We start from the raw sequence: 57,671 nt of genomic DNA, 5'->3' as shown, positions 1-57,671 counted from the left end.
GTCGAGGACGAGCAGCGTGGCCGCGATCGCGAACACCCCGTCGGTGAAGGCCTCCAGCCGCGTGGTGCGCTGCGTCGCGGCGGCGTGCACGCGCTGTCTGATCATGCCGACAGGCTAGCGACTGCGGCGGCCGGCGGACGGATGCCTCGAAGAGGCGTCACCTCTTGTAGTTGGGCGCTTCCACGACGATCTGGACGTCGTGGGGGTGGGACTCCTTGAGGCCCGCGGCCGTGATGCGCACGAACTTCCCCTTGGCCTTGAGCTCCTCGACGGTGCGGGCGCCGACGTAGAACATCGACTGACGCAGGCCGCCGACCAGCTGGTAGGCGACCGCCGAGACCGGGCCGCGGTACGCGACCTGACCCTCGATGCCCTCGGGGATCAGCTTGTCGTCGCTCGGGACGTCGGCCTGGAAGTAGCGGTCCTTCGAATAGGACGTCTTCTTGCCGCGCGTCTGGAGGGCGCCGAGGGATCCCATGCCGCGGTACTGCTTGAACTGCTTGCCGCCCTGGAACACGATCTCGCCCGGCGACTCGTCGGTGCCGGCCAGGAGGGAGCCGAGCATGACGGTGTCGGCACCGGCGACGAGCGCCTTGGCGATGTCGCCGGAGTACTGCAGGCCGCCGTCGGCGATGACCGGGACGCCCGCCTCGCGCGCGGCGAGGGCTGCCTCGTAGATCGCGGTCACCTGGGGCACGCCGACGCCGGCGACCACGCGGGTGGTGCAGATGGAGCCCGGGCCCACGCCGACCTTGACGGCGTCCACGCCGGCGTCGACGAGCGCCTGCGCGCCCTCGCGCGTGGCGACGTTGCCGCCGATCACGTCGATGTGGGCGAACGACTGGTCACCCTTCAGGCGGCGCACCATGTCGATGACGCCGGCCGACTGGCCGTTCGCGGTGTCGACCACGATGACGTCCACGCCCGCGTCGCGCAGCGCCTCTGCGCGCTGCCACGCGTCACCGAAGAACCCGATCGCCGCGCCGACCCGGAGGCGGCCCTGCTCGTCCTTGGTGGCGAGCGGGTACTTCTCGCTCTTGTCGAAGTCCTTGATGGTGATGAGGCCCGCGAGCGTGCCGTCGTCGTCGATGAGCGGCAGCTTCTCGACGCGGTGCCGCGCGAAGAGGGCGATGACCTCGCCGGCGCTGATGCCGACGCGGCCGGTGACGAGGTTCTCGCTCGTCATGACGTCGCGCACCTTGGTGGTCTGGCGCTCGAAGCCCGACACGAACCGCATGTCGCGGTTGGTGACGATGCCGACGAGGCGGCCGCCGTCGTCGACCACCGGGAGACCCGAGATGCGGTAGGTCGCGCAGAGCGTGTTGACCTCTTCGATCGTCGCGTCCGGCGTCGTCGTGATCGGGTCGGTGATCATGCCCGACTCGCTGCGCTTGACGCGGTCGACCATCGACGCCTGCTCCTCGATGGAGAGGTTGCGGTGGATGATGCCGAGCCCGCCCTCGCGGGCGATGGCGATGGCCAGACGCGCCTCGGTGACCGTGTCCATCGCCGCCGAGAGCAGCGGCGTGGCGACCGTGATGCGACGCGTCACGCGGGACGACGTATCGGCCTCGCTCGGGATCACGTCGGTGTGGCCGGGCAGCAGCAGCACATCGTCGTAGGTCAGTCCGACGAAGCCGAAGGGGTCGTTGTGCTCCATGGGGTCTCCTGCGCGCTCGGCGCGTTCTCTCGGGTGTGGACGACGACGGCCGGTGCGCTCGTGACGCTCCGCCTTCGATTCTAAGCGTCCCGCGGGACCGATTCATTCCCCGCAAGAACGGCACGCGCGCCCCGCGCGCGCGAGCGCACGCGCGTCCCGCGGGCCTCGGTTCCGATCGGGTCACGTATCCACAGGTGACCGTAGGCGAAACAGCGCCGACACATTACAGTCGTAGCGTCGTTCATCACGGCCGATGCGACCCGAGCTTCGGTGTCCGCGTGGTGCCGAACTGGAGGTTTTGTGGGTCCTTCGACTGCGATCACGATCAGCAGCCGCCGCTGGATCGTTCTGCTCTTCGGACTGCTGATGGCGGCGGGCATGGTCTTCCTGTCCACCCCCACCGGCGCGCACGCGGACGCCCCCGACACCCCGGGCGCCGACCAGGAGCAGACCGACTACTACTTCGGCGGCGTCGTCACCTTCGAGGGCGAGCCCGTCGAGGGCGTGACGATGTCCATCGAGGGGGGCGGTTTCGACGCCGAGACCGTCACCAACGCCGAGGGCCGCTGGCGCCTGTACGTCCCCGAGAAGGACGACTACGTCCTCACCATCGAGGAGGACACCCTCCCCGAGGGCGTCATCGTCGACCCGGAGCAGCTGCCCGAAGGCACGCAGCCCATCGAGGGCACGAGCGGATCGTTCGAGGTGACGTTCGGCCTGACCAACAGCAAGATCCTCAACCTCTTCCTCGGCGAGGGCGAGCGCGTCGTCGCGACGCAGTTCGACCGGGTCGTCGCACTCGTGATCAACGGCCTGAACTTCGGCCTCCTCCTCGCGCTCGCATCGATCGGCGTCTCACTGATCTTCGGCACGACGGGCCTGACGAACTTCGCCCACGCCGAGATGGTCACCTTCGGTGCCATCGTGGCGCTCGTCTTCGGCACGTTCCTGACGTGGCCGATGTGGATCGTCATCCCGCTGGTGCTCGTGTTCGGCGCGGCCTTCGGGTGGGGCTTGGACGCGGGACTGTGGCGCCCGCTGCGACGCCGCGGCCTGGGCCTGGTGCAGCTGATGATCGTCAGCATCGGCCTGTCGCTCGCGCTGCGCTACACCTTCCAGTTCTTCATCGGCGGCACGAGCTATCAGCTTCCGGGCGCCGGCGCGGCGAAGATCCGCATCATCGGCCCGGTCTCGCTCTCGGTGATCGACATGGCCTCGATGGGCATCAGCATCGTGGTGATCGTCGCCGTCGCGTTCTGGCTCGTGCGCACGCGCGTCGGCAAGGCGACGCGGGCCATCTCGGACAACCCCGGACTCGCCGCGGCCTCCGGCATCGACGTCGACGGGGTCATCCGCATCGTGTGGATGATGTCGGCGGCGCTGGCCGCCCTCGCCGGCGTGCTGTGGGCCTACTTCCGCCCGGGCGTCCGGTGGGACATGGGCGTGCAGATCCTGCTGCTGATCTTCGCCGCGGTCACCCTCGGCGGTCTCGGCACGGCGTTCGGCGCCCTGATCGGCTCGATCATCGTGGGTCTGCTCGTGGAGATCTCCACGCTGTGGCTGCCTCCCGACCTGAAGTACGTGGGCGCGCTGGCCGTGCTCATCCTCGTGCTGCTGGTCAGACCACAGGGAATCCTGGGTCGCAAGGAACGAGTGGGTTAGGGGCCGCGAGATGGATTGGGGACAGATCTTCAACAACACCGCGAGCTGGTTCTTTCAGCCGACGACCATCGCGTACGCGCTGGCTGCCACCGGCCTCGCCGTCCACTTCGGCTACGCTGGCCTGCTCAACTTCGGCATGGCGGGGTTCATGGCGATCGGGGCGTACTCGTACGCGATCTCGATCCTGAGCTTCGGCCTGCCGTGGTGGGTGGGAATCCTGATCGGGATGCTGGGCGCCGTCGTGTTCGCCTTCATCCTCGGTATCCCGACGCTGCGACTGCGCGCGGACTACCTGGCCATCGTGACGATCGCGGCCGCCGAGATCGTGCGTCTGCTGTTCACCACCACGGTGTTCGACGAGTACACGAACTCGGCGGACGGCCTGGGCGGATACCACGCCGGCTTCCGGGCCGCGAACCCGTTCCCCGAGGGCACCTACGGCTTCGGCCCGTGGACGTGGACGGCCGACCAGCTGTGGGTGCGCGTGTTCGGCGCCCTCCTGCTCGCGATCGCGATCTACTTGGTGTGGGCGCTCATGCGCAGCCCGTGGGGGCGCGTGCTGAAGGGCATCCGCGAGGACGAGGACGCGGTGCGGTCACTCGGCAAGAACGTCTTCGCCTACAAGATGCAGGCGCTCATCATCGGCGGCATCTTCGGTGCGCTGGGCGGTGTGGTCTTCGCACTCCCCTCGGCCGTGATCCCCGCCACCTATACGACGTCGCTGACGTTCTTCCTGTGGACGATCCTGCTCCTCGGCGGCGCGGCGACGGTCTTCGGCCCGGCGGTCGGCTCGGTCATCTTCTGGGTCATCATGGCGTTCCTCGACAACGTCCTGCCGGCACTGGCCAGCGAGGGCATCCTGCCGATGACGCCGATCCAGGCCGGCATCCTGCGGTTCATCCTCGTGGGTGTCGCGCTGATGCTGATCGTGATCTTCCGCCCGCAGGGCATCTTCGGAAACAAGAGGGAGCTGACCTTTGTCAAGTAACCCGCCCACCACGCCCGAGCCGGCGCCGCAGGGTCCGGGCGCCGTCCCGCCGGTCCCCCCGGCCGGCACCGGCGCGGTCCCGACCGCTACCGGTTCCATCCGGCGCCCGAAGACCGGCGGACTCGCCAAGGGCGACCCCGTCCCGGGTGTCGCCAAGAGCGACCCGATCCTCATCGTCGACGGGGTGACGCGCCGGTTCGGCGGCCTCACCGCTGTCGACGTCGACCACCTCGAGATCCCCCGCAACGCCATCACGGCGCTCATCGGCCCCAATGGCGCCGGCAAGACGACGCTGTTCAACCTGCTGTGCGGCTTCGACAAGCCGAACTCGGGCGCATGGTCGTTCGACGGCAAGCAGCTGGCCGGCATCCCCTCGTTCAAGGTGGCCCGCATGGGCCAGGTGCGCACGTTCCAGCTGACCAAGTCGCTGTCGCTGCTCACCGTGCTCGAGAACATGAAGCTCGGCGCCACGGCCCAGAAGGGAGAGAACATCTGGGCCAGCATCATCCCGGCGCTCTGGCGCAAGCAGGACGACGGCATCGAAGAGAAGGCGCGTGAGCTGCTGGCGCGCTTCAAGCTCGACGCGAAGGCCGACGACTACGCCGCGTCGCTCTCCGGCGGTCAGCGCAAGCTGCTCGAGATGGCGCGCGCTCTCATGAGCGACCCGACGCTGGTGATGCTGGACGAGCCGATGGCCGGCGTGAACCCCGCGCTGACGGAGTCGCTGCTCGACCACATCCTCGACCTGAAGGACCTCGGCATGACGGTGCTCTTCGTCGAGCACGACATGCACATGGTGCGCCACATCGCCGACTGGGTCGTCGTGATGGCCGAGGGCAAGGTCGTCGCCGAGGGACCGCCCGACACGGTGATGGAGGACCAGGCGGTGATCGACGCGTACCTCGGCAGCCACCAGGACGTCGATCTGGGCGTGGTCACCGGCCGCGTCGCCGGCGAGCTCGACACCTCCGCCGTCCAGCTGCTCGAAGAGATCCGCGAGGCCGAGGAGGCCTCGATCCACGAGGCCGAGGAGGAGTCCAAGTGAGCGCATCGACGGGCGCAGGGTCGCCGACCGCCGCGGGCGCCACCGCGGAGGCGGCCAAGACCGACCGCATCGTGGTGGAGGTCAAGGACCTCACGGCCGGGTACCTGCCCGGCATCAACATCATCAACGGCGCCAACCTGGTCGCCCGCAAGGGTGAGCTGATCGGCATCATCGGCCCGAACGGCGCCGGCAAGTCGACGCTGCTGAAAGCCATCTTCGGCATGGTGAAGGTGCGCGACGGAGACATCACCGTCGACGGCGAGAGCGTGGTCGGGCTGAAGTCCGACAAGCTCGTGCAGCGCGGCGTCGGCTTCGTGCCGCAGACCAACAACGTCTTCCCCTCGCTCAGCATCGAGGAGAACCTGCAGATGGGCCTGTACCAGCGCCCGAAGGTGTACGCCGAGCGCCTCGAGTTCGTCACCGGCATCTTCGCCGAACTGGGCAAGCGCCTCAAGCAGCGGGCCGGCTCACTCTCCGGCGGTGAGCGGCAGATGGTCGCGATGTCGCGCGCGCTCATGATGGACCCGTCGGTGCTGCTGCTGGACGAGCCCTCGGCCGGTCTGTCGCCCGTGCGCCAGGACGACGCGTTCATCCGCGTCTCCGACATCAACAAGGCGGGGGTGACGACCATCATGGTCGAGCAGAACGCCCGTCGCTGCCTGCAGATCTGCGACCGCGGCTACGTCCTCGACCAGGGCCGCGACGCGTACCACGGCACCGGCCGCGAGCTGCTGAACGATCCGAAGGTCGTCGGCCTCTACCTCGGCACACTGGGCACCGAGGGGCACTGACCCCACGCCTGCACCAAGAGCGGAGCGGATGCCTCGGAGAGAGGCATCCGCTCCGCCTCTTCGTGTGCGCGCGCGGCATCCCCGGCCAACCGGGGCGACAACGGCAGAGGGCCCCGGATCGCTCCGGGGCCCTCTGGTGTCGACTGACCCGAATCAGTTGATGCGGGTGTGCGTGTTGTCGGCGCCGTACTCGAAGATGCCGATCGACGCCTCGGTCGGATCGCCGTTCTCGTCGAACGTGACGTTGCCCGAGTAGCCGTCGTAGTCGGCGGTGCCGCCGTCGAGGATGATGTCGGCGCACTCCTCGAACGAGGTGCACTTCTCACCCTCGCCGCTGCCGCCCGAGACCTCCTGCAGCTTGCCGGCGATGTCGGCCGGGTCGTTGGAGTTGGCTGCGAGTGCGGCCAGCGCCAGGAGCACGACGGCGTCGTACGACTCAGCGGCGTAGTTGAGGTCGGCGAGCTCTTCGTTGCCCTCGCCGGTCCACCACTCGTTGAGGCGCTCGATGAAGTCGTCCTCGAGAGCGGGTCCGGGCTGCGTGCCCTTCGAGCCCTCGATGCTCACCGGCATCTCGTCGCCCCACTGGCTGGTGTTGCCGTCGACGAAGTAGAAGTTGCCTCCGTCGAAGCCCTCCGCCACGATGGCCGGCACGATCGTCGAGGTCTCGACGAAGCCGATCACGGCGATCGCGTCGGGGCTCTCGGCGAGCACCGCGCTGACCTGCGCGTCGAACGTGGTGTCGGTCGCGTTGTACGCCTGGCTGGCGACGACCTCTCCACCGGCGGCCTCGAAGTTCTCGGTCAGCGCCGCCTCGAGACCCGTGCCGTACGCGTCGTTGAGGTAGATGATGCCGAGGCTCTGGTGGCCGTCCTCGGCGATCAGGTTGCCGAGCACCTCACCCTGGAGCAGGTCGCTGGGAGCGGTGCGCCAGTAGAGGTTGTCGTCGTCCCACGTGGTGAAGTCCGGCGAGGTGTTGGCCGGGGAGAACGTGATGACGCCCGCGGCGACCGCCTGGTCGAGGAACAGCTTGGTCACACCGGACGAGGCGGCGCCGATGAGCGCCTGAACGTCGTTGCCCAGCAGGCGCGGGACGGTGGTCTCGTAGGCCTTGTTGTCGGGGTCGCCCGAGTCGCCGAACTCCACGTCGACCGTGATGCTCTTGGCGGCCTCGTTGATGTCGGCCGCGGCGAGGCCGACACCGGCCTCCTCGGGCGGGCCGAGGAACGCCAGGGCTCCGGTCTGCGGAAGGACCGTGCCGATGTTCAGCGAGAGTTCCTCGCGGTCCTCGCTGGGGGCACTGGTCTCGCCTCCGCCGGTGTCACCGCCGCCGGTGCAACCGGCGAGGACGAGGGCGCTGGCGCCGGCGAGCGCGATGCCACCGAGGACGGTGGCCTTGCGCGAGCGGGTGAAGACGCTCATGTTGCTCCTTGCTGTATGTATGTGGGCGCGGCTCGGGCGCCCGACCCAATGCGATAAACCTAACCGCGCCGGAGGGCGCGCAGTGTTGCCATTCGTTAACGATGTGTAACGCGTGTGACCGGGGCATTCCGTTCCGATAACGGCCCGCGGCGCCACCATACCCCCCAGCGGTATAGACTGGCCATCGAGGTACCCCACAGGGGTATCACCCACCGGTTCCAAGAGAGGGAAGACATGACTGAGGCCGAGTACAAGGTGACGGGCATGAGCTGCGGGCACTGCGAGGCATCCGTGCGCGGCGAGGTGTCCAAGCTCGCCGGCGTCGAGGACGTCCACGTCAGCGCCGCCGCCGGCACCCTGAAGATCGTGTCCTCCGCCGAGCTCGCCGACGAGGCGGTCATCGCCGCGGTCGACGAGGCCGGCTACACCGCGGTCCGCGCCTGATGGCCCCCGCCTCGGCCCCGGCCGCCCGGATCGAGCTCGAGATCGGCGGCATGACGTGCGCGTCCTGCGCCTCGCGGATCGAGAAGCGGCTCAACCGGCTCGACGGGGTCGAGGCATCCGTCAACTACGCCACCGAGAAGGCGGTCGTGCGGGGCCCCTCGGGCCTCGACGCGCAGACGCTCATCGACGAGGTCGTCAAGACCGGCTACACCGCGGCGGTGCCCGCTCCCCCCGTGGAGGACGCGACCGCGTCCGAGGAGGCGGATCCCGAGCTGCGCGCGCTGCGGCAGCGGCTGATCGGATCGATCGTGCTGTCGGTGCCGGTGATCCTCATGGCGATGATCCCGCCGCTGCAGTTCACGTACTGGCAGTGGGCGTCGCTCGCCCTGGCCGCCCCGGTCGTGGTGTGGGGCGCGTGGCCCTTCCACCGCGCGGCGTGGGTCAACCTCCGCCACGGCGCAGCGACCATGGACACGCTCATCTCGCTCGGCGTGTCGGCGGCCTTCCTGTGGTCGGTGTACGCGCTGTTCCTGGGGCACGCCGGCATGCCCGGGATGACGCACACGTTCGAGTGGTCCGTCACCCCGAGCGACGGTGCGGGCGACATCTATCTCGAGGTCGCCGCGGGCGTCACCACCTTCGTGCTGGCGGGCCGGTACTTCGAGCAGCGCTCGAAGCGGCGCGCGGGTGCGGCGCTGCGGGCCCTCCTCGAGATCGGCGCGAAGGACGTCGCCGTGCTGCGGCCGACCGCCGCGGGCGCGACGGAGGTGCGCGTGCCTATCGCCGAGCTGCGCGTCGGCGACGAGTTCGTGGTGCGGCCCGGCGAGAAGATCGCCACCGACGGCGTCGTGGCATCGGGGACGTCGGCCGTCGACGCCTCGATGGTCACCGGCGAGTCCGTGCCCGTCGAGGTCGTGCCCGGCGACGCGGTCGTCGGCGCCACCGTCAACGCCGGCGGGCGGCTCGTGGTGCGCGCGACCCGCGTGGGCGACGACACGCAGCTCGCCCAGATGGCGCGCCTGGTCGAGGAGGCCCAGTCCGGCAAGGCGCAGGTGCAGCGCCTGGCCGACCGGATCTCCGGGGTCTTCGTGCCTGTCGTGCTGCTGCTCGCGCTCGGCACGCTCGTGGCATGGCTGCTCACCGGCGCCCCGGCATCCATGGCCTTCACCGCCGCCGTCGCGGTGCTGATCATCGCGTGCCCCTGCGCGCTCGGTCTCGCCACCCCCACCGCGCTCCTCGTGGGCACCGGCCGCGGCGCGCAGCTCGGCATCCTCATCAAGGGGCCCGAGGTCCTGGAGTCCACGCGCACCGTCGACACCGTCGTGCTCGACAAGACCGGCACGGTCACGACCGGCCGGATGGCTCTCGTCGACGTGGTGGTCGCGTCGCAGACGGGGCAGACGGATGCCGCGCCATCCGGTCGCTCTCAGCTCCTCCGTCTCGCGGGTGCGCTCGAGCACGCGTCCGAGCACCCGATCGCGCAGGCGATCGCCCGCGCGGCCGCCGATGAGACCGGACCGCTCGCCGACGTCGAGGCGTTCCAGAACGTGCCGGGGAAGGGCGTCTCGGGCGTCGTGGACGGCCACGCCGTGCTCGTCGGACGCGAAGCGCTCCTCACCGACTGGTCGCTCGCGCTGCCCGCCGATGTCGCCGCGGCCAAGGCATCCGCCGAGGCGCTCGGGCGCACCGCCGTGCTGGTCGCCGCGGACGGCGCCGTGCGAGGACTCCTCGTGGTGGCCGACCAGGTGAAGCCGACGAGCGCCGAGGCCGTCGCGCAGCTGCGCGCGCTCGGGCTCACGCCGGTGCTGCTCACCGGAGACAACGCCGCCGCGGCGCGCGCGATCGCCGACGAGGTCGGCATCGAGCGCGTCACCGCCGAGGTGCTCCCGCACGACAAGGTCGCCGTCATCGAGGCGCTGCAGGCGGAGGGCCGCGTGGTCGCGATGGTCGGCGACGGCGTCAACGACGCCGCCGCCCTCGCTCAGGCAGACCTGGGACTCGCGATGGGGACGGGGACGGATGCCGCGATCGAGGCATCCGACATCACGCTCGTCCGCGGCGATCTGCGCAGCGCCGCCGACGCGATCCGGCTCTCGCGGGCCACGCTCGGCACCATCAAGGTGAACCTGTTCTGGGCGTTCGCGTACAACGTCGCCGCGATCCCCCTCGCGGCCCTCGGGCTGCTGAACCCTATGATCGCCGGAGCGGCGATGGCCTTCTCGAGCGTCTTCGTCGTGGGCAACAGCCTGCGGCTGCGCCGGTTCCAGAGCCTCTCCACCCGTCACCGCTGAAGGAGTCCGACATGACCGACACCACCCTCGCGCCTTCGCCCGCCGGAGAGCACTCCCACCACGGCTACATCACCGACAAGGACAAGTACCTCAACCGCCTGAAGCGCATCGAGGGTCAGGCCCGCGGCATCCACAAGATGGTGGAGGACGAGAAGTACTGCATCGACATCCTCACGCAGATCAGCGCCCTGACCTCGGCGCTCGAGGCCGTCGCGGTCGGGCTCCTCGACGACCACCTGCGCCACTGCGTCGTGGACGCGGCTCGCCTGGGCGGCCCCGAGGCCGACGCGAAGATCACCGAGGCCTCGCAGGCCATCGCACGCCTCGTGCGCTGAGCTGAGCGACGAGGCCTCACGCGGCGGCGCGCATGCGCCGGGCGTGGAGGATCGAGTCGACCGTCAGCACCGAGAGGGCGAGCCACACCAGCCCGAAGCCGATCCACCGCTCCAGCGGCATCGGCTCCCCGAGCACCAGCCACCCCACGAGGAACTGCAGGATGGGCGCCACGAACTGCAGCAGCCCGATCGTCGTGAGCGAGACCCGGCGGGCGCCCGCGGCGAACAGCAGCAGGGGGATCGCGGTGACGATGCCCGCCAGGCTCAGCAGCACGGCGTGCGGCCAGCCGGCGGCGCCCATCGTGAGCCCCTCCGTCACGCCGACGATCACGAGGACCGCCACCGCGATCGGGGTCAGCCACAGCGTCTCGAGGGTGAGGCCGCTGACGGCATCCACCGACGGCCCGACCTTCTTCTTGACCAGGCCGTACACGCCGAACGACACCGCGAGGGTGAGGGCGATCCACGGGAAGGCGCCGTAGCCGACGACGATCACGGTGACCGCCGCCGCGGCGATACCGATGGCGACCCACTGCGTCGGCCGCAGGCGCTCCCGCAGCACGAGCACCGCGAGCAGCACGGTGGCGATCGGGTTGATGAAGTAGCCGAGGCTCGTCTCGATGACGTGCCCGGTCAGCGCGCCGTAGATGAAGACCTGCCAGTTGACGTAGATGACCAGGCCCGCGATCACGGTCAGCCCGAGGACCCGCGGCTGCCGGAAGATGGCGACGAGCCGGGGCCACGTGCGCGTCACCGTGAGCAGCAGCGCGCAGAACGCGAGCGACAGCAGGATGCGCCACGCCACGATCTCCCACGGCCCGGTGGGAGCCAGCAGCAGGAAGTACAGCGGCAGGAAGCCCCACAGCAGGTACGCCGAGAACGTGTAGATCCCGCCCACCGAGCGCTCCCGCGCCTCGGCGACGCGGACGGCGCCGGTGCTGGTGGTGACCCCGAGGTCCAGCGCCGTGGAGTCGTCGAGCCCGTCCGCCTCGGCGCGTGCGGGGAGGCGGGACTGCTCGTGACTCACCGGGTCAGCCTACGCCCGCCCGACGCGGGCGGCGCGGGGATGAGCCCGGCACACGGCGAGAGGGCCGGATGCCGAAGCATCCGACCCTCTCGGTTCGCGCAGCGCGCGGGACTCAGCGGACGACGACCGCCAGGACGTCGCGGGCCGACAGGACGAGGAACTCGTCGCCGCCGAACTTGACCTCGGTCCCGCCGTACTTGCTGTAGATCACGCGGTCGCCGACGGCGACGTCGAGCGGGATGCGGTTGCCGTTGTCGTCGATACGACCCGGGCCCACCGCCACGACCTCGCCCTCCTGGGGCTTCTCCTTGGCGGTGTCGGGGATGACCAGACCGCTGGACGTGGTCTGCTCGGCCTCGACCTGCTTGATGACGATGCGGTCCTCGAGCGGCTTGATGGAAACCGACACGGTCTACCTCTTCCTTCTTGAGACTAAGACTCGTTAGCACTCTGCCCTTGAGAGTGCTGATGTCAGTCTAGGCAACCGGCTGGCACTCACGCAACGTGAGTGCCAACGGAGGACGTCGTGTGACGGCGGAAGTAGGCTCGGCGGGTGGAGATGTCCGAACTGGAGGCGCTGCTGACGCCCGAGGGCCTGCGGCTGCTCGACGCGATGGCGCCGGTGGAGTCCTCCGACGACGTCGCCCGCGCGGTCACGCGCCTGCGCCGCGAGGGGCACTCCCCCGACCTGGTGTCGGCGGTCGTCGGCCAGGCGCGCCTGCGCACCCGGGCGACCGCGAAGTTCGGCGATCTCGCCGCCCGGATGCTCTTCACGCGCGCAGGCCTCGAGCAGGCCACGCGCCTGCCGATCGCGGTCCGCCACGCGGCCCGCTTCCGCGAGGCGGGCTTCGCGCACGTCGCCGACCTCGGGTGCGGCATCGGCGGCGACGCGCTCGGGCTCGCGGGGCTCGGCCTGAGGGTCACGGCCGTCGAAGCCGACGAGGTGACTGCCGGCATCGCCGCCTACAACCTCGCTCCGTTCGGCGCGGACGCCGAGGTGCGCCACGGCACCGCCGAGACGGCCGACCTCGCCGGCGTCGACGCGGTGTGGCTCGACCCGGCGCGTCGCACCGCCGGGCATACCGAGACGGCGCGCACGCGCCCCGAGGACTGGTCACCGCCGCTCGACTGGGTGTTCGACCTCGCGCACCGCATGCCGGCCGGCGTGAAGCTCGGCCCCGGGCTGGACCGCGAGTCCATCCCCGACGACGTCGAAGCCCAGTGGGTGAGCGCGGACGGCTCCACGGTCGAGCTCGTGCTGTGGTCGGGCGCCCTGGCGCGTGCGGGCGTGCGACGCGCGGCGCTGGTCATGCGCGGCGAGTCCGTCCACGAGCTGACCAGCGGGGCGGATGCCTCGGACGAGCCGGTCCGCGAGCTCGGGGCGTACCTGCACGAGCCCGACGGCGCGGTGATCCGCGCGCGGCTCATCGGCGACGTCGCGCGCTCGCTGGGGGCGGGGATGCTCGACGAGCACATCGCCTACCTGACGTCGGACGCCGCGCTGACGTCGCCGTTCGTGTCGACCTTCCGCGTGCGCGAGACGCTCCCGGCCGATGAGAAAGCCCTCGCGAAGGCGCTGCGGGAGCGGGGTATCGGGCGCCTCGAGATCAAGAAGCGGGGCGTCGACGTCGACCCGGCGACGTTGCGGACACGGCTGAAGCTGCGCGGCAGCGAGGCGGCGACGCTGATCCTGACGCGGATCGGCACCCGCCGGACCGCGATCCTCGCCGACCGCGTCTGACCCAGCCAGGCCGCCCGGTCGGGGCCTGGCCTCGTCAGCGTCCGATTCCGTCGGACCCTGCCGCGTCAGCCGAAGAGGTTGGCCCGCATCGCGGCGAAGAGCAGCCACCCCCCGCTGTAGAGGATCGAGACCGTGCCGAGCGCGATCGCCCACACCGCGACGGCCCGGCTCTCGAGCGGGCGGCGCAGCGCGATGATCGCCGAGACGACGGCGACCAGGCCGATGGGGAAACCCCAGCCGACGAACAGCGACACGATCAGCCCGATGATGCCGAAGGCGAGCGCCCAACCGGCGAGCCCGCGGCTGAACGCGTCGTCGTCGGGAGCCACCCAGTCGCCGGCGTCGGCCGAGAATTCGCCGCCCGGCTCGGCGGGCGCCGTCTCGACGGTCACCGGGACGGGCGCCGTCGGAAGGCGCGAGAACCCGCCGCGATGCTCACCGGGAAGCGGCGACGCCTCCTGCGCGAGCTCGACGTCCGGCGACGGCGCCTCCACCGTCGCCCCGCCGGTCCCGGCCGGCGCCTCAGTCGTCATCCCGCCGGCCGCGGCCGCCGCCTCGGCACCGCCACCGACGACCCGGCCGTCGGCGGGACGCGCCGGGGATTCCGGCGCGGCGGGAGGCGGCATCCGCTCGTCGCCTGTCATGCCCGCTCCGCGACCTGGATGTCGGTGACCGGCAGGGTGGAGTCGGCGCCGAACTCGAGGGTCGACGGCGGGCGGCCCGCCATGATGAGCTCCGACGTCAGCGCCGCGATCATGGCGCCGTTGTCGGTGCACAGCGACAGCGGCGGGATCCGCACCGTCACGCCCTCGGCGGCCGCCCGCTCGAGGGCGACGTCACGCAGGCGGCGGTTGGCGATCACGCCGCCGCCGAGCAGCAGGCGGGGCACGCCGTGGTCGCGGCACGCCGCCAGCGCCTTCGTGACGAGCACGTCGACGACGGCCTCGCGGAAGCTCGCCGCGACGTCGGCGACCGGCACCTCCTCGCCCGCGGCACGGCGCTGCTCCACCCACCGGGCGACCGCGGTCTTCAGCCCCGAGAACGAGAAGTCGTAGCGGTGGTTCGCCATGTCGGACGCCCGCGACAGCCCGCGGGGGAACGTGATCGCGTGCGGGTCGCCGGATGCCGCGGCGCGGTCGATCTCGGGACCTCCCGGGTAGGGCAGCCCGAGCAGCCGCGCGACCTTGTCGAACGCCTCGCCGGCAGCGTCGTCCATCGTCTCGCCGAGCAGTTCGACGTCGCTCGTGAGGTCGCGGACGAGGAGGAGCGAGGTGTGGCCTCCGCTCACGAGCAGCGCGACGGTGGGGTACTCGAGCGGCGGCGCCTCGGAATCCAGGATGTCGGCGGCGATGTGGCCGACGAGGTGGTTGACGGCGTAGAGCGGCTTGTCCAACGACACCGCGAGCGCCTTGGCCGCACCGACGCCGACCATGAGGGCGCCGGCAAGTCCCGGTCCGCTCGTCACCGCGACGGCGTCCAGGTCGGCCAGGGCCACGCCGGACTCGGCGAGCGCCGCCTCGATCGCCGGCTGCAGCGCCTCCAGGTGCGCGCGCGCCGCGACCTCGGGAACGACGCCGCCGTAGCGGGAGTGCTCGTCCATGGAGCTGGCGATCGTGTTCGACAGCAGCGTGCGCCCGCGGACGATCCCGATGCCCGTCTCGTCGCAGCTCGTCTCGATTCCGAGCACGAGCGGCTCGGCCGGGAACGTCGATGCGCTCACGTGCACACTCCCCCCTCCCAGGCCCCGCCGCTCCGGAATTCGGAGGTCCCGCCGTTTTCCGGATCCTGGGGGCGATCCGCTCCGGAAAGCGTGCGATCGTCCGAAGTCCGGATCGCGGACTCAGCCGGAGCGGACGGATGCCGCGCCGCGGCCCAGCCGCGCAGGTCGAGCTTCATCACCACGGCGTCGACGTCGTCGGGCTGGTAGTAGCGGGGCTTGCGTCCGATCTCGAGGAAGCCCTCCGAGGCGTACAGCGCCTGGGCGACCGGGTTGTCGGCGCGGACCTCGAGGAACACCTCGACCACGCCGCGTCGGCGGGCCTCGTCGAGGAGGGCCCGAAGAAGGGCCCGGCCGCGACCACGGCCCCGCGACGCCTCGGCGATCGCGATGGTCTGGACGTCGGCATCCTTCGCGCTCTTCACCGCCCGCAGGCCGGCGTAGCCGAGCAGCCGGCCGGCCTCCTCGTCCACGACGTACCAGCCGTGCGGCGACGCGAGCTCCTCGCGCATCATCGCCTCCGACCACGCGTCGGTGGGGAACGAGGCGCGCTCGAGCGCCATGATGGCGGCGAGGTCGTCGCCCGTGGCGGCGCGGAGGGTCACGCGATCACCCGCTTGGGCGCGAGCGAGGGCGTCACGTCGGGCGAGCGCAGGTACAGCGCGTCGGCGGACGCGAGGCTGCGCCCGGCGGCGAGGGCGCGGGCCGCCGCGAGCGCGAGCATGGCGGCGGGGATGCGATCGGCGTCGCGCCGCGCGGCGCCCAGGCCGGCGAGCACGCCGTCGAGATCGTCGCGCGGGGCGAGTGCGGGCTCGGCGGTGCGGATCGGCAGGCCGTCGTCGTCGATGCCGCGGTACACGGTGTAGGCGAACTCGCGCCGGCGGGCGTCGGTCACCACCGCGAAGGTGCCGGCGTCGGCGTCCTCGGCGCCGGTGGCGTATCCCCAGTCCGTGGTCAGCGCGGTGTGCAGCAGGAGCTCGAGCGCGACGGCGTCGTGGCTGGGCACGGGCACGACCGGCACGCCGCGGCCGAGCGCGAACGTGCGCGCGGCGGCGATGCCCACGCGAAGGCCGGTGAACGGCCCCGGCCCCATGCCCGCGGCGACGTGCGTGATCCGGGAGGGATCGACGGATGCCTCCGAGAGCGCCCGCTCGATGAGCGTGCCGATGACCTCGGCATGACCGCGCGGGTCGGGGCTCTGCACCTCCGAGCGGATGACGCCGTCGAGCTCGACCACCGCCACTGCGGAGCCGAGCGAGGTGTCGATGCCCAGGATCACCCTTCCAGGGTAGTCGGCCGTCCTCGGGCGTCGGCTACGGGCGCCGGGCGATCGACACCCGCCGGGGGCTGTCGGCGTCGAGCTCGGCATCGTGGGCGGTCGTGCCGCACGCGGTGTCGACGCCGCGGCCGTGCCACTCGCGCTCGATCTCGACGTCCCACCAGTGATCCCTGATGCCGTCGACGAGCCCCCTTCCCCACTCGACGATCACGACCGAGCCGTCGAAGTCGATGTCGAGGTCGTCGAGCTCCGCGGCGGAGCCGAGCCGGTAGGCGTCCACGTGCACCAGCGGCGCGCCGCCGGAGAGCGAGGGATGCGTGCGCGCGAGGACGAACGTCGGGCTCTGGACGGGTCCGCGCACGTCGAGGCCGCGGCCGATGCCGCGCGTGAGCGTCGTCTTGCCCGCCCCGAGGAGGCCGGTGAGCACCACCATGTCGCCCGGGCGCAGCATCCGTCCCATCTCCTCGCCGAGCGCCTCCATCGCCTCGGGCGAGGTGATCTCGCGGGTGCCCGCCAATGCGTCGATTCCCTGGGTCGCCTTCACGCCGGGTGCAACACCCGGTGCGCCGTCGTCGTTCCCGGTCATGGCGTCGTCGCCGGTCATTCCGACACCTGCCGCCGCGCCACGCGGGGTCCGACCCGCGTCACGATCTCGTAGTTGATCGTGCCGGCGGCATCCGCCCATTCCGTCGCCGACGGCGCCCCCAGGGTCGGGTCGCCGAAGAGCACCGCCTCGTCGCCGACCGAGACCGGGTGGTCGCCGACGTCCACGACGAACTGGTCCATCGCGATCCGCCCGGCCACCGTGAACCGGCGCCCGCCGATCAGCACGGGGCCTGCGCCGGACGCCTGGCGGGGGACGCCATCGGCGTAGCCGAGCGGGACCAGCGCGAGCGTCGTCTCGCGGTCGGTGCGGTAGTCGTAGCCGTACGACACGCCCTTGCCGGCGGGCACGCGGCGCACCGCCGCCACCGCGCCGCGCAGGGTCATCGCGGGGCGCAGGCCGAGGTCGGCCGACGTGCGGTCGTCGAACGGCGAGAGCCCGTACAGCCCGATGCCGATGCGCACGCACCCGAGCCGCGACTCGGGCAGGTCGATCGCGGCGTGCGTCGCCGCGATGTGCCGCAGCGGCGGGGCGAGCCCCAGCGAGGCGGCCACCCCCACGCCCTCCTCGAACGCCGTCAGCGCCGCACGGTCGTCGGCGGCCGAGGCGTTGGAGAGATGGCTGAAGAGCGCGATCACGCGGATGCGGCCGATGCGCTCCAGGCGCGCCGCCTCGGCGAAGACGACGCGGTAGTCGTCGGGCGCGATGCCGTTGCGCGAGAGGCCGGTCTCGAGCTTCAGGTGGACGCCGACGGGACGGTCGCCGGATGCCGCGGCCGCAGCCTTCTGCAGCTGGCCGAGGTTCGAGATGCCGAGCTCGATGCCGAGGGCGGCCGCCGCGGCGAAGTCGGCGTCCGGCGCGTGCAGCCACGCGACGATCGGGGCATCGATGCCGGCACGGCGCAGCGCCAGCGCCTCGGTGATGTCGGAGACCCCCAGGCGCGCGGCGCCGCCGGCCAGCGCGGCGTTGGCGGATCGCACGGCGCCGTGCCCGTAGCCGTCGGCCTTGACCACCGCGATGATCTCCGAGCCGGTGAGCCGGCGGAGATGCCGCACGTTGTCCTCGATCGCGCCGACGTCGACCGTCGCCTCGCGCAGGGCGCCGGCGGGCAGGCGGCTCATGCGCGGTCCCCTGTGGTGTCGGGGGCGTCGCCGATGCCGGTGTCGTCTGACGCGACGCCGGGGGCGGACTCCGCGATGACATAGGCGGTCGCGAGGCCCGCGTCGTGCGAGAGCGACAGGTGCAGGGCGGTGATCCCCCGCTCGGCGATGACGGCGGCCGTCGAGCCGCAGAGTGAGAAGACGGGGCGACCGGATGCCTCGGACGCGATCTCGATCTCGGTCCAGTGCACGCCGTCCGAGCCGCCGAGCGCCTTGATGAGCGCTTCCTTGGCGGCGTAGCGGGCCGCGAGCGAGTGCGGCTTGAGCACGCGCTCCGCGTCCGAGAAGAGGCGCTCGACGAGCCGGGGGGTGCGCTCGATGGTCCGCTCGAACCGCGGGATGTCGACCAGGTCGACGCCGATCCCGACGATCATGTGGTCCTCCTGCCGCCGCGGACGCGGCATCCGCCAGACTATCGCGCCGCGACGGCCGCACCTCCCCCGCCGACCCTTGCCCGCCGACCTTTGCCCGCCGACCTTTGCCCGCCGACATCGCGGTTACTCGGCGAACGACCACGACATCGGCGCCGATAGCGTGCGATCTCGCCGAGTACGCGGTTACTCGACGGTGTGTGAGGTCGGGAGGGCGCGACGGGACGCGACGACGCCGGGACCGGAGCGCGAGGGCCGGATGCCGCTACTCGACCGTGACGGACTTCGCGAGGTTGCGGGGCTGGTCGACGTCGAGGCCCTTCGCCGTGGCGAGGCCCATCGCGAAGATGTGCAGCGGCACGACCGCGAGGAGCGGCTCGAAGAAGGGTCCGGCGAGCGGGATGCGCAGCACCTCGTCGGCCTTGGGCAGCACGGCGGCATCGCCCTCCTCCGCGATCGCGATGACCCGGGCGCCGCGCGCCCGGATCTCCTCGATCGAGGAGATGACCTTCTTGTGCATCTCCGCCGACTGGCGCGGCGACGGCACGATGACGAACACCGGCTGGCCGGGCTCGATGAGTGCGATGGGTCCGTGCTTGAGCTCGCCGGCGGCGAAGCCCTCGGCGTGGATGTAGGCGAGCTCCTTGAGCTTGAGCGCGCCCTCGAGCGCGATCGGGTAGCCCACGTGGCGTCCGAGGAAGAGCACCGAGCGGGTGTCGGCCATCCAGTGCGCGAACTGCTCGATGCGCGGCTGCTCGCGCTCGAGGATCTGCGAGATCTTTCCCGGGATCGCCTCGAGCTCGCGCACGTGGTCGCGCGCGTCGGCGGCGCTGACCGCCCCGCGGATGCGCCCGATGTGCAGACCCATGAGGTACAGCGCGGTGATCTGGGCGACGAACGCCTTCGTCGAGGCGACCGCGACCTCAGGACCCGCGTGCGTGTACACGATCGCGTCGGACTCGCGCGGGATCGTCGCGCCCTGGGTGTTGCAGATCGACAGCGTCTTGGCGCCGCGCTCGCGCGCGTACTTGACGGCCATCAGCGTGTCCATCGTCTCGCCCGACTGCGAGATCGAGACCACCAGGGTGTCGGCGCCGATCACCGGGTCGCGGTAGCGGAACTCGTGGGCGAGCTCGACGTCCACGGGGATCCGCGTCCACTGCTCGATCGCGTACTTGCCGACCTGGCCGGCGTACGCCGCGGTGCCGCAGGCGATCACGATGATGCGCGAGATGCCGTGGAAGAGCTCGTCGAGGCCGTCGAGCTCGGGGATGACGACCTCGCCGTCGCGCACGCGGCCGCGCAGCGTGTTGGCCACGGCCTCCGGCTCCTCCGAGACCTCCTTGGCCATGAACGACGACCAGCCGCCCTTCTCGGCGGCGGCGGCATCCCAGGTGACCTCGAACGGCTCGACCTCGACGGGGTTGCCCGAGAAGTCGGTGACCTCGACGCCGCCGGGCGTGATCGCGACGATCTGGTCCTGGCCGATCGCCAGGGCGTTGCGGGTGTGCTCGACGAAGGCGGCGACATCGGAGCCGAGGAAGTTCTCGCCCTCGCCGAGGCCGATCACCAGCGGCGAGTTGCGGCGGGCGCCGACGACGAGACCGGGCTGGTCCTCGTGCATGGCGAGGAGCGTGAAGGCGCCCTCCAGGCGCGAGACCACGGCGCGGAAGGCGGTGACGAGGTCGCGCGTGCGGCGGTACTCGCGGCCCAGCAGCACCGCGGCGACCTCGGTGTCGGTCTCGCTGCGGAACGTGAAGCCGTCGGAGAGCAGCTCGTCCTTCAGCTCGGCGAAGTTCTCGATGATGCCGTTGTGGATGACGGCGAGCTTGTCGTCGTCGGCGAGGTGCGGGTGGGCGTTGCCGTCGGTGGGGCCGCCGTGCGTCGCCCAGCGGGTGTGCCCGATGCCGGTGGTCCCGTCGGCGAGCGGGTGCGCGGCGAGGTCGTCGCGGAGCACCTTCAGCTTGCCGGCGCGCTTGCGCATGCCCAGGCCCCCGTCGCCGTCGATGACGGCGATGCCCGCGGAGTCGTAGCCGCGGTACTCGAGCCGCGAGAGCCCGGAGATCAGAACGGCCTGGCTCTGGCGAGGGCCCACGTATCCGACGATTCCACACATGCCGACAATGGTAAGCGCGGCGGTTTGCGAGGAGACTGAACGAATAGCGGATGCCGCGGCGCGCGGCATCCGTCACCGTCCGCGTCGCGGGGCTCGTCGTCAGCCGGTGGGGCGTCGCGTGCGGTCGAAGCGCAGTCCGCTCTCGCCCTCGCCGGCGGCGGGGCGCACCGAGCGGGCGGTCCACTGCACCCACGAGCCGTCGGCGCGGCGTGCCAGTCGCGGGGTCCGCTGCACCCGCACCCCCTGCCGCGGGACTTCGCCGGCGAAGATGATCCGCTGCTGCTCCTCCGACAGCAGCACGCCCGCCGGCTGCACCGTCTGGTCGCCGCGGTCGAGGTCGGCGCGCTGCAGGAAGACGCCGCGCTCGCCCACGCGCGAGACGTACGGGAACCAGTTCGCGGGCACGAACGTGACCAGCTCGTACCCGAGCACCTGGTCGAGGGGCTCGTCGCCGGGGTCGATGGGCGGGAGCGCCGGCGCGGGCGGCGGCACGACGGGCGCGGGATCGCCCGACGGCGCGGGCACGGTCTGCTCGATCGCCCACACCAGGTTCGCGGTCTCGTCGCGCACGAACCGCACGTCCTCGACGGGCGCGCCGCCGAGCGTGCTGGCCGGCGCGGGGGGCACCAGGATCCCGGCGACCTCGGCGCGGCCGCCCGGCCCTCCGCGGCGAGCCTCGGTGACGGCGTACATGCGCCACGGCGCGGCGAACCCGCCGGGCGGCACGGGGGACGGCTGCTCGTCGGCGAACCACAGCGAGCCGAAGGTGTCGCGCCACGTCACGCGCTGCACCCGCAGCACCCCTCCCGGCGGGCAGTCCACCGGCAGGACGAGCCAGTCGTCGCCGGTGACGAGCGCGGCCTCGACGACGAGCACGCGAGCCAGTTCGTGCGGGTCGGCCCATACCTGGCCGAGGTCGAGGTCGGCGTCCTCGAACTCCCAGAAGCGCGAGGTCGGCATGCCCGGGAACGTCAGCTGCGATGCCAGCAGGTGGCGGGTGAGCGGGACGGTCTCCGCGTCCCCGGCGTCGGGCGGATCCCGGTCGGGCTCGAGATCGAACGCCGCCCAGCCGATCTCGCCCCCGCCGTGCGCGGGCGCGTGCAGCACGGCGCCGGTGGTCGCGACGGCGAACTCGTACTCGAGCCGGCCGGGGATCCAGCTCGACGGCGTCGCCGCCGGCTCGACCTCGGCGGCGTACCACGCGAGCCATTCCACCACGGCGGCCATGGCGACGCGCCGGCGGGCAGCCCCCGGGCGCAGCGCCGCCGTGAACCACCCGGGCGTGCTGCCGGAGAACGCGTCCGCGACCCGCGCGGCGTCCAGCGCCGCGCCGGCGAGCACGCCGTTCACGCCCGCCCAGTCCCCCGCCGGCTCGCCCTCGGCCGGGCTGACGTCCTTCTTGACCCCGCAGCGCCGGACGAGCGCCGCGACGGCGGCCGTCTCCCCCAGCTCGGCGAGCGCGTCCTGCAGCGCCCAGGCGACCGCGGCCGCCGCCCGAGGCGGAAGCGGGTGCGCGGACTCGTCCTCGACCAGCGGCTCGAGCAGTTCACCGGGATCCAGCGCCCGCCATCCGGACTCCGCGCCGTCGAACGGGCCGGGATGCCACGCCACGAGCGGATCGAACTGCGCGTCGACCGTCACCGCGAGCGGCGTGCCGGTGTCCTCGCCGGTGAGCTCGCCGAGCTGCCACTGGCGGCCGAGCAGCCACAGCGGGTCCCAGACCTGGGCCATGAGCCCCGTCGCCGGGTCTCCGCTCACCGGGTTGGGCTCGATCCTCGTCGTGAACGGACGGATGCCGCCGCGTCCGGGGAACGGCACCGCGCGGAACATGCCTGCCACCGTCAGCCTCCCTTCGTGAACGTCGAGACGATGTTCTGCGGCGACAGGAACAGCCGCGGGTCCACGACGTGCTCGTCGAACACCGACCAGTGGGGCACCCCGATCGCCGGCAGCAGCTCACCCAGCTCCGGGACGTCGGCCGGTGTCGCGAGCCGCATGCGCACGAGCTCGCGCACCTCGTCGAGGAGCGTGATCACGCGCTCCTCGGTCCAGCCGCCGCCGTCGGGCGAGACGGCCAGCAGCAGCGCCTGCGGGGCGCGGGCGCCGGGAGCGTTCGCGTGCACCGCGAGACCGGTCGAGACCAGGTCCTCGCGCGTCGGGTCGGCCCCCTCGCTCATCGTGCGACGCGCGGGCCGGTGCTCGGCCCACTGGTCGACCACGAAGCCCGCCATCGTCCCGGTCGGCGCGAACCGCGCCGTGGGCTCGAAGACGAGGGTGGTGACGGATGCCGCGGGCGGGTCGGCGTCGCCGACCCACCGGTCCGCCCCGAACACGGCCGCCCGCAGTGCTCCGGCGCGCTCGGTCGCGGAACGCAGCGCCGACAGCGTCGCGTACGCCGCGACGCCGGGGCGCACGGTGCTCAAGCGTGCCATCCACCGCCGCACCGGCAGCCCCGCGCCGGGAAGCAGCGCCCCGGCGAGCTCGGGCGGGCCGGTCGGGTCGAGCTGCGGCACGACGGGCACGCCGCCCAGCAGCTCGGCGAGCGCCTCGCCGGGCGGCGCGGTCGCGGCGGCGGCGAGCCGCCCGGCGAGGAGCTGATCGAGGCCCGACACGTACGCCTCCAGGACCACCCGCCCCTCCTCGGCGGTTCCGGTGAGCGCCGCCGGGTCGGTGCCGTCGCCGATCCCGACGAGTGCGAGCTCGTCGGCACGGCGCAGCAGCGCGGCCCGGGTGGTCGGGACGGAACCCACCAGTGCCGCGAGGTCGTCGCGCGCACGCTGGGCGCGAGCCGTCAGCTCGGCCTCGTCGACGGCGAAGTCCGGTGCGGCCTCGCCGCCGGCGGCGACGAGATCCCGCGGCTCGAGGGGTCGCGCGGTGGTCAGCACGGCGCGCGCGGCCGTCGCGAGCTCCCACGCGTCGCCGAGGCTGATGCGTCCTGGGCGCAGCGCGGCGTTCCCGGTCGGGGGCTCGGCGGGAAGCGACGGCCGGGCGCGCCGGCAGCGCGCCCAGAACCGGGCGAGGCCGTCGGCGCTGCCGTCCGCCGCGAGCACCAGATCGAGCGCTCCGAGGCGCAGCGCCGAGAGGAAGACGGAGTTGTTGCCGCGGAGGTGGATCGCGATGCGGTCGGCGGGGCCGAGCACGTCGCGGCACCACGCCTCGAGCACGGGATGAGCACGGGAGCGGATGCCGGGAACCCACCCTCCCGCGGCCTCGAGGCCTCCCGCGCCCGTGCCGCCGATCACCGCGACGCGCGCGGTGACGCCGTGCCGTTCGAGCGGCGACCGCGGCACCTCGGGCTCCTCCGGCAGCGTGTCACCCGACATCGCGTTCATCGCCGCCGTCGCGCGCGCGGCGTCGCCGCCCGCGAGCTGATGCACGCCCTCGGCGAGGAGCAGGTCGGCCACGGCATCCGCCACCTCGTCGAGCCGCGCGATGAGCGCGTGGACGTCGGCCACCTCGCCGGGCGCGGCGGGCGTGACGCCCGGTCCGGGGCTCGCGAGCTTGGCCTCGACCGCCGACGCCGGCGTGTCGCGCAGCGCGACGCCGTCGACCACCGCGCCGGTGTACGCCAGCGCGTCGTCGTCGCCGGCCGTCGCCGGCGTCTCGCGGCCCACCACGAGCGGGGCGAGGGCGCGCAGCGCCGGTACGAAGCGGTTGAGCGACAGGTCGGTCTCGTGCAGCCAGCGCTCGAAGCGGTAGCCGAGCAGCGCGCCGAGCTGCTGCCCCTGCCGCATGCCGCGCACGACGTCGATCGCCTCCCTCGCCCGGGTGCTGCTGAGGTCGATCTCGAGGGCGGCTCCCGCGCCGTCGCCCGGCGCGTGCGTCAGGCGTGCGCTGCGCAGCACCGCGGCCGTCGCGGCGTGCTGGGGCGACGGCGCCTGCAGCCACCCCACGCCCGGTGAGCGCACGGCCTCGTCCGGGTCCGCCGGGCGCGGCGTGAGTGCGATGTCCTCCAGCCACGCGTACGACGCGACGGCGAGCCCGCGCGGCCGGTCCGTGCGCAGGCGGTCGAGTCTGCAGGTCGCGAGGGACGTCGCCCACGCGTCCAGCCGGTGGGATGCGGCATCCAGCGCTCCGGCGAACACCCGCTCGCGCTGGGTCAGCTCCTGCCCGCGCAGCCGCGCCAGCCCGAGTCGCACGCGCGAGGCGGTGTCGGCGGCGAAGAGGTAGTCGAGGATCATGGCGGCCAGCTCCCGCACGCGGTGCGCGTCGCTGAACGCGAACAGGAGCCGGTCCGACAGCGGCGAGCGCCGGAGCGCCTCGATGATCTCCTGCTCGCGCTCGCGGAGCAGTCCGAGCTCGTGCCGCGGGCGGTCGGTCGAGGTCATGCCCTCGAGGTCGAAGAGGTCGGGCACGGTGATCTCCGCCATGATCGCGTCCAGCCGCAGCTCCTCCTCCGAAGCGTCGGGCCCCGGCTGCATGCTCCCTCTCAGCCGCTCCGCCAGCTGCTCGCGGATCTGGGTGCCGACCCCGCTCTGCGGCTCGCGCAGGACGATCCCGATCTCCTCCTCGCCGAAGTCCATGGGGCGCATGATCGCGGCGAGCGCCGCGCGCGCGGCGGCGAGCGAGGTCGAGCGAGCCACCGTGATGAGCACCTGGAGCACGCTGTCCTCGAAGGTGAGGTCGTCGTGGTCGACGAGCGCTTCCAGCGCGTCCTCGTCGCTCTCGGAGACGAGCGGCAGGCCGAGCATGCGGGGCCGGCCGAGATGCGGCATCCGGCGCAGCGATCCCAGTCCGATCCGCAGTCGCTCCTCGAGCACGCGGGTCATGTCGGCGCGCTCCTCCTCGAGGCCCGGAGAAGAGCGCTTCAGCGAGGCGCCGAGCGCGTTGTCGGTGCGCAGCACCCGCCGCACGCGCACGTTGCGGCTCGCCGGGGCGAGTCCGAGGATGCGCGGAAGCGCCGCGGCGAGGTCGCCGTCCATCACGGTGGGCGGGGGTGCCGCCATGGTCCACCATCCGCGGGCGGCCCGCACCGCGAACGCGACGAGCGCATCCGGGCGGCCCGGCCGCCGCGGGGCGACCGGCTCATACCGGGAGGTGAGCGTGACAGGAAGCAGTCCGTACGGCTGGCGGCCGGCACGCACCGCCGGAAGCGGACCGGACGGACGCACCCAGTCGGCGAGATGCTCGCGCACGTCCCACCGGTCGAAGGGCGACAGGGCACGGGCGGGCAGCGCATCGCGCAGCCACGCCTCCCACGAGACCGGCCACAGCACCTCTGCCATCGCCCTGGCCGGCTCGCCGTCGTCGGCGCCGGCGGGCCAGTCGTCGAACGCGGCCGGGTCGTCGATGCCGAGCGCACGGGCGACGGCGGCGCCCGTGCCCGGGCTCGGCGCCGGCGGGGTCGCCCCCGCGCTCCAGCCCGACCGCGCCGACTCGGTGTTGTTCGTGGGCGTCCCCGGGCCGACGAGCGCCCGATCGCCGTGGGCGCGCAGCGCGGCGAGCACGACGCCGGGCTCGGCATCCGGGTCCCCCTGGCGCACGCCCCACACGTACAGCCGATCGACGGTCGCGTCCCCCCGCTCGAGCGTCACGGTCACCGCGAGCCCGCGCTGCACCGCGACGTCGTAGTCGCGCATCCAGTCGGCGGGACCGGATGCCTCCTCGGCGAGCGCCTGCAGCGCCAGCGCGCGCTCGCGGAACTCGGCCTCCGCCTGCAGGCGATCCTCGCCGGGCGCGCCGAGGTGGCCGAGCCGGACGCCGACGTCGTCGAGGTCGACCGGCTCGCCGTCCGCCGCGGACGGCACGCCGTCCTGCCACGCGACCACGCGGAAGGCGTCTGGGAGCAGCGCCGCGCGACCGGTCGCGTCGTCGACGGCGATGTCGTCGGGGTAGATGCGCACCCGCAACTCGGTGACCGTCTCGCCGTCGCGGGTGGCGTGCCGGGACTGCGTCTCGACGCGCACCGGCACCAGCAGCACGGGCACCGACGGATCCACCTCGGCCCACACGTCACCCATGGTCGTCCTCGCGCTCGGTGGAGATGTCGTCGATCAGCGTCCGCACCCGGAACCCCACGCGCGCCGGCTTCTGGAACAGCGCCCAGGCGACCTTCGCCGCGGTCTCGGCGACCGCCGGCGCGTCCGTCGTCGCGGGCACCGTGGCCGGCAGGTGCCGCGCGCCCGCGGGCAGCCAGTGCCCCCAGGTCAGACCGTCGCGCGGGGGCGTCACGCCCGCCGGCGGGTCGATCTCGTCGAGGCCGAACCGCGGCGCACCGACGTGCTCGGCGAGCGTGAACCAGAACGCTCCGGCGTTCGGGGCCTCCCCGCCGGTGTCGGCGGCGGCCGCGGCGACGGCGGTGAGGTCGACCGCGACGAGCAGGAGGTTCGGCGTCAGCGCGAGCCGGAAGAGGCTCGCCACCGGGCGCGACGCGTACTCGACCGGGTAGTCGACGTTCGTGGACGCCGCGACGTTCGCGAGCACGTTCGGGAACCGCCGCACCAGCTCGCCGCGCACCACGAACACGAGTTTCCCGGCACGCGCCGGGTCGAGGTGGGAGCCGAGCTCGCCGGTGCGCATCGTATGCACCCCGCCGAGGAGGTCGGGCTCCGGCGTCCAGAATCGTCGCAGGCTCGTGGCCCGGCCGTCGGTGGGGTACTCCCGCCACACCAGCTCGCGGGCGAACTCGTGGTTCGCGCCGACCAGGAAGGCCTCCACGAAGGCGGCGTTGGTCTGCAGGGCGGTCACCATGTCGGGCTCGGGGATGGCTGCGACGCCGGGCATCAGCCATTCCCGGTCGTACCGGCTGAGGGCTTCGTAGAGCGGATGCCGGAACTCCGGCGCCGCGAGCACCCGCTCCAGGTCGTCGGGGTCGCGGCCGAACAGTCCGGCGAGACCGGGAAGGCGCGTGCGCGCCCGCCGCGGCACCGTGAACAGCGGCCGAAGCAGGCCGACCAGGTCGAGCGCGGGGATGTCCAGGCGCTCGCGCGGCGGCTCGACCGGCTCGGGCGCGGCGCCCGTCGCGGCCTCGCCGAAGGTGGCGATCAGGTCCTCTCCGGGACGCTCGATGATCGGGATGAGGTGGTCGGGCGTGGGGGTGGTCTCGAACGGGTGGTTTCCGTCGTACCCGCGTTCGTCGAGCGCGGCGAACAGCGGCTCGAACACGCCCTCCTCGAGCAGCCGCGTCTCGAACGGCCCGAGATCTGCGGGGTCGGCGCCCGTCTTCGGGAAGCGGGCGACGCCGGGGCCGGGCAGCTCCCACTCGTCACGCGTGCGGGACAGCTGCCACGCCGTGCCGAGGAGGGTGCCGAGGTGTCGCAGGTGCACGCGCAGCCCCGGGGTGTCCTCGAGCGCCCGCACCTCGTCGGGGGTCGGCAGGGCGTCGAGGAGCTCGGACAGCAGCGCGGTCGTCTCGTCGTCGTCGGAGACACCGCTCAGCAGCGAGACGTCCTCCTCTTCGAGGTGCGCCATCAGCTCGCTCGTCGCGCCTGTCGCCGGCCCGGCGACGGGCAGCACCCAGTCGGCGCCGGCGTCGCCGTCGGCGATGAGGCGCTCGCTCTGCGCCACGCGCTCGTCCGCTGCCGTGAACCGCGCCGTGCGCCCGAGCGGGCGGGCCATCCGGCGCAGCGCGCCGCCGAGCGCCGCCGGCGGAAGGGCGCTGGCCGCGACCGTCGCCCGCACGGTGATCCCGCCGAGGTCGACCTGGGCGTGCGCGCGCGCCGTGGCGGCCAGGAGCGGAGCGGACGGCATCCGCTCGATCGTCCGCCGGTGCAGCGCCGTCGACACGACGCGGGCGAACTGCGCGGCGCGCAGCACCTCGTTGGCCTCCCGCACGTTCTGCAGCTGCGACCAGGCCGCGGCCATCAGCGGCTCCTGGTCCATCTGCACCACGGCGGTGCCGAGGGCCGCCGCGACGCGGTGGGCGGGATCCAGGTTGAGCTCGGCGAGCCAGCGCGGCTCGCCGGCATCGGCCGGGAGCACGTCCGTCAGCACGTGGGCGCCGCCGAACAGGGGCGGCCCCACCTCGGGGTCCGCCGCGGGGTCGGTGCTCGCATCGACGAGCGCTCGCAGCCGCGCCGTGGCCGCGGCATCCCACCGTCCCTGATCCGACGGTTCGGGCTCGCCCGACGCGGTGGGCGCGATGAGCGCGCCGTGCACCGCGCGCGGGCCGTCGGCGGCGGCCACGGTGACGCCGCTTCCGGGCTGCGACGTGTCGACCCAGCGCCGGCCCAGCCCGTCGGCCGCCGGCACCGGCACGATGCTGTGCGCGAGCTCCTCGAAGCCGCCCTCGTCGCCGGTCGCGAACTCCCACCGGTCGTACACCGGCAGCACGACGGTGTCGGCGCCGCCCTGCCCCCACGCCCACGCGAGCGAGTCGATCGTTCCGCCGCGGATGCCGGCGCGCCGTCCGGCCTCGAACGTCGGCACGACGAGCGCGGTCCAGCGCTCGTGCGGACGCAGCCGGGTCGGGCTCACCAGGCGCGACAGGTTGAGCTGCGGCGACCCCAGGTGGCGCGTCAGCGCCTGGTCGTCGTGACCCTTGCCCGACACCTGCGCGTGCGCCCACGCCCACGCGTCCTCGGGCGGCGGCAGCTCGGCGACCGGCACCTCGACCGCCGGCGGCAGGTCGGGGCCCGCGGGCGCCACCTGTCGCACGATCGACGCGGAGGGCACGACGACCAGCCGCAGCCACGGCGGCAGCCGACCGGACGCGGGCGCCGCCGGCGTGAACATCCACGGCAGGTCGGGCGCATCGAACTCCACGTGGACGAGGTCGCCGGTGGGAGCATTGCCCGTGCCGGGGGCCGGGTGGCGCCGGATGATCTGCGCCGCATCGATCCCCAGCACGTCTCCCGGGCCCCGCAGCGTGATCGGCTGCGAGACCGTCTCGCTGCCCGAGCCGTCGGTGAGCGCGAACGACACGTCGACGGTGGTGCGGGCGCGGGCGCCCTCGGTGAAGACGGGTTGCCGGATCCCGGCGGCCGCGCCGGTGCGGAAGTACGGCAGGAAGGTGAAGCTCGCCGCGCCCGCGTCCTCCGGGGCGATCGCTGGGATCCGGGCGGTGACGTCGAAGACCTTCATGACGCCGCCGCCCTCATGTCGCTGCCATCTTGGTCATGGCGGCCAGGCCGCCGAGCGCTCCGCTTGCGGTGTGGACGGCGTCGGTCCACGGCGCGAACTCGGCGATGACGGCACCGGTGCGCACGTCGGTGACCCGCGTCTCGCTCACCGGCCGCACCGCGATGCGCCGCTCCAGGTCATCGGCGCGGTAGCGGTCGCCGATGCGCAGCCCGGTCGCGCCGGCCGGCCCCGCCTCCAGCACGAGGCGCGCCCACCCCGACAGGTCGAAGAAGCCGACGCCGGCACGCTTCTTCTCGGGCGCCCCCGGCCACGAGTCGTCGTAGGTCATCGTCGCGTCGGTGGCGAAGCCGCGCAGCACGCCGGCCTGCGTCGTTGCGTCCGCCGGGTCGATCGCGAAGCCGCCGGTGCGCTCCTCGAACTCGGGGGCGGCGAGCTGCGCGTCCTTCGTGAGCGTCATGAACTGGCCCACCCCGAACGTCTCGGCGACGGCCGAGTGATCGGCATCCGTGCGCCCCGGTCCGTCCGGACCGATCTTCACGGCGCCCGAGAGCGCCAGACGGCACCCCGCGGGCTGGACGGATGCCGCGCCCCAGCGGTCGAGCGTCATGTCCAGCGGCGCGAGCCGCTGACTGGCGCGCACGAGGCCCCACGGCTCGATCACCAGGGCGCCGTCGGGCAGTGCGGCCAGGCGCACCGGTGACCGCACGCCCTGCCGGTCGATGCGCTGCCACGCCCGCGGATCGCGCAGCGCCTCCGCCACGAGCGCCAGCGGACGCACGGTGGGCGGCGGGAGGGGGGCGGACGCGTCCCCGAACTGCACGGGACCGAACGAGATGCTCGGGTCGGGCAGCGGCCACGGCAGCGACACCTTGCCCGTGCCGCGGACGCGCCAGGGGCTCGGGCCCGACAGGTGCAGCGAGAGCGAGACGCCGAACAGCGAGCATCCGAGCGCCTCGACGTGCGCCCGGGCGGTGGCGTCGACCTCGAAGCCGAAGGGGTCGAACTGGATGAGCGCGTCGAGCGTGAGCCCGCCGCGGACCGCCGCGACCCCGACCGAGTAGGCGAGCTCGATCGAGCCGCCGAACTGCACGGTGTTCGGCGTGAGGGCGACGTAGCCCTGCACGCGGAACTGCAGCCCGATCGGCGGCGACATCTCGGCGCCGATCCTGCCGAGGTCGGCGAGCTCGGGCGGCTTGCGCGTGTACGTCGGGTGGAATCCGCCGGCGCTCAGCACCACGGTGCGGTCGTCGCCGAAGCGCACCAGCATGCCGATGCCGCCGTAGACGGAGAAGAACCCGATCCGCGAGGAGTACAGCTCGGCGCGCAGCAGGATGATGCCCCGGCCGACCTGAGCCATGACGGCGGCGCGCAGGTCGATGATCGCCGCGCTCTCGCTCGGGATCACGCAGCGCGCGCGCCCGAGCACGATCATCACGGGATCGGGGGCGGCGAGGAGGACGGCGACATCGAGGGTCATCAGCGTGACGGGACGGCCCCAGCCCAGGCGCAGCATCGGTCCGATGACGAAGCCGCCGGCCCGAGGCGGGAACACGCGTCCGAGGGTCTGCAGGATCGTGGGGGCGGCCTTGCGGACGTCCTCGGGGAACAGCAGCCTGTCCAGCACGCCGTCCTTGAGCCCCGACGAGATCGCGGCCGGATCGACCGTCACCCCGAGCCCCACGATCCCCCCGACCGCGTTGAGGGTGAACAGCAGCCCGAGCTCGATGGGCACGGCGAAGCTGACCGACATCACCGCGACGAACGACATCCCGTCGGCGCCGCGCGAGCGAAGCAGGCCGAACGCCGTCACGGTGACCGGCCCCAGGACGAGATCGAGCACGCCCCCGTAGCCGTCGGGGAGCACGAGGAGGTAGCCCGAGCCCTTCACCGGGCCCGCGCTGAGCGACAGGCCGATGCCCCGCGGCAGCACCGGCACGATGGCACCGGCCCCCTCGCCGAAGGGCGGCGCGCCGCTGAGGATGCGCCCGGGGTCGAGCACCAGCCGCACGCCGGAGCCGTCCACCCGGGCGCCGATCACCCCCGCGACGTCGACGGCGAGCCGGCTGCGCACGGTCAGCGCCACGGTGGCGCCCGAGGGCTCGAGCGCCAGTTCCATCCCTTCGAGGTCGACCACCTGCGCCTCCAGGCGCGCGGGCAGCTCGATCGGCCCGAGGCTGCCGCCGGCGGTGAGCCCGCGGTGGTCCACGGTGAGCTCCAGGTCGGCCGCGGCGCTTCCCGCGGCGCCGACGAGGATCTTCAGCACGCCGTCGGTGCGCTCCCCGAGGTCGATGCGCACCTCGCCGCCGCGCACCGACATGCGCAGACCGGTGTCGGACAGCCCGACGGCGAGGCGGATGGTGCCGGCGCGGAACAGCGCGACGCGCACGTCACGCCGCGCCCACGCCAGCTCGACCTTGTCGGGGGCGGCCGTGGCGGTGGGCTGCTCCAGGCCGAGGCGGGTCACGAGCGCACCCGGCGGCCGGGCGTCGACGGCCTTCTTCGCGGCGGCGGTCGCGTCCACGCCGAGCAGAGCGGCTGCGGCGAAGAACTCCTTGACCGCGGCCCACGCCGCGGCCGCGGCGCCGGCGATGTCGCCGGCCGTCGCCTTGGCCTCCGCGAGGTCGGCCTGGGCGAGACCTGCCGCGAGGCGCGCGGCGACGGGAGCGGTGTCGGGCGGCAGCGCGCCGCCGACGAGCTCCTGCAGCTTCGCCGGCGTCGGGGTCGCGCGCAGGCGCCCGACGATGTACTGGAGCGCGGCCCGGAGCAGCCGGGCGGGCAACTCGTCCATCCCACCCCCTGGGACGACGGATGGAGCGTGGTGTGACAGCACGTGCAACCGCACGGACCGTCGCGCCGCATGCGGCACGGCGGTGCGAAGAGCGCCAGACTCGAACGCCGCCCACCCCATCGGGCGGTGTCATCTACGAACTTGGCCCTGCCCGGGTCGGATGTCAACCACCCTCCGGGCGCGGGCGCACCTCCCTTGGAGGCATCCGCTCGATCGACCGCCCGTCAGAGCTTGCGCAGCAGCACCGTCTCGACCGTGTGGTCGGCCGCCTTCTGCAGCACCAGGTTCGCGCGGTGCCGCGTGGGCAGCACGTTCTCCTCGAGGTTGGGCAGGTTGATGGAGTTCCAGAACCCGAGGGCGCGCTCGACGGCCTCCTCGTCGGACAGCTGCGCGAACACGTTGAAGAACGAGTTCGGGTTGCTGAACGCGGCGCGACGCAGCGCGAGGAAGCGCTCGACGTACCACTGGGCGATGTGCTCGGCATCCGCATCGACGTAGATGGAGAAGTCGAACAGGTCGCTCACCGCGACGTCGTTGGGCGTGGGCGGCGGCTGCAGCACGTTGAGCCCCTCGACGATCACGATGTCGGGGCGGCGCACGGTGATGACCGCATCGGGCACGATGTCGTACCGCATGTGCGAGTAGAAGGGGGCGCGCACCTCGGGGGCGCCGCTCTTCACCTCGGTGAGGAACGACACGAGCGCTCGGCGGTCGTACGACTCGGGGAAGCCCTTGCGCTCCATGAGCCCCCGCCGCTCGAGCTCGGCGTTGGGGTACAGGAAGCCGTCGGTCGTGATGAGCTCGACGCGCGGCGTGCCCGGCCAGCGGCTGGTGAGCTCGCGCAGGAGGCGGGCGATCGTGGACTTGCCGACGGCGACCGAGCCGGCGACGCCGACGATGAAGGGCGTCGTGGAGTCCGTCTCGCCGAGGAACGCCGACTCCTCGGCGCCCAGGCGCTTGGTGGACTCGGCGTACAGCGACAGCAGCCGCGACAGCGGCAGGTAGACCTGCGCGACCTCGGCGATGTCCAGGCGATCGCCGAGCCCGCGGATCTGGACGATCTCGGTCTCGCTGAGCGGCTGCGTCACCCCGGCGGCCAGTCGCGCCCAGTCGGCGCGCTCGATCTCGCGGTAGAGGGACAGAGCGGGGGCGACCACGCCCGTCTCGTGCAGGGTCGCTTCATCGGCGGACATCGCGCCCATCGTATCCGGTGGTGCACGCGTCACGGATGCCGCGCCCTCGCTCCGCCCCGCGCCCCGCCGCCCCGGCGCCCCGGCGCCCGGGTTCCCCCTGCGAAACACCACATCCCGGACGAGACACCACGCCGCTCCGCGGTGCCTCGTCGCCGATGCGGTGTATGCCCTGAACGACCTTGCGAAACACCACATCCCGCACGAGACACCACGCCGCCCCGCGGTGCCTCGTCGCCGATGCGGTGTATGCCCTGAAGGGTCGAGGGCGGGAACGGCGCGGGGGGCCGCGCCGCTAGGGTGAACGGGTGCGCCTCGGAGTCCTCGACATCGGCTCGAACACCGTCCATCTGCTCGTGGCCGACGCCCGTCCGGGAGGCAGGCCTCTCGCGACCACGAGCCAGCGCACCGTGCTGCGGCTCATGCGCTACCTCGCGCCCGACGGCTCGATCACCGACGAGGGCGTGACGGCGCTCGTCGACGCCGTCACGCAGGCCCGGAAGGTCGCGGCCTCGGAGAACGTCGACGAGCTCCTGGCCACCGCGACCTCCGCCGTCCGCGAGGCGAAGAACGGCCCCGAGGTCATCCGGCTCATCGAGGAGGCGCTCGGCCAGCCGCTCCAGGTGCTCGGCGGCGAGACAGAGGCGCGCTACACCTTCCTCGCCGTCCGCCGCTGGTTCGGCTGGGCGGCCGGCCAGATCCTCCTCTTCGACATCGGCGGCGGCTCGCTCGAGATCGCGGCCGGAGCGGACGAGCTGCCCGAGTCGGCGGCATCCGTCCCACTCGGCGCGGGCCGCATGACCGTGCGCTTCCTGCCCGACGACCCGCCCGGCGAAGCCGCCGTCGAGAAGCTCCGCGACCACGCGCGCGCGACCCTCGCGCCCGTCGCGAAGTCGTTCGGCGCGCTTCCCCGGCCCGATCACGTCGTCGGCTCGTCCAAGGCGATCCGGTCGCTGGCGAAGCTGGTCGGCTATCCGGTGCCCGGATGGTCGGGGATCGAGCGGATGCTGCTCCCGCGCGACGCCCTCGGCTCGTGGATTCCGCGGCTCGCGCGCATTCCCGCGTCCGCCCGCCAGGAGCTGCCCGGCATCACGGCGGACCGCACCTTCCAGATCGTCGCGGGCGCGGTCGTGCTCCACGAGGCGATGCGCGCGCTGGATGTCGATGAGCTCGAGGTGTCGCCGTGGGCGCTGCGGGAGGGCGTGCTGCTGCGCTACATCGAGGAGCTGGGCTGGTGAGCCGAGCCGCTCAGCGGCGGGTCACCCGCTCAGGGGCGGGTCATTCGTCGAACTCGGTGAAGGCCGCGTAGATGCCGTAGACGGCGAGCGCTGCGACGTGCCACTCCTCGGGACCCTCGGGGCCCATGGTGACGATGCGGGGCGCGTCGATCATCGCCGGGTTGATGCGCCGGTGATCGGTCATGCCGTCGATCGTGGCCATGATCGCCACGGCGAGGTCGCGCTCGTCGACCCCGGGGCGCATCCGGACGCCGAGCGCGCCGTTGAGCGTCCGGTACAGCTCGGCCATGCGCTCGCAGTATCTGTCCTCGATCTCGGAGAGCAGCGCTCTGATCTCGTGCCCGCCGGGAACGGCGTCGCCGCTCGCGAGTGCGGCCGACATGGTCTTGTACGCCCGGTAGGCCACGGAGTGCTCGACCGCGACCACGTTGTGGGCGACGGCGAGTCGGACGACCCTGCGAAGTGCCACGCCGCGGTCGACACCGGCGGGCTGGTCGGTGTCCGCCGCGCCCTGCGCGATGGCCCCCTGCAGCAGCTGCAGCGTCTCGCCGTCGAAGCCGGTGTCGAACCCTGGGTCGGCGTCGAACAGCGCCCGCACGAGATCGGCGACGAAGGCCCCCCGATCGGGCCAGATCCGGAAGACAGTGGACCGCGGCACCCCCGCCACGCGGATGAGGTCCTCGAGCGCGATGTTGGAGTAGTCGAGCAGCAGCCCCTCGGCCTCGACCCGCTTCACCGCGGTCTCGAGCATCAGCGCGCGGGTCTCGCCCGCAGGCCGACGCGTCCGGGGTGGATCAGGAGGGTGCACGCCTCGATTATCGCCCCGACCGCGACCGCGCGCCGCACCGGCGTCCGCGGGGGTCGCGGTGCCGGGTCCCCACAACCCGGCACCGTGAGACCCACGAAGCGGCACGGAGCCGTCGGTCGGATCAGCACGCAGGCCACCCCAATGGCCGCGCGCCCTCGCCACTCTAGAGACTGGAAGTCTCATATCTCAAGTCGAGCTTCCCTGGACGTCCGCGCCGCCTCGTTCACGCTCGGGGTCAGCCGCCCGCCAGGGGCGCCTCGTCCACGCGCTCGGGGACCTGCCGCACCAGCCGGTCCCCCTCCCAGCGCACCGGCATCGGGTCGGTGACGCCTCCGACGAAGAGGCCGTCCTCGCCGACGTGGTGGAAGGCGAACAGCAGCCACTGCCCGTCCGACCGGCGGCGCAGCAACCGGCCGACGTAGAGCGACTCATCGGTGAGCGGGTACGCGCCGTCGATGTCGAACGGCCCGAGGAGGCTCTCCGCCGGCACCGCCCACGTGCCGCCGTGGCTGCCGCGGCGCGAGGCCGTGGCCTGGTCGCCGAGGCACGAGAAGATGAGCACGGGGCTGCCGTCGACGACCTCGGCCTGCACCACCTCGAGCTGCCCGAAGCCCTTGGGACTCGGCGCCGACAGGGGCTCGCGCAGCTCCCACGTGCGCAGGTCGGCCGACCACGCGTGCCCGATGACGCCGCGGCCGTCGACCGGGCCCTCCGGCGCGCGCGCCGTGATCAGCATGTGCCAGCCGTCCCCCTCGGGGTCGGGGAACACCCACGGGTCGCGGAACGCCTCGTCGTGCCAGGCGCCGCTGGACAGCTTCTCGTACCACGGCCCCTCCGCCTCGAGCACGGGGCCAGGGGCCTTGGTCCACACGTGGAGGTCGGGCGAGGTCGCGTACCCGATGCGCTGGATGTTCTTGCCGTCCGGAGCGGCCGTGGCGCCGGTGTAGAAGAGGAACCACGTGCCGTCCGGATGCCGCACCACCGAGCCCGTCCAGGTCGCGAGGTCGTCGAAGGCGGGGGCGTCGCTGCGCACGAGCGCGTCCTCCACCTGGGTCCAGTTCACGAGGTCGGTCGAGACCGCGTGACCGATCGAGGCGCGGTAGTGCCGGGCGTCGGGGTCGCGCAGCGCGCGCGAGGCATAGAGGAAGAAGAGGTGGTAGCCGTCGCCGTCGTCGGCGAACCAGAAGTCCCATACCCAGGAGCCGGGGAGGTCGAACACAGTGATCCTTCGGGGTCTTGCGCGCGGTCGGTCGATCGCGCGACATGCGGTCGGTTCACGGCCGTCGCGGCCGTGAGAGGTCGGTCACGGCGCGGCCGTGAGAGGTGGGGTCACGCCGTGCGCGCGACGGTGAGCTCGTCGCGCCGGGGCGGGTCGGCCCCCGGGCGTGACACGGTGATCGCGGCGGCGCGCGCGGCCCGCTCGAGCAGCGCCGCCACCGCGGCGGAGCGGATGCCGCCCCCGGGCGCCCGCAGGTCGGCTCCGGTGATGCGGCGCTCGAGCAGGCCGTCGATGAGCGCGCCCATGAACGTGTCGCCGGCGCCCACGGTGTCCACGACGTCGGTGGGGATCCCCGGGACCACCACCTCGCCGTCGGCGGTCACCCCGATCGCGCCCTGCGAGCCGAGGGTGACGACGACGAGCGCCGGACCGCGGGCCACCCACTCGCGTGCGATCTCGACGGCATCGCGCCCGGGTGCGAGCCAGTGGAGGTCCTCGTCGCTCGCCTTGACGACGTCGGCGAGGGCGACGAGGTCGTCCACCCGGGCGCTCACGCGCGCGGGGTCGTCGACGAGCGAGGGCCGGATGTTCGGGTCGTACGTGATGAGCGCGCGCGGGCGGGCCGCCCGCACCAGGGCCACGACCTGCGCGTCCCCCGGGGCGAGCACCGTCGCGACCGAGCCGACATGCACGAGGTCCGCCGTCGCGGCGAGCGCGCCCTCGAGCCCGCTCACCTCGGCGCCGAGGTCCCACTCCAGGTCGAAGGAGTAGGTGGCGGCCCCGGCCGCGTCGAGGTGCGCGGTCGCCGTCGCCGTGCGCAGGGCCGCCGAGGCGGCGACCTCCACGTCGGATTCCTCGAGCCAGCGTCGGATCCGCCGCCCCCGCTCGTCGTCGCCCAGGCGCGTGACGAGCGCCGGCCGCCGGCCCAGGCGGCCCAGGGTGAGCGCCGTGTTGGCCGGGCTCCCGCCGGGGGCCTCGTCCACGGCATCGGAGGCGCGATGGACGATGTCGACGAGGGCCTCGCCGATCACGAAGACGCGGGGTGCGGCGGCGCCCACCTGTCCGGGGCCGCCGCGGGGCGCGGCATCCGTCGTCATCCCTTCACCCCGCTCGCCGCGATGCTGCTCACGAACGCCCGCTGGAACACCAGGAACACGATGAGCACGGGGATCGTGATGAGCGACGTGTACGCCATCACCTCGCCCCACGCGGTGTTGAGCTGGAAGAAGTACTGCATGCCGACCATCACCGGTCGCAGCTCCTCCTTCTGCACCACCATCAGCGGCCAGAGGTACTGGTTCCACGCCGGCAGGAACGTCAGGATCGCGACCGTCGCGAACGCGGGGCCCGACAGCGGCACCAGGATGCGGCGGTAGATCGTGAACCAGCTGGCGCCGTCGATGCGGGCGGCCTCGTCGAGCGACTTCGGGATCGTGGAGAAGTACTGCGTGAACAGGAAGATCGAGAACGCGTTCGCGATGAACGGCACGATCTGCACCTCGTAGGTGTTCAGCCAGCCGAAGTCGTACTTCAGCACGCCGCCCTCCATGACGAGGGTGGGCAGCTGCGCGACCCAGTAGACCATCGGCACCGCGATGGTCTCGAACGGCACGATCAGCGTCGCGATGACGATCGCCAGGACGACGATGCGGCCCTTCCACTCCAGGCGTGACAGCGCGAACCCCGCCATCGAGTTCACGATGAGGCCGAACCCGACGGTGAGCACGGTGACGAACACGGAGTTGAACAGGAACCGCGCGACGGGCACACGATCGAAGACGCCGAAGTAGTTGGCGAGGCTGATGTCTCCGGTGGGGAGGAACGCGTTCACCGAATCGATGTCCTGCAGGATCTGCGCGTCGGGCTTGAGGCTCGAGACGAACATGAACACGAGCGGGAACAGGAACAGCACGCCGAACAGCGACATCGCGACGTACACGAAAATCTTGCCGCGCAGCCGATGCGATTTCTCGCTCGCGGCGGTCCGGACGCGTCGAGGGCGCTCCGACCCGCGTGATGCGGTGGTGAGGGTTCGGGTTTCGGACATGGCTCAGTCCTTCTCTCGCGTCAACCGTCGCTGGATGAGCGCGATGATCAGCACGGCGACGAAGAAGATGAGCGAGATCGCGGCGGCATAGCCGATCTCCTGCTGCTCGTAGCCCTTCCGCACCGCGTGGAAGACGATGGTGGAGGTCGCGCCCTGCGGGCCGCCCTGGGTCATCACGTCGACCTGCACGAACAGGCCGAGCGCTGCGATCGTGATCGTGACGAGCACGAACACCATGGTCGGGCGAAGGCCAGGCCAGGTGACGTTCGTGAACTGGCGCCACGGACTCGCGCCGTCCATCCGGGCGGCCTCGTAGAGCTCCTCGGGAATCGTCTGCAGACCCGAGAGCCAGATGATCATGTGGAATCCGACGGCCTGCCAGATCGACATGAAGATGATCGCGCCGAGTGCGGTCTGCGGATCGTTCAGCCAGTCGACGCCCGACCACAGCCCGAAGGTGAGGGCGTCGATCATCGAGTTGATCAGGCCGTCCTGCTGATACATGAACTTCCACAGGATCGACACGACGACGATCGAGGTGACGACGGGGATGAAGAAGATCACACGGAAGGCGGTGACCCCGCGCATGCGCCGATTGACGAGCACCGCCAGCAGGAGCCCCAGGGCGGCCTGGACGGGCACGACGACCAGCGCGAAGATCGCGGTGTTTCCGACGGACTGCACGAACAGCGGGTCGGCGGTGAACGCGCGGACGAAGTTATCCATCCCCACGAAGCGCGGGGGGTTGGGTGAGATGAGTCGCGCGTTGGTGAACGACAGCGTGAAGGCGAGGATCACGGGGATGATCAGGAACAGGACCAGGAGGATGCCGGCGGGGGCGATCATCCCGAGTCCTGCCCACGTCTCGCGCCCCTTGATGGAGCGGAAGCGACGGAGTTCGCGCCGAGGTTCTTCGGCGGCGACCGTCGGTGGAGTGACAGTCATGGCAGGTCTCTCTGAGGATGCGCCGGCGGGGGCATGAGGCCCCCGCCGGCGCGGCGGATCACTGGAAGCCGTAGCCGTCGTTCGACTCGATGTTGGCGTCGATGTCCGACACCGCGCGATCGAGCGTCTCCTGCACGTCGGCGCCGCTCATGATGTCCTTCGCAGCGGTCTCGAACGTGGCCGAGATCACCGCGTATGCGGGGGTCTCGGGACGCAGCACCGCGTACTCCTGCGAGAACTCCACGAACGGGCGCAGGGCGCCGTCGTCGCCGAAGTACTCCGATGCCTGCGCGGCCGCCTCGGTGGCGGGGATCACGACCTGCTTGTCGGCGAACTCGGTGATGTACTCGTCCTGGAAGCTGAACTCGAGGTACTCGCGAGCGCCGTCGGCGTCGTTGCACTCCGAGGAGATGCCCCACTGCCACGAGCCGCCGCCGATCGCAGGTCCGTTGCCGAGGTCCGGCGGGGGCAGGATGAGCAGGTCGTCTCCGACCGCGTCGAGCGCGGCGACGGCGTTCCACACGCCCGTGTAGCTGAGCGCCACCTCGTCGTCGACGAACTCCTGATTGCCCACGGTCCCGCCGTTGTCGGCGTACCCGTCGGCGAAGAGACCGGCGAACCACTCGCCCCACGCGACCGCCTCGGGCCCGTTGAGCGCACCGTCGGCGGTCAGCATGCTCTCGCGGTCGATGAGGTCGCCGCCGAAGCTCTGCAGGAGGGGCGAGTAGGCGTACGGCCACCACTCGCCGGTGTCCTCGGCGCCGATGTCGATCGGCGTCTCGTAGCCGCTCGCCTTCAGGGTGGCGAGGGCCTCGCCGAACTCATCCTGCGTCCACGGCTCCTCCATGGTGGGGATGCGGATGCCGTTCTCCTCGAGCACCGACTGGCGGGCGAAGATCGCGAGCGCGGCATCCCAGTAGCCGGCGGAGTAGATCTCGCCGTCCCACACGCCGACCGCGGTGGGCAGCAGCGAGTCGGTGAGCTCGGTGGGCAGCTCGAGCGGCTGCAGGTAGCCCGCCCACGCCCAGTTCGGCATGATCGGCCCGTCGAGGTCGAGAAGGCAGGGAAGATCGCCGGATGCCGCGGCCGCGACGATCGCGTCGTTGTAGGCGCCCTGCGGGAACGACTCGTGCACGACCTGGTACTGGTCCTGGGAGTCGTTGAAGTCCGAGATGATCCGCTCGTAGACCTCGAGCTCTGCCGGGTTGCCGGCGGAGTGGGTCCACATCGTCAACTGGGTGCGGCCGTCATCGGTCGTGGTCTCGCCTTCACCGGCCTGCCCGCAGCCGGTCAGGGCAAGGGCCGAGACCAGTCCGGCAGACACGAGGATCGGGGTCCTTGTGCGCATGGTTGTGGTTTCCTTTTCTTGTGACCTACGCCTGCGTAGGTCATCGGTCGGGGGCCGCCTTCGGCGGCCGCTCGTTGTGTCAAGCCCGTCGCCGGTTCTGTTTGCCGACGTGTGCCGGCGGCGGGCCCACGGAGTCTCGTCGGATGACGGGACACTCCATCAGGTGCGCGGCGTCCTCATCCCCTTCCGCACGGACGCCGAGTGCGACCTCCATCGCCCAGCGACCCATGTCGTAATGGGGCAGCGCGATGGTGGTCAGAGGGGGATCCTGTTCCGCGGCGACGAGCTGCTGGTCGTCGTACCCGACGACCGACAGATCCCGCGGGATGTCGAGGCCGCGGCGGTGCGCGGCGATGTATACGCCCACCGCCATACGGTCGTTGAAGCAGAAGACCGCGGTGGGGCGCTGCTCCTCGGGAAGCTCGAGCAGCCGCTCGAATGCGGCGCGTCCGCCGCGGGCGGTCGTCTCACCGTGCACGTGGAGGGCGGGGTCGACGGGGATGCCGGCCTCGGCGAGGACCTCGAGGTAGCCTTCGTGGCGCAGCGTCGAGGCGATGGGGTTGTCGTCGGTGTCGATGTAGGCGATGCGCCGATGCCCCGCGGCGACCAGTTCGCGCACGGCCGCCGCGCCCCCGGCGCGGTCGTCGGGGACGACGGAGCGGAATCCCCCGCCCTCGGGCCGGCAGTCGAGGAAGACCGCCGCCGCAGGGAGTCCGGTCGGGGCCGGGACGATCTGGTGCCACATGCACGCGTAGATGATCGCGTCGACCTGCTGCGCGGACAGTGCGCGGATCGCGTCCGCTTCGATGGCGCTGTCGCCGCCGGTGTCGATGAGGAAGAGCAGGTGGTCGTTCTCGCGCGCGGCGTCCTGCGCGCCGGCGAGCATGTCGCCGGCGAACGGCGTCGTCGCGATCTGGTCCGAGATGAGTCCGACGGTTCGGGTCTGCTGGGTGCGCAGCCCGCGGGCGACCGAGCTCGGAGCGTATCCGATGGAGCGGGCGGCCTCGCGGACACGTGCCCTGGTCTCCTCCGAGATGCGGGATTCGACGTCGTTCATGACGAGGGACACGGTCGTCACAGACACACCGGCTGCCGCCGCCACGTCTGAGATCCGAGCCCGGGCCATCGTCGACACTCCCTCGTGCTAAATCGATTTATCGAACGACACTGATTATGAACCGCTGTCGCGCTCGGCGTCAAGTGCGAAGTCTGGATCGATGCGGAGACGACGCGGCGAGCGACGTTGAGGACGCCCGGTTGAGCATGGCCCAGCCAAGCTCAGCCGGCATGGCTCAGCCGGCCAGGCGGAACCTTCTCGGAGGCGGTTCGATGTCGAACACAGCAAGGCGGAGCGCGAGCCGGGGGACCAGCACGAGCGGATCGCCCCTCCCCGGCGGCGGATGAAGGACGAAGTCGCCGAGCCCCTCGCGGGTGATGCGCCAGCCACCGTGATGCAACTCCATATGGTGGAACCTGCAGAGGAGGATGCCGCGGTCGATGTCGGTCCTGCCCTCGTCGCGCACCCACTCATCGATGTGATGCGCTTCGCAGTAGGACGCCGGCCGGTCGCAGCCTCGCCACCGGCACCCACCGTCGCGGATCGCGAGGGCGATCTTCTGCTTGGGCCGGTACAGCCGCGCCTCGCGCCCGAGGTCGAGCGGATTGCCGCCTCCGTCGACGGTGACGTGACGGGTGGCCGTGTGGCACATGTGCTGGGCGGCCAGCCAGGCAGGCAGCACCGTCTGGTCGTCTTCGACCAGCGCCACCGCCGGCGCACCCGAGCGCTCCTGGACGATCGCGTCGGCGGGCACCACGATGCGCACGCCGGCCTGGCGGGCGCCGAACACCGTCGCCGCGTCGGCGAGGGCGCCGGCGCACAGCAAGTCGAGGAAGAGGTCGTACGCGAGCTGGTCGTTCGTGCGCGGGTCGGCGACGAGCTCTTCGGCGCGCGCCTTCTCTTCGGAGTCGACGAACCGCGGGCCGCCTCGTCGGGGCCGGAGCGCCGAATCCCAGATGGTCTGCGCCCACGCGCCGCCGAGGTCGTCGAAGACGATCGAGCCGCGCCGCACACCGTCGGCATCGCGCCACAGCCGGAAGGCGCGCCCCTCGAACCGCTGGTCGAACCGCCGCTGGGCGCCTGCCGGGTCGAGTTGATCGCGGATCGTCCGGGCGGCTCGGCCGAGCTCTTCGACCGTGCGCTCCCGCGCCTCGGCGATGAGCTGCTCGGCTGCCAGCATCCACGCCTCGCGCCAAGCCTCGCGCGCCCGCGCGACGGCGTCGAGCCCGTCGTCTTCGCCGGAGGTCGCGACCGGATCGGGCTCGGGCGGCTCGCCGAGCCCCCGCAGGATCGCGTCGTGCTGGGCCGACCCGATCGCTCCGGCCAGCAGCGCCCGTCCGAGCGGAGCGTGCCACGGCTCGGGCTCCCCGCCGGCCCCAACCCCGGCCCTCGGCCCCGGTCCCACGCCGACCCCGGCTCCCGCCCCTTCATACGGCGGAACCGCCGGGTCCGAGGCATCCGTCATCGCATCGCGCCCGGGATCGATGCCGGCCAGCGTGCGCAGCGATTCGCCGAGCCGGACGTGCTTGGCCGCCTCGGCTCTCGTGGCCCCGGTGATCTCCTGGATCAGCGACGCCGGATTGCGGTGGCCGCGCTTCTGCGCGAGCCCGGTGTGACCCGCCTCGCGGGTCGATCGTGCCGCGGCCGCGCCCGACGCCGCGATACGCACCTTCTCTCCGGCGCGCACCAGCCCGGTCGCGGCTTCGAGTGCAGCGACCACCCCGTCGTCGCTGAGGCGATCCAGTGCGAGGGGCAGCTGCTCGGCCTCGACGTCACCTCCGAGAGCGTCGCGCAGCACCTCCAGGTGCTGCGCGAGCTCGGAGAAGAATGCCATGTCTGATCATGGCATCCACCTCAGACATTCGTATATCTGTTCTCATGCACGAGGAACGACGTGGAGGCCGGTCCTGCGACCGGCCTCCACGTCGCAAGGGCTCACTCTGCAGAAACGACCTCCCCGAACAGGCGCAGCTCGGCCACATTGAGGATCTGGCCGTTCGCGATCCGGATGTAACGGTAGGAGTCGCCCGCCGTCACGGTCCACTTCTGCCACTCGAGCGTCTTCGCGGGCACGGCGGGCGTGAGCCGGGTCCACGTCTGGAAGTCGTTCGAGCCCTCCAGCCGCATATCCGCGATGCGCGACGTGCCGTAGCCGTCCTGGCGCACGAGCAGCTCCGCGCCCGTGAGGGTCACGCGATCGGCTCCGAAGTCCCACACGTTCGCGTAGATCCCGGAGTTGAGCCGCGTGTCCGAATGCGTGGCGGCATCGCCGTCGAGCATGCGAGCGGCGTACTGCGTCCATCCGGCGTCGACCACGCCGTCGGGCCGCAGCGAGACCGCGGCGCGGAACGCCGCATCGACGAGCCCGGCGTCGCTCGAGAGGAAGAGCTTCGACTCGTCGCTGGTGGCGGCGATGGGGTCCGCGGACTTCCCGTCCGGCGTCGTGAAGCCGATGACGAAGTCGACCACGCCGCCGGCCTCCGCGCTCTCCGGCACGGGAGCGGATGCCACCCATTCGCCGGGATTCGGCGATGTCACCGCGGCCGGCTGCCCGAAGAGCGTCACGTGCACGTCGGAGTTCTCCGTCGGCCCCGTCATCCGGACCTCGACGACGTCCCCCGCGACGACGCGATCCGCGACGGCGTCGGGTGACGAGAGCGACACGGTGTCCATCACGCCCACGGCCTCGCTCCGCGTACCGTCGATGCGGATCTCGGCGATGCTCCAGATCCCCGGGTACGCGGGATCCGACGGCACACCCGGCTCGTCGACCTGGAACTTCAGGAACCGGAAGCGCTGATCGCGGACCTCGTCGCGCGAGGCGATCCACTCCACGTCCGCGTCCTGGCCGGTGTTCGGATGCTCGGTGAGCAGCGTCCACTCGGCGCCGTCGTCGGACCCGTACACGTTCGTGCCCTCCGCGCGGTTGGGGAACGTGTCGCGAGCCTGGAAGCCGAACCGGTCGGCGCTCACCCGGTATGCCGACCCGAAGTCGAACACGATGCCGGTGACCCGCTGGTCGCCCCACGACGTCTGGTTGTCGCCGTCCGTCAGCGCGCGCAGCTGCGAACTGCTGAGCGAGGGGGCGCTCACGATCCCGGTGAAGTCGAGCGAGCCGTCCGCCAGGCGCGGGTTCAGCGGCTCGAGCGCGTCGATCGCCTCTCCGAGCCGGGCGAGCAGGTCGGCGAACTCCGCGTCACCGGCAGTCGCGCGAGCCTTCTTCACCTGCTCCACGAGGTCCGCCACCGCGTCCCACGTCGCCGACGTGAAGCTCGCCTCGTCGCCGATGCGGTCGAAGAGCGTGCCCATCGCCGCGGCGCGGGTCGCCGCCACCGCGATGGTGACCGGCAGGGCCGTGACGGCGGTGCCGTCCGTCGCGACCACGAGCGCCTCGTGCACGCCGGGCTTCGCCGGCGTCCAGGTCAGCTCGTCGCCCGACAGCTGGGCACCCTGCGGGCCGTTCTGCAGCGAGAGCTCGACCGGGTCGTTCGCGGCATCCGTCACCGGGAAGCCGCGGCTCCACGGCTCGCCCTTCACGACGACGACGTCCACCGACGGCGCGTCGGCGAAGACCGGCGGCGTCAGCACGCCGTTGGCCTGGGCGAGCACGCCGGCCACGTCGACCTGGGCGGCAGACCCGGTCGCCCGCAGGAACACGATGTTGTCGCCGACGGCTCCGGGCGTCTTCTCGACGTGGAGGTCGAGCCACACGTATCGCCACTGGCCGCCGGTGTCGGGCACGACGATCTCGGCGAACGGCGCCTCGGCCGACGTGCGGGATGCCTCGAGCGTGGCGGCGCCGTCGCTGCGCACCTTGACCCCGACCAGCGACGTCTTGGTGCGGTCGCCCCAGACAGCCCGGCGGACCGCGAGCTGCGCGTCGTCGGCTGCGGCGTCGAGCCGCACGAAGGCGGTGCCGTCGGCGTCCTCCTGGTGCTGGGCTCCCGACCCGAGGGTCGTGCCGAACGTCTCTACCGAGAGCTCGGGACCGTCGGCGAGCGGCGCGACCGAGCCCTCGACGTCTGCGAGCTCGGGCGGGAAGGCCACCCAGTACTCGGCGCCGGTGTAGTCCGAGCCGCGGTCGTTCCAGAAGTTCTGGATGCCGCTCCCGTAGTAGTAGAGCGGGCCGTCGCGGTCGGCATACAGCTCGGCGACGTGCGGAGCCTCGGCCTCGACGTCCACGCCGGCGACGTACCGGTACTGGAGGTACGTCTCGCTGAGCGGGTCCTGCAGGCGCCCTCGGTAGGCCTGCGAGATCATGCCGCCCTCGTTCGCAGGTACGTAGGGCACCTCCTCGCCCATCATGAAGGCGTAGAACGTGTCGGCTCCGGCGAGGATCCGGTTGTCGAGGAAGTGATACGGCGACACCGCGTCGGGCGCGTCCGAGACCGTCCCCGCGACGGGGTCGATCGTCGTGCCCTGCGTGTCGACGAGGCGCGCGAGCGCCACGAGGAGGTCGACGTCGCCCTGCCCGTGCGCCTGGTCCCGCAGCATCTCCATGTGCTGGACGAAGGATTCACCGGTGGTGTTGCGCGGGTCGTCGGCGGGGATCTCGCGGAAGATCGATGCGAGCGCACCGTTCACGTCGCCGCCGTAGAGGTCGTGCTCGCTCTCGTACCCGGCGTTGACGGTGAACCACTCCACCCGCTCGGCGTACAGCTCGGCGTCGTCGAGGAAGATGGCCGCGGCGACCATGCCGATGACGCCGTACAGGTGCTGGTTCCACAGTCGGTTCTTCGAGTACAGGAACGTCTCGAGCACCGGTCGTACCAGGTTGTCCTCGATGCGCTGCTGGTCCTCGGCGGTCCACCGCAGGTCGTAGCCGTTCAGAGAGTCGTTCGCCGGCTCCGTGCCGCGCAGCACCTCGGCCGCGATCAGCATGTAGTACAGCGGCACCCCGGTGTGGATGTGGGCGTCGGCGAAGTACGCGTACTTCGCCGGGTCGAGGCTGCTCCACGTGCGCAGCACGTGCAGGGCGTTCGCCCGGTACTGCTCGTCGCCGGTAACGACGTACTCGAGCGTCTGGGCCATCGCGCCGAGGCTGTCGCGCAGGGCGCTGGCGCGCATCCCGGCCGTCGCGTACGCGTCGTTCTTCGGGGTGTCGGTCCCCGGCTGGGCGTTCTCGGCCCGGAAGTCGCGCGCGGCGTACCGCGTCTGCGTCATCGCGTCGTAGTAGCCCGTCCAGGGGTCGACGCCCGCGAGCACCTGGGTCCGCATGTTCTCGAGGTGGTCCGCGCTGAAGCCGACGCCCGGGTGGGCGAAGCCGGCGTCGCTGACGGTCCGCACGATCTGCGGGGGTGCGGGCGTCTCCTGCGCGACGGCGGGCTGCGTGGCGGTGAGCGCGCCGGCGGCTGCCAGCACCCCGGCCATGAGCACCCCGATCACGCGGCGCGTGCGGTGTCTTTGCTCGATCCTCATCGATCTCTCTTCTCTTCTCCGCCGCCGTCACCGACGGCGGGTGGGGAGGTGGATAGCGTTTGCCACTTAACGATGACGGCATCGCCGCGCGACGTCAAGGCCCGATCTGCGAAGACGTCAGGATGCCTGCGACGGGAGGAACCGCACGCCCGCACGATCGATGTCGACGGTCCATCCGCGACCGTCGAGGTCATCGGCGCGCACGCCGAGGAACATCCCCGTGAACCGCAGTCGCGCCCCATGGTCGTCCGAGAGCGTCCACGCCGGGTGAACGTCCGGCACCTCGCGCCACGCCCCGTCGTCGCCCGCGACCGCGAAGGCCAGGCAGGGCCCGTCCAGCGACGCGCGCAGCCGCAGGGGACCTTCCGGCGCGGCGACCGGCGCGGACCTCGTGGTGACCGCGCCGTCCCGACGCACCACCCGCAGGTGCCGGCCGTTCTCGGCATCGAAGGTCACCTGGAGCCAGATCCACCCCGACCGGTCGTACCACGCGATGACCCCGGCCGCTTCGCGCGGAGTCCTCGGCTCGGCGGCGATGACCGCTTCGAACTGGGCCTGCCGTTCCTCGACGCGCGTCAGGATCATCGACTGATCGAAGACGGATGCCGCCGAGTGGCCGCCCCGCAATCGCAGCCATCCCGTCCTCGCGCCGAGATCCGCGACGTCCTGCGGCAGTGCGCGGCGCAGCGTCGACCAGCGCCGGGAATCCAGCCCGGGCGCGTCGAAGTCGTCGGTCCAGGCCCGGACGCCGGCCGCGGCATCCGTGTCTCCTCCCGGTGCCGGCGCATCACCGCGGCCCGTCGCCGCACGCTCCCCCGACCCGACGGCGAGCTCCACGTCGACGCTCGGGTGATGGCCCCCATCGGCGAGACGCAGCCACCCGTCGTCGAACACCACCCGCTGAAGGCACGTCTCGCGCCCGAGGGTGCAGTAGCGCTCCCCGAGGTGCAGCGCGGGGCGGCTCGCCAGATGCGCGAGCACCCAGTCGCCGCCGGGCGTCTGCACGAGCTCGCCGTGGCCGGCCTTCTGAAGCGGATGCCCCGGCGCATCGCGCGTCGTGAGCACCGCCTCCCGCTCGTCGCGCTGGTAGGGCCCGAGCAGGCTGCGAGAGCGGGCGACGGTGATGCCGTGGTTCCACCCCGTGCCGCCCGCGGCGATGAGCAGGTGGTACCACTCGCCGATCCGATACAGGTTCGGCCCCTCGACGAGGCCGTCCTCGCGGTAGATGACGGTGGCCTCGCCGGTCGTGCGGCGCTCGCCGGGCAGGTACTGCTCGACGACGAGACCCGAGAACGACGGATGCTCCGGCCGCTGGTCCCACTGTACGCCGACGATCCAGTGGGTGCCGTCGGGGTCGTGGAAGAACGAGAAGTCGAATCCTCGCGAACCGAGGTGGACGGGCTCGCTCCAGGGCCCGGTCACCGATTCGGCGGTGACGAGGTAGTTGTCGATGTCCTTGTCGTCGCCGTCCATGGTGCGCACGATCGAGTACGCGAGCCAGAACCGGCCATCGGCGTGCGACAGGCTCGGCGCCCACACCCCTCCCGAGTCGGGGACCCCGCGCAGATCGATGCCGTCCAGCGCGTGACCGAGCGTCGTCCAGTGCACGAGATCGGTCGAGTGGTGCAGCCGGACAGCCGGGTGGTACTCGAAGGTGCTCGTCGCGATGTAGTAGTCGCCGCCGACCCGGAGGATCGACGGGTCGGGGTTGAACCCCCGCAGGACGGGGTTGCGGATCACCGGCACGGCGGTCTCTCCTCCACGGGGTCGGACGATCAGGACGCCGCCGGCTGCATCGGGTTCTCGAACGGCGCGCCCGAGACGAAGCGCTCGACCTCGGCGAGGGCGGACTCACCGAGGCGGCGAAGCTCCACCCCCATCGATCCGGCGAGGTGCGGCGTGAGGAACACGTTCGGGAGGGTGTAGAGCGGATGCCCCGCCTCGAGCACGTCCGGCTCGGTGACGTCGAGCACGGCGCGCAGGCGGCCGCGCCGCAGCTCGTCGACCAGCGCGTCCTGGTCGACCAGCGCGCCCCGCGCCGTGTTGACCAGGGTGGCGCCGTCGGGCAGCGCGGCGAGCACCGCGCGCGAGATCATGCCGGCGGTGCGGGGCGTCTCGGGGGCGTGCACCGACAGGATGCGGCTTCGCCGGGCGAGCTCCTCGAGGTCGTCGATCAGCTCGGCGCCGAGCCGTTGGGCGGTCTCGGGCGTCGCGTAGGGGTCGTACAGCAGCACCTCGACGTCGCTCGCGCGGAGCTTCTCGATCACCATTGTGCCGATCGTCGAGGCGCCGACGATGCCGACGGTCGTGCGGAACAGTCCGGCATGGGGCGCCGTCGCCTCGCGGTCGATGAACCTCTGCTCGGCGCAGTACTGCCGCGAGAGCCAGAACGCGTCCTTGGCGGCGAGCGTGATCATCGCCTGCGTGAACTCCGCCACCGGGACGGCGTTGGCGGAGCGGGCGGACGAGATGCGGATGCCGCGCGCCGACGCCGCCTCGTCCAGGAACCCGATCCCGCCGCCCCAGTGGACGATGGCGCGCAGCGCCGGGAAGGCGTCGAGCCCTTCGCTGTCGATCACGGGCACGCCCCACCCGGTGATGAGAACCTCGACCCCCGACGGCGAGGCGATGCCGGCGAGGGAGGTGGCGGCATCCGTCATGTCGATCTCGAGGATCTCGGCGAGCCGGGCCCGTTCGTCGTCGCCGAAGACGAACGGCACCAGCGCGGGATCCATGAGCAGTGCGGCTCTCATGCGTTCAGCTCCTCGATGCTCCAGGCGTCGCGCCACTCCAGGCGCACCCGTCCGCCCTCGATGTGCAGCGGCAGCCACACCGCGGGCGATTCGGCGAGCGCGTCGGGCGTCCATCGGTCGCCGATGTAGACGAACCCGTCGCCGACGGGCGCGACGACGCTCACCTGCGACTCGAAGGTGTTCGTTCCGAGCGGTGCCAGGAGCCGCCAGTCGTCCCAGGGCCCGTCGAGGGCCGGAGCGCTCGTCCACACGTTGTCGTTCATGCTCCATCCGGTGAGATCCGAGCCGAACAGGTAGTAGCGACCTCCGCTGGTGACGACGGCGGGCGACTCGTACCCGATCTCGGGCCGAGCCTGCTGGCGGAGGGTCGCCACCAGCGACTCCACCCCGAGGTGGTCCTCGCGGAGGCGGTAGATGTGCAGCCCGTTGTCGCGATCCTCCGAGAGGAGGTAGCCGACGCCGTCCTCCTGGAAGACGCCGATGTCGCGGCTGAGGTTGCCCAGCGGCCGCTCGCTGCCCACGTACCGGTACGGACCTTCGGGGCGGTCGGCGATCGCGTACCCGACGCGCGCGAACGAGTAGTCCGCGGAGTCGACATGCAGGAGCATGACCCACCGCCCATCGGGGCGCTGCAGCACCTTCGGTCGTTCGACCACCCGGTCGGGGCCGATGTCGCCGTCGTCCGCGCGGAGCGCGTCGCCCTCGTAGCGCCACGAGGCGAGGTCGGTCGACGAGTAGCAGGCGACGGCGGTGAACCGGTCGCCGGCCGTCTTGTCCTCTCCCCACGCGAGCCAGCGGTCGCCGACACGCTGCAGGCCGATCCCGTGAAGCTGTGCCGTCCGCCCGCGGTCGTCGACAAAGACGCGGCCGGGCCGGATCGTGCAACGCTCAGCCATGCCGCACCTGCAGCACGCGCGCGCCGATGCCCGCGGGGGTGCTGACCGAGAGCCCCTCCCCCGTCGCTGCGAACGCCCACGGCTCTCCCCCGGCGGGGAAGATCGCCTCGGCCTCGCCGACGCCCGGGAGCGTGAAGGCGGCGGGCGCAGCATCCCGATCCCACACGAACAGCAGGTCGCGTTCGCTCGTGTGCAGGCCGAGGCACACGGTGGGCGCATCCCAGGCCGGCAGGCCGAGCGGCCAGAACGGCGTCGCGTCGGCCAGGTCGTCGCGCAGCGCCTTGTGCAGCTCGACGGCCTCGGCCACACGCGCCCGCTGCGCGGGGCGCAGGTCGTCGAGGAAGCCCGAGAGGTACAGCCGCCCGCTGAGGCCCGTGACGAGCGTGAACACCGTGTCGTCGTCGCTCATCTCCCGCGCCGGGTAGGCCCAGTTGCCGCACTGCTCGGGCAGGATCGAGGCCGGCGACGACGCCGCGATCGGCGGGTACAGCCGGAAGTCCTGCTGATCGCTGGTCGACTGCAGGTGCGTCACGGCGAGGAGGGAGTAGTCCGCGCGCATGGCGCCGGAGCTGCAGTTCTCGATGCGCAGGGACGGATGCCGCTGCTGGACGCCGACCAGCCACTCGCGGAACGCCCGGGTGTGGGCCAGCAGCCCGTCGCCCGCGGTCGTCGCGTCGCGCTCGGTTCCGGCGCCCGGGTTGATGTTGTAGTCGAGTTTCAGGTACTCGATGCCGTAGTCCTCGACGAGGTGGTCCACGGTCGCGTCGAGGTGCGCGCGCGCGGCGGGATGCCGGAAGTCGAGGTGGTACCGGCGGTCCTCCTGCACCCGCCGGCCGAACCGCTGGAAGAACGCGTCGTCGGGCAGCCGCGTCGCCGCCGGGCTGTGCACGCCGACGACCTCGGGCTCGAGCCAGAGCCCCGGCGCCATCCCCGCCAGCCGGATCGCGTCGATGACGCGGCGCAGCCCACCCTCGGGGAACCGCGACGGCGCCTCGCGCCACTCGCCGACGGTCGACCACCAGTCGCCGATCGCGGGGTCGGCGAACCACCCGGCGTCGATGCAGAAAACCTCGGCGCCCGCCTCGGCCGCGCGTCGCACGAGCGGCAGCAGCTGCTCGGTGGTCGGCTGCCCCATCAGCGTGTTCATGAAGTCGTTGTACACGACGGGCAGGTGCTGATCCTGGGCCGACCCCCGCAGCCAGCGCCGGTAGCGCGTCAGCTCCGCGATCGCGCCGTCGCGACGGTGAGCGGATGCCGCGACTGCGACGGGCACGGCCGCGAAGGTCCCGCCGGGGAGCAGCTCGTGGGCGAACTGGTGCTCCTGGTCTGTCGGGCCGAGCAGAGACAGCACCCCACCGCCGCGCGTCTGGCAGAGGTCGACGTGCCAGCCCGCGCTGGTCTCGAGCTGCCAGGCGAGCGCCTCGCCGTCGGGACGCGCGAGGTAGCCGCACGGCAGATGCTCCCCGCTCGACCATGCGCCGTGACTCGAGAGGCTCGCGTGGCCGCGGCCGTCCTGGCCGTGGAGGTCGAGAGCGAGCTCGGGCAGCTCGTCGCGCAGCGGCACCTCTTGCCACCGGGCCTCGGCGAGCCATTCGCTCGCAGCCCTCCCCCATACGACCCCGTCGAGGTCGGCAGCCGTGGCGCCGATCCCGATCGTCGCCGAGCTGACCGCGGTGACCACCACGGGCTCCTCCCCGGCGTTGCGCACCTCGTTCTCGATCCGCACCGCGGCGGTCCCGACGGGCGCGGTGACGGTCGTGCGCACTTCGAGCCCGCTGACGGCGTCGGCCTGCACGACGATCGCCCGGGTCGCGCCGGCGTCGGTGGTGACCTGCGATCCTTGCACGCGCAGGCGTTCGCCGACCGCGGACCGCCAGTAGGCCTGACTGGTGCGCGCCCGCTGCTCGGCCGAGGTGAACACCTCCACGAGACCGATTCCCTGACGCCCGGCGTGCGTCGACGGCAGCGCCACGAGCGAGAGCGGGGCGTCGGCCGACCACCGCAGTTCGAACCCGCCGACGCGGGCGCGCCGCGTGGCGGGGACGGCCTCGGCGGTGTCTTCCTTTCTCGCGATGTCGATCGTGGCGGGAGGGGGGAAGGTGTCGGTCACGAAGCTCGTCTCGTCTCGTCGGTCAGCGGCATGCGCAGGGCGTCGTTGCAGATGTGGATGCCGGCGCCGAGGAGGGCCGGCAGGAACAGTGCGAGCGCCGAGCCGATGAGGGGCAGCGACGCCGCTGCGATGCCCAGCCCGATCAGCAGCAGCCAGCTCAGCCCGACGTGCGGGCGGCGAGCGAGCGCCGCCGCGGCGACACTGAGCGCGGGGACCGGGCGCAGGCCGGCGTTCGCGGCCGCGGCGGCGCACACGGCGATGAGCAGCACCGCCACGCCCGCGCCGGCCGCGGCGACGAACAGCAGCATGGCGTCGGCGGCGCCGAACAGCGCGAGGTCGTACGACAGCAGGAGCGTCATCAGGCTGGTGCCTGCCGCCGCCCACCACAGGCGGCGCCACCCTGCCCCGAACGCGACCCAGAAGCTCCGCCCGCCCCGCGCGTCGGCGCGGCGCTCGAGCAGTGCCCGCGTGCTCCGCAGGAGCGCGAAGACCGCGGGGGCCAGCGGCAGGAGCGACGCCGCACCCAGGCACAGGGCGAGATGCGTCGGCTGCCAGCCCACCAGCAGGGTGAAAACGAGCGCGGGAACGAGGCATCCGAAGAACGACACCGACACCACGAAGTAATGGAAGACGGTGAGCGCCGTCGTCGCGAGTGCACCGTCGAGCGCGAGCCCAGTGCGGATGTACCCCGCGATGCCGCCCGGACGCGACGGGGTGGAGTGGGCCGTCATCCCTTCACCGCCCCGATCGACATGCCCTTGATGAAGTACCGCTGGAAGGCGGCGAAGATCGCGACCGACGGGATGATCGCCAGGATCGCCCCGGTGTAGATCAGCTGCCACTGCGACGTGAGCAGCCCCACCATGCGGTTGATGGCGACGTTGATCGTGCCCGCCGACGACGAGTCGAGGAACACCAGCGGGATGAAGAAGTCGTTCCACAGTCCCAGCGCCTGGATGATGACGAACGCCGACGTCACCGGGAGCAGCATCGGGAAGACGATCGACCAGAACGTGCGGAACCGTCCGGCGCCGTCGACGAACGCGGCCTCTTCGACCTCCACCGGGATGCCCTTGATGAAGCTGCAGTACAGCAGGATGCCGAAGCTCGCCGCCCCGCCGAGGTGCACGAGGATGACGCTGGTCAGCGTGCTGTACAGGCCGACGTCGTCGAAGCCCTTGACCAGGGGGATCATGCGCACCTGGAAGGGGATCATCAGACCCGCGATGAAGAGGATGTAGAGCCACCGCGCGCTGCGCCCGCCGATGCGCTCGATGCCGTACGCGGCCATCGGCACGATGGCGACGAGCAGCACGACCGTGACGACCGTGATGATCAGCGTGTTGACCAGCGCCTCGCCGTAGTCGGTCTGCTGGAACAGCTGCACGTAGTTGTCGAGGGTGAACGCGGTGGGAAGCCCCATCGGGTCGACGGTGATCTCGGAGTACGAGCGGAACGAGTTCAGCAGCGCGTACAGCACCGGGCTCGCGACGATCACGACGAGCACCGCCAGCACGATCATCACGACCACCTGGCCGGGCGTCACCTTCTTCTTGCGCTCGGCGCTGCGCTCGGCGCGGCGCGTGTCACGTTGCGCCCGCCCCGGCGCGACGACGAGCTCTGTCTCGGTGCTCATGCCTGGATCTCCCTCTTGCGCATGTAGGCGTTGGCCGCGACGGTGCTGACGATGACCACCAGGAACAGCACGATGGCGGCGGCGCTGCCGAAGCCGGCGCGGTACTCGCCGAACCCGACCTTGTAGATGAAGAACGCCATGGTCTCGCTGACGAACCCGGGACCGCCCGCGGTCAGCACCATGACCTGGTCGAAGATGGTCCAGCCCGCGATCATCGCGAGCGTCATGTTGACGGTGACCGCGCCGGCGAGCATCGGCCACGTGACGTGACGGAACACCTGGCGGCTGTTGGCGCCGTCGATGCGCGCCGCCTCGACGAGCTCCTGCGGCACCGACTGCAGGTTGGCGAGGTAGATGAGGGTCGTGTTCCCGCCGAGGGTGAAGCACGTGATGAAGAGGATGACCCAGACGACGATGCTGCTGTCGCCGAGCCAGTCCCGCGCCCACTCCGGCAGCCCGGCATCGCGGAGGAACGTGTTGACGGCTCCGAAGTTGTAGTTCAGCAGGTACTTCCACACCGTCGCGAGGATGAAGGCGCTGACGAGCGACGGCAGGTAGACCGCGGTGCGGAAGAGCCCCTGCCACCGCCCGGTCACCTTGTCGAGCATGAGCGCGACGCCGAGCGAGATCGCATTGATGATGAGCGCCGAGCCGAGCCCGAGGATGAGGGTGTTCTTGACGGCGTTCCAGAAGCGCCCGCTCGTCAGGATCTCCTCGTAGTTGCGCGTGCCGACGTAGTCGTAGCCGGGGCTGATGCCGTCCCAGTTCGTGAAGCTCAGCTGCAGCGACTGCACCGACGGGATGATCACCATGAGCAGGTAGATCACCAGGGCCGGCGCGATGAAGCCGAGCATGATCCAGCGGGCGGAGCGGAACCGCCCGGTCCGCCGCTTCTCCCGCTCAGGCCCCGTCGGCACGAGCGAGACGTCGTCGGGGGCACCATCGGGCGCACCGTCGAGCGGGGCCTCGCCCCGAAGGCGGACGGCGGTGCCGACCACCTCTGTCTGCCCCTGCAGGGCGCTCTGATCAGTCATGGAGACCTCCTCGGCTCCGGCCGGGGCGCCCGGGCAACGCCCGGGCACCCCGACACGTGTGGGTCAGCCTGCGGCGACCGTCTTGTCGAACTCGGCCTGCACCTTGGCGATGGTGTCGTCGATCGAGCTCTGGCCGTCCTGCATCTCGATCCGCGCCTGGCGGAAGAAGGTGTTGAACGCGCTGAAGGTGGAGAGGTCCGACACGTTCTCGTACCAGACGAGGTTCGGGTTCTCGAGGAGGGCGAAGTAGTCCTCCGCACCGGGGATCGACGTGTTGCGCTCGATCTCGTCGGCCGCGACGATGTTCGGCGCGAGCCAGCCGTTCTCCTCCATGAGGTTGGCGGTGTCGACCTGGTAGAAGAACTCCAGGAACTCCGTCGCCGACTCGTACTGCGCGTCGTCCTCGGCCGCCTGCGCCGAGATGGCGAGGCCGCCGGCGGTGTCGCCGTTCACCGCGTTCTTCAGCACGTTGATCGCGCCGTCCTCGTCGGGGACGATGAACAGCCCGGCGTTGAAGTCGGCGTCGACCTTGTTGATGTCGTTCAGGCGCCCGATTCCGGCTGACGACGTCGCCATGACGGCCATGTCGTTCACCAGCAGGGTGGTCGTCTGCGCGTCGGCGGTGGACTGCCATCCCTCGAGCACGTACTCGTTCGTGATGTCGAGCAGCTCCTGGAGCGGCTCGCGCAGGTCTTCGATGGTCGCCTCGCCGTTCTCGGCAGCCGTCCAGAACCCGCCCTGGTCGCTCCACTCGGCGAACGTCGGCGCGGCGAGCAGCTTCCACAGCTGGTCGCTCGGCCAGACCTCGGCCGCCGCGGTCGCCAGCGGGGCGTCGCCGTTCGACTTGATCTCGGCCATCAGGTCGATGAAGTCGTCGTAGGTCTCGGGCACCTCGAGGTCGTTCTCCTCGAAGTAGTCCTTGTTGTAGACGATGTTGATGCCGATCTCGCCGTTGAGCGCGCTGTACGGCACGGTGTAGACGTTTCCGTCCGACGCGCTGCCCACGGCCTCCGGCTCGATGAGCTCGGTGACCGACTCGGGGATCGGCGCGAGCTTGCCGGCGTTGATGTACGTGAGGGTGTCGCGCATGTCGACGACGGCCGGCCAGTTGCCCGTGGCATCCATCGTCTTGAGCGCCGTCGCGTAGTCGCTGCCCGCCGGAAGCGGATCGAGCTGCACCGTCGTGGTCTCGCTCTGCTCGTTGAACGCCTCGACGACGGCGTCGACGACCGAGTTCCAGGTCTCGTCGCCGGTCGCGTAAAGGAACCGGATGGTGGTCTTCTCGGATGCCGCGCCTCCGTCGCCGCTCGCCGCACCGGTGCAGCCGGTGAGTGCGAGCGCCGTGACGGCCAGCGCCGCCCCTCCGGCGAGCCAGTGCGAACGGCGGCCCAGCCGGGCGCGCACCCCTGCCCGCGTCGCTTCCTCGTGCATGTGATCTCCCTTGATTCGTGCCGGAACGTTTCCGTCCCGGAGAGAGTACCTCAAAGTGGACAACGTTTGCCACTATTTCCGA

44 protein-coding genes (1 of these 44 running past the window's edge) are annotated in these 57,671 nt (G+C 72.0%); 9 read left to right on the top strand and 35 right to left on the bottom strand.

Annotation, left to right across the window (positions count from 1 at the left end; all coding sequences use genetic code 11):
* Window positions 1–105, bottom strand: partial view of a TMEM175 family protein gene (locus ACFRAL_RS14530; RefSeq protein WP_336398170.1) — the beginning only. The gene continues 516 nt to the left of window position 1, outside the view; only the first 105 of its 621 coding nucleotides appear in the window; its start codon is at window positions 103–105; its stop codon lies off the left edge, out of view.
* A 52-nt stretch (window positions 106–157) separates the two neighbouring features.
* Window positions 158–1,660: an IMP dehydrogenase gene (gene guaB, locus ACFRAL_RS14525; RefSeq protein WP_378884119.1), complete on the bottom strand. Its 1,503-nt coding sequence runs from the start codon at window positions 1,658–1,660 to the stop codon at window positions 158–160.
* A gap of 378 nt (window positions 1,661–2,038) precedes the next feature.
* Between guaB and ACFRAL_RS14520 the strand changes: the two genes are divergently transcribed.
* The 4 genes from ACFRAL_RS14520 to ACFRAL_RS14505 all read left to right on the top strand — a co-directional run bounded on the left by ACFRAL_RS14520 (window position 2,039) and on the right by ACFRAL_RS14505 (window position 6,146).
* Window positions 2,039–3,322, top strand: a complete 1,284-nt coding sequence (locus ACFRAL_RS14520) for a branched-chain amino acid ABC transporter permease (protein ID WP_378884310.1) — start codon at window positions 2,039–2,041, stop codon at window positions 3,320–3,322.
* A gap of 10 nt (window positions 3,323–3,332) precedes the next feature.
* Window positions 3,333–4,310: a branched-chain amino acid ABC transporter permease gene (locus tag ACFRAL_RS14515; RefSeq protein WP_336398167.1), complete on the top strand. Its 978-nt coding sequence runs from the start codon at window positions 3,333–3,335 to the stop codon at window positions 4,308–4,310.
* A gap of 97 nt (window positions 4,311–4,407) precedes the next feature.
* Window positions 4,408–5,355, top strand: a complete 948-nt coding sequence (locus ACFRAL_RS14510; protein WP_378884308.1) for an ABC transporter ATP-binding protein — start codon at window positions 4,408–4,410, stop codon at window positions 5,353–5,355.
* Between the two features lie 68 nt (window positions 5,356–5,423).
* Window positions 5,424–6,146, top strand: a complete 723-nt coding sequence (locus tag ACFRAL_RS14505; protein WP_336398334.1) for an ABC transporter ATP-binding protein — start codon at window positions 5,424–5,426, stop codon at window positions 6,144–6,146.
* Window positions 6,147–6,299: 153 nt separating this feature from the next.
* On the opposite strand, the gene ACFRAL_RS14500 is transcribed toward ACFRAL_RS14505, so the two are convergent.
* Window positions 6,300–7,565: an ABC transporter substrate-binding protein gene (locus ACFRAL_RS14500; RefSeq protein WP_336398166.1), complete on the bottom strand. Its 1,266-nt coding sequence runs from the start codon at window positions 7,563–7,565 to the stop codon at window positions 6,300–6,302.
* A gap of 234 nt (window positions 7,566–7,799) precedes the next feature.
* Between ACFRAL_RS14500 and ACFRAL_RS14495 the strand changes: the two genes are divergently transcribed.
* Genes ACFRAL_RS14495 through ACFRAL_RS14485 form a run of 3 tightly spaced genes read left to right on the top strand, consistent with a single transcriptional unit; the run spans window position 7,800 to window position 10,635 of the window.
* Window positions 7,800–8,009, top strand: coding sequence for a heavy-metal-associated domain-containing protein (locus ACFRAL_RS14495; RefSeq protein ID WP_336398165.1), 210 nt, complete (start codon window positions 7,800–7,802; stop codon window positions 8,007–8,009).
* The gene (locus tag ACFRAL_RS14490; protein WP_378884114.1) at window positions 8,009–10,300 is read left to right on the top strand and encodes a heavy metal translocating P-type ATPase; all 2,292 of its coding nucleotides are present in this window, start codon (window positions 8,009–8,011) and stop codon (window positions 10,298–10,300) included. The genes ACFRAL_RS14495 and ACFRAL_RS14490 overlap by 1 nt, the downstream gene beginning before the upstream one ends.
* 11 nt (window positions 10,301–10,311) lie before the next feature.
* A complete protein-coding gene (locus tag ACFRAL_RS14485) occupies window positions 10,312–10,635 on the top strand; it encodes a metal-sensitive transcriptional regulator (protein WP_336398163.1) in 324 nt (107 codons plus the stop codon).
* Between the two features lie 16 nt (window positions 10,636–10,651).
* Here the strand turns inward: ACFRAL_RS14485 and rarD are convergent, their stop codons facing one another.
* Complete coding sequence (gene rarD, locus ACFRAL_RS14480) at window positions 10,652–11,533, bottom strand: EamA family transporter RarD (RefSeq protein WP_378884304.1); 882 nt, start codon at window positions 11,531–11,533, stop codon at window positions 10,652–10,654.
* 241 nt (window positions 11,534–11,774) lie between these two features.
* Window positions 11,775–12,071, bottom strand: a complete 297-nt coding sequence (gene groES, locus ACFRAL_RS14475; RefSeq protein ID WP_045275440.1) for a co-chaperone GroES — start codon at window positions 12,069–12,071, stop codon at window positions 11,775–11,777.
* 144 nt (window positions 12,072–12,215) lie between these two features.
* Between groES and ACFRAL_RS14470 the strand changes: the two genes are divergently transcribed.
* Window positions 12,216–13,403, top strand: a complete 1,188-nt coding sequence (locus ACFRAL_RS14470; RefSeq protein WP_378884111.1) for an SAM-dependent methyltransferase — start codon at window positions 12,216–12,218, stop codon at window positions 13,401–13,403.
* A 65-nt stretch (window positions 13,404–13,468) separates the two neighbouring features.
* Here ACFRAL_RS14470 and ACFRAL_RS14465 read toward each other — a convergent pair whose 3' ends face one another.
* The 13 genes from ACFRAL_RS14465 to coaA all read right to left on the bottom strand — a co-directional run bounded on the left by ACFRAL_RS14465 (window position 13,469) and on the right by coaA (window position 33,652).
* Window positions 13,469–14,047: a hypothetical protein gene (locus tag ACFRAL_RS14465; protein WP_378884109.1), complete on the bottom strand. Its 579-nt coding sequence runs from the start codon at window positions 14,045–14,047 to the stop codon at window positions 13,469–13,471.
* Complete coding sequence (gene tsaD, locus ACFRAL_RS14460) at window positions 14,044–15,129, bottom strand: tRNA (adenosine(37)-N6)-threonylcarbamoyltransferase complex transferase subunit TsaD (RefSeq protein WP_378884106.1); 1,086 nt, start codon at window positions 15,127–15,129, stop codon at window positions 14,044–14,046. Before tsaD ends, ACFRAL_RS14465 begins: the two co-directional genes overlap by 4 nt.
* On the bottom strand, window positions 15,120–15,725 hold the full coding sequence (gene rimI / locus ACFRAL_RS14455; protein ID WP_378884104.1) for a ribosomal protein S18-alanine N-acetyltransferase: 606 nt from the start codon (window positions 15,723–15,725) through the stop codon (window positions 15,120–15,122). The genes tsaD and rimI overlap by 10 nt, the downstream gene beginning before the upstream one ends.
* Window positions 15,722–16,399 (bottom strand): tRNA (adenosine(37)-N6)-threonylcarbamoyltransferase complex dimerization subunit type 1 TsaB, encoded by a 678-nt coding sequence (gene tsaB / locus ACFRAL_RS14450; RefSeq protein WP_378884101.1) that lies wholly within the window; start codon window positions 16,397–16,399, stop codon window positions 15,722–15,724. Before tsaB ends, rimI begins: the two co-directional genes overlap by 4 nt.
* 34 nt (window positions 16,400–16,433) lie before the next feature.
* Window positions 16,434–16,985: a tRNA (adenosine(37)-N6)-threonylcarbamoyltransferase complex ATPase subunit type 1 TsaE gene (tsaE, locus tag ACFRAL_RS14445; protein ID WP_378884301.1), complete on the bottom strand. Its 552-nt coding sequence runs from the start codon at window positions 16,983–16,985 to the stop codon at window positions 16,434–16,436.
* Between the two features lie 14 nt (window positions 16,986–16,999).
* On the bottom strand, window positions 17,000–18,124 hold the full coding sequence (gene alr / locus ACFRAL_RS14440; protein ID WP_378884098.1) for an alanine racemase: 1,125 nt from the start codon (window positions 18,122–18,124) through the stop codon (window positions 17,000–17,002).
* On the bottom strand, window positions 18,121–18,537 hold the full coding sequence (locus tag ACFRAL_RS14435) for a holo-ACP synthase (protein ID WP_378884096.1): 417 nt from the start codon (window positions 18,535–18,537) through the stop codon (window positions 18,121–18,123). The genes alr and ACFRAL_RS14435 overlap by 4 nt, the downstream gene beginning before the upstream one ends.
* 262 nt (window positions 18,538–18,799) lie before the next feature.
* Complete coding sequence (gene glmS / locus ACFRAL_RS14430; protein ID WP_378884093.1) at window positions 18,800–20,650, bottom strand: glutamine--fructose-6-phosphate transaminase (isomerizing); 1,851 nt, start codon at window positions 20,648–20,650, stop codon at window positions 18,800–18,802.
* Window positions 20,651–20,749: 99 nt separating this feature from the next.
* Window positions 20,750–22,489 carry a hypothetical protein gene (locus ACFRAL_RS14425; RefSeq protein WP_378884091.1) on the bottom strand — a complete coding sequence of 580 codons (1,740 nt, stop codon included), beginning with the start codon at window positions 22,487–22,489 and terminating at the stop codon, window positions 20,750–20,752.
* 2 nt (window positions 22,490–22,491) lie between these two features.
* Window positions 22,492–26,610 (bottom strand): hypothetical protein, encoded by a 4,119-nt coding sequence (locus ACFRAL_RS14420; RefSeq protein WP_378884088.1) that lies wholly within the window; start codon window positions 26,608–26,610, stop codon window positions 22,492–22,494.
* Window positions 26,603–29,671 (bottom strand): hypothetical protein, encoded by a 3,069-nt coding sequence (locus ACFRAL_RS14415; protein ID WP_378884085.1) that lies wholly within the window; start codon window positions 29,669–29,671, stop codon window positions 26,603–26,605. Before ACFRAL_RS14415 ends, ACFRAL_RS14420 begins: the two co-directional genes overlap by 8 nt.
* A gap of 13 nt (window positions 29,672–29,684) precedes the next feature.
* Window positions 29,685–32,459 carry a DUF6603 domain-containing protein gene (locus tag ACFRAL_RS14410; protein WP_378884082.1) on the bottom strand — a complete coding sequence of 925 codons (2,775 nt, stop codon included), beginning with the start codon at window positions 32,457–32,459 and terminating at the stop codon, window positions 29,685–29,687.
* A 224-nt stretch (window positions 32,460–32,683) separates the two neighbouring features.
* Entirely contained in the window at window positions 32,684–33,652 is a 969-nt protein-coding gene (coaA, locus tag ACFRAL_RS14405; protein WP_336398150.1) for a type I pantothenate kinase, read from the bottom strand.
* 305 nt (window positions 33,653–33,957) lie between these two features.
* Between coaA and ACFRAL_RS14400 the strand changes: the two genes are divergently transcribed.
* On the top strand, window positions 33,958–34,887 hold the full coding sequence (locus tag ACFRAL_RS14400; RefSeq protein WP_336398149.1) for a Ppx/GppA phosphatase family protein: 930 nt from the start codon (window positions 33,958–33,960) through the stop codon (window positions 34,885–34,887).
* 40 nt (window positions 34,888–34,927) lie between these two features.
* Here the strand turns inward: ACFRAL_RS14400 and ACFRAL_RS14395 are convergent, their stop codons facing one another.
* The 17 genes from ACFRAL_RS14395 to ACFRAL_RS14315 form a co-directional block, all read right to left on the bottom strand.
* A complete protein-coding gene (locus ACFRAL_RS14395) occupies window positions 34,928–35,638 on the bottom strand; it encodes a hypothetical protein (protein ID WP_378884077.1) in 711 nt (236 codons plus the stop codon).
* 292 nt (window positions 35,639–35,930) lie between these two features.
* Complete coding sequence (locus tag ACFRAL_RS14390; protein WP_378884074.1) at window positions 35,931–36,914, bottom strand: family 43 glycosylhydrolase; 984 nt, start codon at window positions 36,912–36,914, stop codon at window positions 35,931–35,933.
* Window positions 36,915–37,024: 110 nt separating this feature from the next.
* Window positions 37,025–38,011: a carbohydrate kinase gene (locus ACFRAL_RS14385; protein ID WP_378884071.1), complete on the bottom strand. Its 987-nt coding sequence runs from the start codon at window positions 38,009–38,011 to the stop codon at window positions 37,025–37,027.
* Window positions 38,008–38,961, bottom strand: a complete 954-nt coding sequence (locus tag ACFRAL_RS14380; protein WP_378884068.1) for a carbohydrate ABC transporter permease — start codon at window positions 38,959–38,961, stop codon at window positions 38,008–38,010. Before ACFRAL_RS14380 ends, ACFRAL_RS14385 begins: the two co-directional genes overlap by 4 nt.
* Window positions 38,962–38,964: 3 nt before the next feature.
* Window positions 38,965–39,906 carry a sugar ABC transporter permease gene (locus ACFRAL_RS14375; RefSeq protein WP_336398144.1) on the bottom strand — a complete coding sequence of 314 codons (942 nt, stop codon included), beginning with the start codon at window positions 39,904–39,906 and terminating at the stop codon, window positions 38,965–38,967.
* A gap of 58 nt (window positions 39,907–39,964) precedes the next feature.
* Window positions 39,965–41,254 carry an extracellular solute-binding protein gene (locus ACFRAL_RS14370; RefSeq protein ID WP_336398143.1) on the bottom strand — a complete coding sequence of 430 codons (1,290 nt, stop codon included), beginning with the start codon at window positions 41,252–41,254 and terminating at the stop codon, window positions 39,965–39,967.
* A 79-nt stretch (window positions 41,255–41,333) separates the two neighbouring features.
* Window positions 41,334–42,380 carry a LacI family DNA-binding transcriptional regulator gene (locus ACFRAL_RS14365; RefSeq protein ID WP_336398331.1) on the bottom strand — a complete coding sequence of 349 codons (1,047 nt, stop codon included), beginning with the start codon at window positions 42,378–42,380 and terminating at the stop codon, window positions 41,334–41,336.
* Between the two features lie 166 nt (window positions 42,381–42,546).
* Window positions 42,547–44,145 carry an HNH endonuclease gene (locus tag ACFRAL_RS14360; RefSeq protein WP_378884066.1) on the bottom strand — a complete coding sequence of 533 codons (1,599 nt, stop codon included), beginning with the start codon at window positions 44,143–44,145 and terminating at the stop codon, window positions 42,547–42,549.
* 101 nt (window positions 44,146–44,246) lie between these two features.
* Window positions 44,247–47,729: an alginate lyase family protein gene (locus ACFRAL_RS14355; protein WP_378884065.1), complete on the bottom strand. Its 3,483-nt coding sequence runs from the start codon at window positions 47,727–47,729 to the stop codon at window positions 44,247–44,249.
* A gap of 117 nt (window positions 47,730–47,846) precedes the next feature.
* Window positions 47,847–49,475 (bottom strand): glycoside hydrolase family 43 protein, encoded by a 1,629-nt coding sequence (locus ACFRAL_RS14350; protein WP_378884062.1) that lies wholly within the window; start codon window positions 49,473–49,475, stop codon window positions 47,847–47,849.
* 29 nt (window positions 49,476–49,504) lie between these two features.
* Window positions 49,505–50,482 carry a hydroxyacid dehydrogenase gene (locus tag ACFRAL_RS14345; RefSeq protein ID WP_378884059.1) on the bottom strand — a complete coding sequence of 326 codons (978 nt, stop codon included), beginning with the start codon at window positions 50,480–50,482 and terminating at the stop codon, window positions 49,505–49,507.
* Entirely contained in the window at window positions 50,479–51,378 is a 900-nt protein-coding gene (locus ACFRAL_RS14340) for a family 43 glycosylhydrolase (RefSeq protein WP_378884056.1), read from the bottom strand. Before ACFRAL_RS14340 ends, ACFRAL_RS14345 begins: the two co-directional genes overlap by 4 nt.
* The gene (locus ACFRAL_RS14335) at window positions 51,371–53,488 is read right to left on the bottom strand and encodes an alpha-galactosidase (RefSeq protein ID WP_378884053.1); all 2,118 of its coding nucleotides are present in this window, start codon (window positions 53,486–53,488) and stop codon (window positions 51,371–51,373) included. The genes ACFRAL_RS14340 and ACFRAL_RS14335 overlap by 8 nt, the downstream gene beginning before the upstream one ends.
* A complete protein-coding gene (locus ACFRAL_RS14330; protein ID WP_378884050.1) occupies window positions 53,485–54,219 on the bottom strand; it encodes a hypothetical protein in 735 nt (244 codons plus the stop codon). The genes ACFRAL_RS14335 and ACFRAL_RS14330 overlap by 4 nt, the downstream gene beginning before the upstream one ends.
* Window positions 54,216–55,124 (bottom strand): carbohydrate ABC transporter permease, encoded by a 909-nt coding sequence (locus tag ACFRAL_RS14325; protein ID WP_378884047.1) that lies wholly within the window; start codon window positions 55,122–55,124, stop codon window positions 54,216–54,218. The genes ACFRAL_RS14330 and ACFRAL_RS14325 overlap by 4 nt, the downstream gene beginning before the upstream one ends.
* Entirely contained in the window at window positions 55,121–56,158 is a 1,038-nt protein-coding gene (locus ACFRAL_RS14320) for a carbohydrate ABC transporter permease (protein WP_378884044.1), read from the bottom strand. Before ACFRAL_RS14320 ends, ACFRAL_RS14325 begins: the two co-directional genes overlap by 4 nt.
* A gap of 63 nt (window positions 56,159–56,221) precedes the next feature.
* Window positions 56,222–57,589 (bottom strand): ABC transporter substrate-binding protein, encoded by a 1,368-nt coding sequence (locus tag ACFRAL_RS14315; protein WP_378884041.1) that lies wholly within the window; start codon window positions 57,587–57,589, stop codon window positions 56,222–56,224.
* Window positions 57,590–57,671 lie beyond the last annotated feature (82 nt).

This window comes from Microbacterium sp. NPDC056736, assembly GCF_042790415.1.
Taxonomy (GTDB): domain Bacteria; phylum Actinomycetota; class Actinomycetes; order Actinomycetales; family Microbacteriaceae; genus Microbacterium.
This window is presented reverse-complemented; position numbering and strand designations above follow the sequence as displayed.

Excerpts from the sequence above, each read along its gene's own strand:
- alr (WP_378884098.1), bottom strand. The coding sequence starts at position 18,124 with ATGAGCCGCCTGCCCGCCGGCGCCCTGCGCGAGGCGACGGTCGACGTC.
- ACFRAL_RS14370 (WP_336398143.1), bottom strand. The coding sequence starts at position 41,254 with ATGCGCACAAGGACCCCGATCCTCGTGTCTGCCGGACTGGTCTCGGCC.
- ACFRAL_RS14385 (WP_378884071.1), bottom strand. The coding sequence starts at position 38,011 with ATGACGACGGATGCCGCGCCCCGCGGCGGCCCCGGACAGGTGGGCGCC.
- ACFRAL_RS14315 (WP_378884041.1), bottom strand. The coding sequence starts at position 57,589 with ATGCACGAGGAAGCGACGCGGGCAGGGGTGCGCGCCCGGCTGGGCCGC.
- ACFRAL_RS14415 (WP_378884085.1), bottom strand. The coding sequence starts at position 29,671 with ATGAAGGTCTTCGACGTCACCGCCCGGATCCCAGCGATCGCCCCGGAG.
- ACFRAL_RS14345 (WP_378884059.1), bottom strand. The coding sequence starts at position 50,482 with ATGAGAGCCGCACTGCTCATGGATCCCGCGCTGGTGCCGTTCGTCTTC.
- ACFRAL_RS14320 (WP_378884044.1), bottom strand. The coding sequence starts at position 56,158 with ATGACTGATCAGAGCGCCCTGCAGGGGCAGACAGAGGTGGTCGGCACC.
- ACFRAL_RS14420 (WP_378884088.1), bottom strand. The coding sequence starts at position 26,610 with ATGGGTGACGTGTGGGCCGAGGTGGATCCGTCGGTGCCCGTGCTGCTG.
- ACFRAL_RS14330 (WP_378884050.1), bottom strand. The coding sequence starts at position 54,219 with ATGACGGCCCACTCCACCCCGTCGCGTCCGGGCGGCATCGCGGGGTAC.
- ACFRAL_RS14355 (WP_378884065.1), bottom strand. The coding sequence starts at position 47,729 with ATGAGGATCGAGCAAAGACACCGCACGCGCCGCGTGATCGGGGTGCTC.
- coaA (WP_336398150.1), bottom strand. The coding sequence starts at position 33,652 with ATGTCCGCCGATGAAGCGACCCTGCACGAGACGGGCGTGGTCGCCCCC.
- glmS (WP_378884093.1), bottom strand. The coding sequence starts at position 20,650 with ATGTGTGGAATCGTCGGATACGTGGGCCCTCGCCAGAGCCAGGCCGTT.
- ACFRAL_RS14490 (WP_378884114.1), top strand. The coding sequence starts at position 8,009 with ATGGCCCCCGCCTCGGCCCCGGCCGCCCGGATCGAGCTCGAGATCGGC.
- ACFRAL_RS14500 (WP_336398166.1), bottom strand. The coding sequence starts at position 7,565 with ATGAGCGTCTTCACCCGCTCGCGCAAGGCCACCGTCCTCGGTGGCATC.
- ACFRAL_RS14360 (WP_378884066.1), bottom strand. The coding sequence starts at position 44,145 with ATGGCATTCTTCTCCGAGCTCGCGCAGCACCTGGAGGTGCTGCGCGAC.
- ACFRAL_RS14325 (WP_378884047.1), bottom strand. The coding sequence starts at position 55,124 with ATGAGCACCGAGACAGAGCTCGTCGTCGCGCCGGGGCGGGCGCAACGT.
- ACFRAL_RS14495 (WP_336398165.1), top strand. The coding sequence starts at position 7,800 with ATGACTGAGGCCGAGTACAAGGTGACGGGCATGAGCTGCGGGCACTGC.
- ACFRAL_RS14395 (WP_378884077.1), bottom strand. The coding sequence starts at position 35,638 with ATGCTCGAGACCGCGGTGAAGCGGGTCGAGGCCGAGGGGCTGCTGCTC.
- ACFRAL_RS14340 (WP_378884056.1), bottom strand. The coding sequence starts at position 51,378 with ATGGCTGAGCGTTGCACGATCCGGCCCGGCCGCGTCTTTGTCGACGAC.
- ACFRAL_RS14485 (WP_336398163.1), top strand. The coding sequence starts at position 10,312 with ATGACCGACACCACCCTCGCGCCTTCGCCCGCCGGAGAGCACTCCCAC.
- ACFRAL_RS14435 (WP_378884096.1), bottom strand. The coding sequence starts at position 18,537 with ATGATCGTCGGGATCGGCGTCGACCTGGTCGACATCCCGCGGTTCGAG.
- ACFRAL_RS14375 (WP_336398144.1), bottom strand. The coding sequence starts at position 39,906 with ATGACTGTCACTCCACCGACGGTCGCCGCCGAAGAACCTCGGCGCGAA.
- ACFRAL_RS14515 (WP_336398167.1), top strand. The coding sequence starts at position 3,333 with ATGGATTGGGGACAGATCTTCAACAACACCGCGAGCTGGTTCTTTCAG.
- ACFRAL_RS14365 (WP_336398331.1), bottom strand. The coding sequence starts at position 42,380 with ATGGCCCGGGCTCGGATCTCAGACGTGGCGGCGGCAGCCGGTGTGTCT.
- tsaE (WP_378884301.1), bottom strand. The coding sequence starts at position 16,985 with ATGACCGGGAACGACGACGGCGCACCGGGTGTTGCACCCGGCGTGAAG.
- ACFRAL_RS14465 (WP_378884109.1), bottom strand. The coding sequence starts at position 14,047 with ATGACAGGCGACGAGCGGATGCCGCCTCCCGCCGCGCCGGAATCCCCG.
- ACFRAL_RS14410 (WP_378884082.1), bottom strand. The coding sequence starts at position 32,459 with ATGGACGAGTTGCCCGCCCGGCTGCTCCGGGCCGCGCTCCAGTACATC.
- ACFRAL_RS14520 (WP_378884310.1), top strand. The coding sequence starts at position 2,039 with ATGGTCTTCCTGTCCACCCCCACCGGCGCGCACGCGGACGCCCCCGAC.
- ACFRAL_RS14380 (WP_378884068.1), bottom strand. The coding sequence starts at position 38,961 with ATGTCCGAAACCCGAACCCTCACCACCGCATCACGCGGGTCGGAGCGC.
- guaB (WP_378884119.1), bottom strand. The coding sequence starts at position 1,660 with ATGGAGCACAACGACCCCTTCGGCTTCGTCGGACTGACCTACGACGAT.